The 56,783-nt window shown below is 67.7% G+C and carries 53 protein-coding genes and 1 pseudogene (2 of these 54 running past the window's edge); 32 read left to right on the top strand and 22 right to left on the bottom strand.

Annotated features, from left to right (window positions below; translation table 11 throughout):
- Positions 1–581, top strand: the final stretch of a protein-coding gene (gene purB / locus J2S53_RS14950) for an adenylosuccinate lyase (protein ID WP_456241481.1). Its footprint begins 853 nt before the window's first position; only the last 581 of its 1,434 coding nucleotides appear in the window; the start codon falls outside the window, past its left edge; its stop codon occupies positions 579–581.
- A gap of 128 nt (positions 582–709) precedes the next feature.
- Here purB and J2S53_RS14945 read toward each other — a convergent pair whose 3' ends face one another.
- Positions 710–1,393, bottom strand: coding sequence for a TenA family protein (locus J2S53_RS14945; protein WP_456241480.1), 684 nt, complete (start codon positions 1,391–1,393; stop codon positions 710–712).
- Positions 1,394–1,535: 142 nt separating this feature from the next.
- Between J2S53_RS14945 and J2S53_RS14940 the strand changes: the two genes are divergently transcribed.
- Positions 1,536–2,420 (top strand): phosphoribosylaminoimidazolesuccinocarboxamide synthase, encoded by an 885-nt coding sequence (locus J2S53_RS14940; RefSeq protein ID WP_456241479.1) that lies wholly within the window; start codon positions 1,536–1,538, stop codon positions 2,418–2,420.
- Between the two features lie 387 nt (positions 2,421–2,807).
- On the opposite strand, the pseudogene J2S53_RS14935 reads toward J2S53_RS14940, so the two are convergent.
- A pseudogene (locus J2S53_RS14935) lies at positions 2,808–4,036 on the bottom strand (RNA-guided endonuclease InsQ/TnpB family protein); the annotation flags it as partial.
- 214 nt (positions 4,037–4,250) lie between these two features.
- On the opposite strand from J2S53_RS14935, the gene J2S53_RS14930 reads away from it, so the two are divergent.
- Positions 4,251–4,994 (top strand): DUF2334 domain-containing protein, encoded by a 744-nt coding sequence (locus J2S53_RS14930; RefSeq protein ID WP_456241478.1) that lies wholly within the window; start codon positions 4,251–4,253, stop codon positions 4,992–4,994.
- 25 nt (positions 4,995–5,019) lie between these two features.
- Here J2S53_RS14930 and J2S53_RS14925 read toward each other — a convergent pair whose 3' ends face one another.
- Positions 5,020–5,655, bottom strand: coding sequence for an MBL fold metallo-hydrolase (locus tag J2S53_RS14925; protein ID WP_456241477.1), 636 nt, complete (start codon positions 5,653–5,655; stop codon positions 5,020–5,022).
- Positions 5,656–5,749: 94 nt separating this feature from the next.
- A complete protein-coding gene (locus J2S53_RS14920) occupies positions 5,750–6,424 on the bottom strand; it encodes a TetR/AcrR family transcriptional regulator (protein WP_165400729.1) in 675 nt (224 codons plus the stop codon).
- A gap of 95 nt (positions 6,425–6,519) precedes the next feature.
- Here J2S53_RS14920 and J2S53_RS14915 point away from each other — a divergent pair, with 95 nt between their 5' ends.
- The 4 genes from J2S53_RS14915 to J2S53_RS14900 all read left to right on the top strand — a co-directional run bounded on the left by J2S53_RS14915 (position 6,520) and on the right by J2S53_RS14900 (position 10,410).
- The gene (locus J2S53_RS14915) at positions 6,520–7,110 is read left to right on the top strand and encodes an SCP2 sterol-binding domain-containing protein (RefSeq protein WP_092928872.1); all 591 of its coding nucleotides are present in this window, start codon (positions 6,520–6,522) and stop codon (positions 7,108–7,110) included.
- A gap of 191 nt (positions 7,111–7,301) precedes the next feature.
- Positions 7,302–8,510, top strand: coding sequence for an acyl-CoA dehydrogenase family protein (locus J2S53_RS14910; RefSeq protein ID WP_456241476.1), 1,209 nt, complete (start codon positions 7,302–7,304; stop codon positions 8,508–8,510).
- 808 nt (positions 8,511–9,318) lie between these two features.
- Positions 9,319–9,843 carry a hypothetical protein gene (locus J2S53_RS14905; RefSeq protein WP_456241475.1) on the top strand — a complete coding sequence of 175 codons (525 nt, stop codon included), beginning with the start codon at positions 9,319–9,321 and terminating at the stop codon, positions 9,841–9,843.
- 105 nt (positions 9,844–9,948) lie between these two features.
- Positions 9,949–10,410 carry a pyridoxamine 5'-phosphate oxidase family protein gene (locus J2S53_RS14900; RefSeq protein WP_456241474.1) on the top strand — a complete coding sequence of 154 codons (462 nt, stop codon included), beginning with the start codon at positions 9,949–9,951 and terminating at the stop codon, positions 10,408–10,410.
- 277 nt (positions 10,411–10,687) lie between these two features.
- On the opposite strand, the gene J2S53_RS14895 is transcribed toward J2S53_RS14900, so the two are convergent.
- The 3 genes from J2S53_RS14895 to pdhA are packed head-to-tail and all read right to left on the bottom strand — an operon-like array spanning position 10,688 to position 14,509.
- On the bottom strand, positions 10,688–12,223 hold the full coding sequence (locus tag J2S53_RS14895; protein WP_456241473.1) for a dihydrolipoamide acetyltransferase family protein: 1,536 nt from the start codon (positions 12,221–12,223) through the stop codon (positions 10,688–10,690).
- 10 nt (positions 12,224–12,233) lie between these two features.
- Positions 12,234–13,253: an alpha-ketoacid dehydrogenase subunit beta gene (locus J2S53_RS14890; RefSeq protein ID WP_456241472.1), complete on the bottom strand. Its 1,020-nt coding sequence runs from the start codon at positions 13,251–13,253 to the stop codon at positions 12,234–12,236.
- Positions 13,253–14,509 carry a pyruvate dehydrogenase (acetyl-transferring) E1 component subunit alpha gene (gene pdhA, locus J2S53_RS14885; RefSeq protein WP_456241471.1) on the bottom strand — a complete coding sequence of 419 codons (1,257 nt, stop codon included), beginning with the start codon at positions 14,507–14,509 and terminating at the stop codon, positions 13,253–13,255. Before pdhA ends, J2S53_RS14890 begins: the two co-directional genes overlap by 1 nt.
- A 557-nt stretch (positions 14,510–15,066) precedes the next feature.
- On the opposite strand from pdhA, the gene J2S53_RS14880 reads away from it, so the two are divergent.
- From J2S53_RS14880 to J2S53_RS14855, 6 genes are all read left to right on the top strand, one after another.
- Positions 15,067–15,765: a GOLPH3/VPS74 family protein gene (locus J2S53_RS14880; protein WP_456241470.1), complete on the top strand. Its 699-nt coding sequence runs from the start codon at positions 15,067–15,069 to the stop codon at positions 15,763–15,765.
- A gap of 213 nt (positions 15,766–15,978) precedes the next feature.
- The gene (locus J2S53_RS14875) at positions 15,979–16,668 is read left to right on the top strand and encodes a GOLPH3/VPS74 family protein (protein ID WP_456241469.1); all 690 of its coding nucleotides are present in this window, start codon (positions 15,979–15,981) and stop codon (positions 16,666–16,668) included.
- 73 nt (positions 16,669–16,741) lie between these two features.
- A complete protein-coding gene (locus J2S53_RS14870; protein ID WP_456242802.1) occupies positions 16,742–18,166 on the top strand; it encodes a M20/M25/M40 family metallo-hydrolase in 1,425 nt (474 codons plus the stop codon).
- A gap of 376 nt (positions 18,167–18,542) precedes the next feature.
- Positions 18,543–19,349 (top strand): transporter substrate-binding domain-containing protein, encoded by an 807-nt coding sequence (locus tag J2S53_RS14865; protein ID WP_456241468.1) that lies wholly within the window; start codon positions 18,543–18,545, stop codon positions 19,347–19,349.
- A 140-nt stretch (positions 19,350–19,489) separates the two neighbouring features.
- Positions 19,490–20,275 carry an amino acid ABC transporter permease gene (locus tag J2S53_RS14860; protein WP_456242801.1) on the top strand — a complete coding sequence of 262 codons (786 nt, stop codon included), beginning with the start codon at positions 19,490–19,492 and terminating at the stop codon, positions 20,273–20,275.
- Positions 20,276–20,296: 21 nt separating this feature from the next.
- Complete coding sequence (locus J2S53_RS14855; protein WP_456241467.1) at positions 20,297–21,082, top strand: amino acid ABC transporter ATP-binding protein; 786 nt, start codon at positions 20,297–20,299, stop codon at positions 21,080–21,082.
- A 42-nt stretch (positions 21,083–21,124) separates the two neighbouring features.
- Here J2S53_RS14855 and J2S53_RS14850 read toward each other — a convergent pair whose 3' ends face one another.
- The 3 genes from J2S53_RS14850 to J2S53_RS14840 all read right to left on the bottom strand — a co-directional run bounded on the left by J2S53_RS14850 (position 21,125) and on the right by J2S53_RS14840 (position 24,758).
- Positions 21,125–21,409, bottom strand: coding sequence for a hypothetical protein (locus tag J2S53_RS14850; RefSeq protein ID WP_456241466.1), 285 nt, complete (start codon positions 21,407–21,409; stop codon positions 21,125–21,127).
- Positions 21,410–21,800: 391 nt separating this feature from the next.
- A complete protein-coding gene (locus J2S53_RS14845) occupies positions 21,801–23,630 on the bottom strand; it encodes a phosphoenolpyruvate carboxykinase (GTP) (RefSeq protein ID WP_456241465.1) in 1,830 nt (609 codons plus the stop codon).
- 432 nt (positions 23,631–24,062) lie between these two features.
- On the bottom strand, positions 24,063–24,758 hold the full coding sequence (locus J2S53_RS14840) for a DUF6802 family protein (protein WP_456241464.1): 696 nt from the start codon (positions 24,756–24,758) through the stop codon (positions 24,063–24,065).
- Positions 24,759–25,022: 264 nt separating this feature from the next.
- Here J2S53_RS14840 and J2S53_RS14835 point away from each other — a divergent pair, with 264 nt between their 5' ends.
- Complete coding sequence (locus J2S53_RS14835) at positions 25,023–26,048, top strand: siderophore-interacting protein (protein ID WP_456241463.1); 1,026 nt, start codon at positions 25,023–25,025, stop codon at positions 26,046–26,048.
- A gap of 239 nt (positions 26,049–26,287) precedes the next feature.
- On the opposite strand, the gene J2S53_RS14830 is transcribed toward J2S53_RS14835, so the two are convergent.
- Both J2S53_RS14830 and J2S53_RS14825 read right to left on the bottom strand, forming a co-directional pair.
- Entirely contained in the window at positions 26,288–26,482 is a 195-nt protein-coding gene (locus J2S53_RS14830) for a DUF397 domain-containing protein (RefSeq protein WP_456241462.1), read from the bottom strand.
- Between the two features lie 79 nt (positions 26,483–26,561).
- The gene (locus tag J2S53_RS14825) at positions 26,562–26,795 is read right to left on the bottom strand and encodes a hypothetical protein (RefSeq protein WP_456241461.1); all 234 of its coding nucleotides are present in this window, start codon (positions 26,793–26,795) and stop codon (positions 26,562–26,564) included.
- Positions 26,796–26,876: 81 nt separating this feature from the next.
- On the opposite strand from J2S53_RS14825, the gene J2S53_RS14820 reads away from it, so the two are divergent.
- A complete protein-coding gene (locus J2S53_RS14820; RefSeq protein ID WP_456241460.1) occupies positions 26,877–27,500 on the top strand; it encodes a DUF3558 domain-containing protein in 624 nt (207 codons plus the stop codon).
- A gap of 404 nt (positions 27,501–27,904) precedes the next feature.
- Here J2S53_RS14820 and J2S53_RS14815 read toward each other — a convergent pair whose 3' ends face one another.
- Positions 27,905–28,093: a DUF397 domain-containing protein gene (locus J2S53_RS14815; RefSeq protein ID WP_456241459.1), complete on the bottom strand. Its 189-nt coding sequence runs from the start codon at positions 28,091–28,093 to the stop codon at positions 27,905–27,907.
- The gene (locus tag J2S53_RS14810) at positions 28,090–28,944 is read right to left on the bottom strand and encodes a helix-turn-helix domain-containing protein (RefSeq protein WP_456241458.1); all 855 of its coding nucleotides are present in this window, start codon (positions 28,942–28,944) and stop codon (positions 28,090–28,092) included. The genes J2S53_RS14815 and J2S53_RS14810 overlap by 4 nt, the downstream gene beginning before the upstream one ends.
- A gap of 112 nt (positions 28,945–29,056) precedes the next feature.
- Between J2S53_RS14810 and J2S53_RS14805 the strand changes: the two genes are divergently transcribed.
- The 7 genes from J2S53_RS14805 (at position 29,057) to J2S53_RS14775 (ending at position 33,410) form a co-directional block, all read left to right on the top strand.
- Positions 29,057–29,281, top strand: coding sequence for a hypothetical protein (locus tag J2S53_RS14805; RefSeq protein WP_456241457.1), 225 nt, complete (start codon positions 29,057–29,059; stop codon positions 29,279–29,281).
- Complete coding sequence (locus J2S53_RS14800; protein ID WP_456241456.1) at positions 29,278–29,526, top strand: hypothetical protein; 249 nt, start codon at positions 29,278–29,280, stop codon at positions 29,524–29,526. The genes J2S53_RS14805 and J2S53_RS14800 overlap by 4 nt, the downstream gene beginning before the upstream one ends.
- Positions 29,523–29,936 (top strand): hypothetical protein, encoded by a 414-nt coding sequence (locus J2S53_RS14795; protein ID WP_456241455.1) that lies wholly within the window; start codon positions 29,523–29,525, stop codon positions 29,934–29,936. Before J2S53_RS14800 ends, J2S53_RS14795 begins: the two co-directional genes overlap by 4 nt.
- A 394-nt stretch (positions 29,937–30,330) precedes the next feature.
- The gene (locus J2S53_RS14790; protein WP_130468572.1) at positions 30,331–30,717 is read left to right on the top strand and encodes a hypothetical protein; all 387 of its coding nucleotides are present in this window, start codon (positions 30,331–30,333) and stop codon (positions 30,715–30,717) included.
- An 81-nt stretch (positions 30,718–30,798) separates the two neighbouring features.
- Positions 30,799–32,121 (top strand): putative T7SS-secreted protein, encoded by a 1,323-nt coding sequence (locus J2S53_RS14785; protein WP_456241454.1) that lies wholly within the window; start codon positions 30,799–30,801, stop codon positions 32,119–32,121.
- Between the two features lie 9 nt (positions 32,122–32,130).
- Entirely contained in the window at positions 32,131–32,757 is a 627-nt protein-coding gene (locus J2S53_RS14780; RefSeq protein WP_456241453.1) for a hypothetical protein, read from the top strand.
- Positions 32,754–33,410, top strand: a complete 657-nt coding sequence (locus J2S53_RS14775; protein ID WP_456241452.1) for a hypothetical protein — start codon at positions 32,754–32,756, stop codon at positions 33,408–33,410. The genes J2S53_RS14780 and J2S53_RS14775 overlap by 4 nt, the downstream gene beginning before the upstream one ends.
- Positions 33,411–33,574: 164 nt before the next feature.
- On the opposite strand, the gene J2S53_RS14770 is transcribed toward J2S53_RS14775, so the two are convergent.
- Entirely contained in the window at positions 33,575–33,970 is a 396-nt protein-coding gene (locus J2S53_RS14770) for a DUF2267 domain-containing protein (protein ID WP_456241451.1), read from the bottom strand.
- Between the two features lie 255 nt (positions 33,971–34,225).
- On the opposite strand from J2S53_RS14770, the gene J2S53_RS14765 reads away from it, so the two are divergent.
- Positions 34,226–35,263 (top strand): baeRF2 domain-containing protein, encoded by a 1,038-nt coding sequence (locus tag J2S53_RS14765; protein WP_456241450.1) that lies wholly within the window; start codon positions 34,226–34,228, stop codon positions 35,261–35,263.
- A 219-nt stretch (positions 35,264–35,482) separates the two neighbouring features.
- Here J2S53_RS14765 and J2S53_RS14760 read toward each other — a convergent pair whose 3' ends face one another.
- The 7 genes from J2S53_RS14760 to J2S53_RS14730 all read right to left on the bottom strand — a co-directional run bounded on the left by J2S53_RS14760 (position 35,483) and on the right by J2S53_RS14730 (position 45,480).
- Positions 35,483–37,282, bottom strand: coding sequence for an IucA/IucC family protein (locus J2S53_RS14760; protein ID WP_456241449.1), 1,800 nt, complete (start codon positions 37,280–37,282; stop codon positions 35,483–35,485).
- A complete protein-coding gene (locus J2S53_RS14755; protein WP_456241448.1) occupies positions 37,279–37,869 on the bottom strand; it encodes a GNAT family N-acetyltransferase in 591 nt (196 codons plus the stop codon). The genes J2S53_RS14760 and J2S53_RS14755 overlap by 4 nt, the downstream gene beginning before the upstream one ends.
- Positions 37,866–39,203, bottom strand: a complete 1,338-nt coding sequence (locus tag J2S53_RS14750; protein WP_456241447.1) for a lysine N(6)-hydroxylase/L-ornithine N(5)-oxygenase family protein — start codon at positions 39,201–39,203, stop codon at positions 37,866–37,868. Before J2S53_RS14750 ends, J2S53_RS14755 begins: the two co-directional genes overlap by 4 nt.
- A 25-nt stretch (positions 39,204–39,228) precedes the next feature.
- On the bottom strand, positions 39,229–40,794 hold the full coding sequence (locus tag J2S53_RS14745) for a pyridoxal phosphate-dependent decarboxylase family protein (protein WP_456241446.1): 1,566 nt from the start codon (positions 40,792–40,794) through the stop codon (positions 39,229–39,231).
- Positions 40,795–41,425: 631 nt separating this feature from the next.
- Positions 41,426–43,306, bottom strand: coding sequence for a dynamin family protein (locus tag J2S53_RS14740; protein ID WP_456241445.1), 1,881 nt, complete (start codon positions 43,304–43,306; stop codon positions 41,426–41,428).
- Positions 43,303–43,686 carry a nucleotide exchange factor GrpE gene (locus J2S53_RS14735; protein WP_456241444.1) on the bottom strand — a complete coding sequence of 128 codons (384 nt, stop codon included), beginning with the start codon at positions 43,684–43,686 and terminating at the stop codon, positions 43,303–43,305. Before J2S53_RS14735 ends, J2S53_RS14740 begins: the two co-directional genes overlap by 4 nt.
- Before the next feature lie 228 nt (positions 43,687–43,914).
- Positions 43,915–45,480, bottom strand: coding sequence for a dynamin family protein (locus J2S53_RS14730; protein WP_456241443.1), 1,566 nt, complete (start codon positions 45,478–45,480; stop codon positions 43,915–43,917).
- 110 nt (positions 45,481–45,590) lie between these two features.
- On the opposite strand from J2S53_RS14730, the gene J2S53_RS14725 reads away from it, so the two are divergent.
- From J2S53_RS14725 to J2S53_RS14685, 9 genes are all read left to right on the top strand, one after another.
- Entirely contained in the window at positions 45,591–46,790 is a 1,200-nt protein-coding gene (locus J2S53_RS14725; protein WP_456241442.1) for a sensor histidine kinase, read from the top strand.
- 214 nt (positions 46,791–47,004) lie between these two features.
- Complete coding sequence (locus J2S53_RS14720) at positions 47,005–47,661, top strand: response regulator (protein WP_456241441.1); 657 nt, start codon at positions 47,005–47,007, stop codon at positions 47,659–47,661.
- Positions 47,662–47,801: 140 nt separating this feature from the next.
- Positions 47,802–49,052, top strand: a complete 1,251-nt coding sequence (locus J2S53_RS14715; protein ID WP_456241440.1) for an NAD(P)/FAD-dependent oxidoreductase — start codon at positions 47,802–47,804, stop codon at positions 49,050–49,052.
- A gap of 128 nt (positions 49,053–49,180) precedes the next feature.
- Positions 49,181–49,990: an HAD family hydrolase gene (locus tag J2S53_RS14710; RefSeq protein ID WP_456241439.1), complete on the top strand. Its 810-nt coding sequence runs from the start codon at positions 49,181–49,183 to the stop codon at positions 49,988–49,990.
- A gap of 243 nt (positions 49,991–50,233) precedes the next feature.
- Positions 50,234–51,202 (top strand): ABC transporter ATP-binding protein, encoded by a 969-nt coding sequence (locus tag J2S53_RS14705; protein WP_456241438.1) that lies wholly within the window; start codon positions 50,234–50,236, stop codon positions 51,200–51,202.
- 300 nt (positions 51,203–51,502) lie between these two features.
- A complete protein-coding gene (locus J2S53_RS14700; RefSeq protein WP_456241437.1) occupies positions 51,503–52,252 on the top strand; it encodes an ABC transporter permease in 750 nt (249 codons plus the stop codon).
- A gap of 755 nt (positions 52,253–53,007) precedes the next feature.
- The gene (locus J2S53_RS14695) at positions 53,008–53,625 is read left to right on the top strand and encodes a hypothetical protein (protein ID WP_456241436.1); all 618 of its coding nucleotides are present in this window, start codon (positions 53,008–53,010) and stop codon (positions 53,623–53,625) included.
- A gap of 259 nt (positions 53,626–53,884) precedes the next feature.
- Positions 53,885–54,598: a tRNA (guanosine(46)-N7)-methyltransferase TrmB gene (trmB, locus tag J2S53_RS14690; protein WP_456241435.1), complete on the top strand. Its 714-nt coding sequence runs from the start codon at positions 53,885–53,887 to the stop codon at positions 54,596–54,598.
- A gap of 774 nt (positions 54,599–55,372) precedes the next feature.
- Positions 55,373–56,783: the 5' portion of a histidine kinase gene (locus J2S53_RS14685; RefSeq protein ID WP_456241434.1), read on the top strand. It continues 323 nt past the right edge of the window; the window shows 1,411 of its 1,734 coding nt (coding positions 1–1,411); its start codon is at positions 55,373–55,375; its stop codon lies beyond the right edge, outside the window.

Raw genomic sequence — 56,783 nt, 5'->3', positions numbered from 1 at the left:
CGCACAAGATGAACACCCGCTCCTGCGAGCGCGTCAACGGGCTCGCCGTGGTGCTGCGGGGCTACGTCTCGATGTCGGGCGAGCTGGCCGGGGACCAGTGGAACGAGGGGGATGTCTCCTGCTCGGTGGTGCGGCGCGTGGCGCTGCCGGACGCGTTCTTCGCGTTCGACGGACTGCTGGAGACGCTGCTGACCGTGCTCGACGAGTTCGGCGCCTTCCCGGCCGTGGTCGCACGTGAGCTGGACCGCTACCTGCCGTTCCTGGCCACCACCAAGGTGCTCATGGCCGCGGTTCGCGAAGGGGTGGGCAGGGAGACCGCCCACGAGGCCATCAAGGAGAACGCCGTCGCCGTCGCGCTGGACATGCGGGAGCGGGGGCTGGAACGCAACGACCTGCTCGACCGGCTGGCGACCGACGAGCGGCTACCGCTGGACCGTGAGCGGCTCGGCCAGCTGCTCTCCGACCCACTGGAGTTCACCGGCGCGGCAGCGGACCAGGTGCGTGAGGTGACCGAGGAGATCGGCGAGATCACCGGCCGCCACCCGGAGGCCGCGGCCTACGCCCCCGCCCCGATCCTCTGAGAGCTGTCCGTCCTCGCGAGGACCACCTGACCCCACCCACGAAATCGACACGCCGGTGGTGTGGCTCGGGTACGTCGATTTCTCGCGAAATCGCCGCGCACCACTGCTGAGGCAGCGCTCGGCGGTGCCTACCGCCAGTGCGCGTCGAAGAAGTCCCGTTCGTACCGGGTGGCGAGCTGGAACAGCCGCAGGCAGCGCGCCCGCTCGCGCTCGTCCAGCTCTTCGGCCACCCGGTCCAGTTCGGAGCGCAGCCAGCTCACCCAGTCGGCGAACTCGGCGCCGTTGTGCAGTGTGATCCACTCGGCCTGCACGAAGTCCTCCGGCAGCCGCTCCGGCCCTGGCGAGGCCCACTCCAAGTAGGACCACTCGGCGACGGTCAGCACCGTCAGGACGTCGGCGTAGCCGCCTCGCTCCGTCGTGTCCCCCAGCAGGTCCCGGAACGCCACCGTGGTCTCGTCCAGCTCGGGCGCCTCGCGCTCGTGCCGGGGGACCTCCAGCTCGTCGAACGAGCGCCGGAAGTAGTCGTTCTCGATGCCGGTGACCACGGCCACGCTGCCCGCGATGCGCAGTCGCGAGGTGTGGCGGTCAGCCCTGGCGAGTCCGGCTCCCAGCAGCGCGAGGAGCAGGTCGACGAACTGGTAGTCCTGCACCAGGTAGCCGCGCATCCGATCCCGGGGGACCTTCCCCTCGAACAGGGCCTCGGTGAAGGGATGGGCGACCACCGCGCCGAAGTCCGGCTCGCTGCGCTCGCGCATCCACTCGGTGAATCCCCCGGGGAACTCCCCGCCGTTTCCGGGTGCCGTCGATTCCAAGCTCGGCCTCCTGGTCGGCTCTCCCCCGTGACACCGGCATGCGGTCGTCGCGGGGAACGCGGTGACTCGGTCCCACCCGTACTCTGCCGCAACCGTGGCCCGTCGGCCCACCGATCGTTCGGGTGAGGCAGAATTCCGAACCGTGGTCGCGCTTTCCGAATACCGTCCGGTGGCAGCGGGCAAGGTCCGTGAGCTCTACGAGGTCGACGACGAGCATCTGCTGATGGTCGCCTCCGACCGTGTTTCCGCCTACGATCACGTGTTGGAGACGCCGATCCCGGACAAGGGTCGGGTACTGACCGCCATGAGCGTGTTCTGGTTCGAACTGCTCGGCGATCTGATCGACTCCCACCTCGTCGCCGCCGACGACCCGCGCATCCCGGACGAGGTGCGCGGCAGGGCGCTGCTGGTGCGCAAGCTGGAGATGCTGCCCGTCGAGTGCGTCGCGCGCGGCTACCTGAGCGGTTCCGGACTCGTCGAGTACCGCGAGACCGGCAGCGTCTGCGGGGTGCCGCTGCCCGACGGCCTCACCGAGTCCTCGCGACTGCCGGAACCGATCTTCACACCGGCCACCAAGGCGGAGCTGGGCGAGCACGACGAGAACGTGAGCCTGGACGCGGTGGTGGACAAGGTCGGCCGCGAGCGTGCCGAGCAGCTGCGGGACACCACGCTGCGGATCTACGAGCGCGCGGCCGAGCACGCACGGACGCGCGGGGTGATCCTGGCCGACACCAAGTTCGAGTTCGGCCTCGCCGCCGACGGCACGCTGGTGCTCGGCGACGAGGTGCTGACCCCGGACTCCTCGCGGTACTGGCCCGCCGACGAGTACGCGCCCGGCAGGTCACAGCCCTCCTTCGACAAGCAGTACGTGCGGGACTGGCTGACCTCGCCGGAATCCGGTTGGGACCGCGCCTCCGACGTGCCGCCGCCCCCGCTGCCCGACGAGGTGGTCGTGGCGACCAGGGCGCGCTACGTTGAGGCGTACGAGCGGATCACCGGACGTGATCTCACCAACTGGCCTTCGTAAGGTCCCGGCAGCTCGGGCTGCGTGGCGGTGCGGTTGGCGGAACCTCGCGCACGGCTCTCGCTCCGGGAGGCCCGACATCGGGTAGTTACCACACAACGTCGGGCCTTCCTCGTGAGAGCCGCACGGGAGAACCCGCGGCGGTGCCGATCGCGAGGGTGGTCGGAGTGCGGCCTGCGAGGGTGGTCGGAGCTCTGGCTGCGAGGATGGTGGGGGTTCGGCACCGCGTCGAAGCGGCGCGGCGATTTCGCGAGAAATCGACGCCGCGCCGGTGCGGCCGGACCGCTCCGAACGGCAGCGACAGCACCGGACACCGTCCGGGTGTGTTGACTCGTTGACTTCCTCCCCGCCTTGAAGGGCGGGGATTCCCATCGGGCTCGCGCCCGGTAGTTCCTGCTTCACAGCCGACTGCCGAAGGGAGGAGACCCTTGCGGACTCACACCGGCTCCACAGGCTTCGCCGGACTATGGCCCGGCTACCGCTCGACCAGCGGCAAGGATGTTCTTCGCGGCGTTGTGGTCCCGGTCGTGCCGGGTGCCGCAGTCGGGGCACGTCCATGCCCGCGTGGAGAGTGTCAAGCTCGGCAGCAGGTGTCCGCACGCGGAGCACGTCTTCGACGACGGGTACCACCGGTCCACGACGGCCAGGGTCTTGCCCGCGCGGGTGGTCTTGTATTCCAGCTGGCGCCGGAACTCGCCCAGCGCGGCGTCCATGACGGCCCGGTTGAGCCCGGCCTTGGCTTTGACGTTGCGGCCGGGCTTGTCGGTGGTGCCCTTCGCGCTGCTGGTCATGCCGGACACGGTGAGGTCTTCGATCGCGATGACATCGGCACGTCGCACGAGGTTCGTGGTGGTGCGGTGCAGGAAGTCGGCGCGGGCGTGGCGGATCTTGCGGTGCGCGCGGGCGACCTTGCGTTTGGCTTTGCGTCGGTTGTTCGAGCCACGCTGCTTGCGGGCCATCTGTCGTTGGTAGCGGGCGAGGGTGCGTTCCTTGCGGTCCAGATGCTTGGGGTTGGCGATGGTCTCGCCAGTGGACAGCGTCGCGAAGTCCTTCACGCCGAGGTCGATGCCGAGGGCCTCGCCCGTGGGCGCGGCGGATTCGGGGTCGTCGGTGTCGACGGCGAACGTCACGTACCAGCGCCCGTCCTGCTCGCGAGAGACCACCACCATCGTCGGGTTGAGGTTCGCGAGGGTGTCGTCATCCCAGGACCACACGAAGTTCAGCGGCGCCGACTGCTTGGCCAGCGTCAGGTGCCCGTCGCGGAGTTTGAACGCGGAGCGGGTGTAGTGCGCCGACTGTTTGCCGTTGCGGTTTTTGAACCTCGGGTACTTGGCGCGTCCGGCGAAGAAGTTCGCGAATGCGGTGTGCTGATGCCGCAGGGTCTGTTGCAGCGGCACGCTGGAGACCTCGGACAGGAACCCCAGGTCCTCAGTCTTCTTCCACCGCGACAGGGCGGCGTCGGTCTCGGTGTAGGACGTTTTCGTGCCGTGCGCGTGGTAGGCGCGGTGCCGCTGGGCGAGGGTCTTGTTCCACACGAGGCGTACGCACCCGAACGTGCGACCCAACTGGGCCGCCTGGTCCGAGTCCGGGTAGGCCCGGCACTTATACGCCGTCCGCATACCGATCATTTTACACAACTAGCGATCATGAGTAAGCATGTGGGTGCGTGGTCACCCAACAGCACTCGGGATCGCTTTCCTCTCCGCCCTGAAGACCGAAACTTCCAGCGATCGGAGCCTGGTGAATCCCGCTGGGCGGGTTTTTCCGGGAGGTCATGTCGGCTTCATCCGCCGGTCACCGGTACGACAGCCCGGTCTGGCGCCATGAAGCACCGTGAGTGCGCGACTCGTGGTCTCGTTGTACGGCATCGGCGGCGAGCCGGATCTCGCACGCTGTGCCCGCTTCGCCGCGCGGCTGGACCGGCTGCGTGTCGGGTTGTCGGTGTTGGTCCCCGCCTCGCTGCTGACCGACTCGGCCGCGACCGACTGGTTGCGGGAGCGCGTCGCATCGGGCGACGCCCTGGTGCTGCACGGTCTCGAACCACCCCGTTCGAACCGGATTCGCGGACTCCACGACGACCGTCGTCGCCCCCGACACGAGGCCGGGCTGCGGCTGACCGCGGTGAACGCGGTTCTCGACGCGGCCGGGCTCGGCTCCGAGACGTTCGCCCCGCTGGGTGGCCGGGCATCGACGGGCACCCTGGCGGCGCTGCGTGCGGCGGGCTTCGGTGCGTGCGTCGAGCCGGAGGTGCTGCGGGACCTGCGCACCGGGCGGGTACGCCGCAGCAGGGTAAGGACCCTGGCGGGCTTCCGTAGCGAGTCGGCTCGCTGCAGGGGGTTGCGTTCGACGACCGAACGGGAGGTCCGGGACTGGCCGGGACTGGCCAGGCTCGCGATCTCCGCCGAGGACCTGGGGCATCCCACCCGTCGCGCGGCGGTTCACGACGCCATCGACCTGGCGCTGCTGCACGGCGCCGTTCCGGCGACCTACCCCGAGTTGGTCGCACCGCCGCCCGCACCGCCGCATTCGGCCCCGACCGGGCGCGGCACTCCGAACCCGGACCCGCTGACCAGTTGATCAGCGGGACCGGGGTGCGGTGCGTTCAAACGCCGGTCGGTTCACCCCGGTTGAGCACCGTCACGGTGGTTCCCTCCGGCCCGAGCCGTTCGAACATGCCGTAGTGCATCTGCGGCATGGACAGCACCGCCTCGTGGATCGGCACCGCCACGCGGGGGTTCATCGCTCGGAGGAAGTCCACCGCCTCCGAGAGCTTCAGCCAGGGCGCGCCGGTGGGCAGTCCGAGCACGTCGACGTGCTGCGCCGGGACGTGGAAGGAGTCGCCGGGGTGGTAGAAGGCGCCGTGCTCCACCAGGTAGCCGATGTTGGCGATGCGCGGGATGTCCGGGTGGATCACCGCGTGCTGGCCGCCGACGACGTTGATCGCCACCCCGGCGAGCTCGAACGCGTCATCGGGGTGGGCCGTCTCGGCCTCGATTCCCTTCTCGGAGAGCTTGGCCGCGGACTCGGTGTCGGCCACCAGCCGCGCGTTCGGGTTGTTGCGCAGCACGTCCGGCAGCCGTTCCAGGTCCAGGTGGTCGGGATGCTGGTGGGTGAGCAGCACCGCGTCCAGGTCACGCAGCGCCTCGAAGTCGTGGGAGAACGTGCCCGGGTCGATCAGCAGCCTCGCCGCCGAGGTCTCGACGAGGACGCAGGCGTGCCCGTAGTGGGTCAAGCGCAAGATTGCCTCCGTGGGTTCGTGTCGGTTGTCGATCTCGCGATGCTCGAGTCGTCGCGTGCCTGCTGTGTCGGTGCGCCGCGCGTCCGCGACGCTGTCAGGAGGGTTTCCAGCGGCGTCCCTGGACCATGTCGCCGAAACCCATCCACACCAGGTTCATCAGGCGCATCGAGAGCGCGTCGGCGGTGTACTCCGGGTGGTCTATCCACCAGTCGAGCATCGATTCACCCGCTCCCACCAGGGCGGCGGCGAACGGCTGCATCTGTTCGAGTTGCACCGGTTGTTCGCTGCTGCCTCCCGCGCGGGCCAGCAGCTCCGCCACCAGGTTCAGCGCGCGGTCGCGCCATTCGGAGAGCTCGGAGGTGAAGGGCTGCCCCTGCACACTCGCCTGACGGTGCAGGACGGTCCAGCTGGCGCGGTTCTCGTTGACGTACTCGAAGAACGCGTGCAATCCGCGCCAGAGCTGTTCGTCCGGTTTCAGATCCGCGTCCACCGCCTGACTGATCGATTCGATCAGTCGGTTCGCCTCCCGCCTGATGCAGGCCACGAAGAGTTCGTCCTTGGCACCCAGGTAGGCGTAGATCATGGGTTTCGAGATCCCGGCCACGTCGGAGATCTCGTCCATCGCCGCCTCGTGGTAGCCGTACTTGGCGAATACCGTCACGGCGGCGTCGAGGATCTGGCGCTCGCGCACCTGCCGGGGCAGGCGTCTGGAACGGGGCTTTGCGGGGGTGCCGGACTGGTCCGTCCGGTCGTGTCTCGCGTCCTGCACTCTTGGCACGGTAGAACAGTATCGATCAGGGGGTTGTATTGCCGTTCTATCTACCCGGGAGTAGTCTTACTCGTGAGTAGGTAATGGAGGGCAACATGTCGGAATCCGACCCCATCGCCGCGCTGGCGGCCACCGATCCGAAGCAGGTCAGCAGGGAGGAGTTCGTCAGCCTGCTGGCGGCCGCCTCCGAGCTGGCCGCGGCCGACACCGAAGTCGATCTCAGCTCGCTGGAGCCGCAGCAGTTCGCGCGGCTGATCTCCCGCGCCTCCGACGAACAGCTGCGGGACGTCATGGACCGCCCGGAGCTGGCCGAGCGGATCCTCGACGAACTGTTCCGCCGCATGGGCGAGCACTACCGCTCCGACAAGGCCAAGAGCACCGAGGCCGTGGTGCGTTGGCGCATCAACCTCGACGGTTCCACCTCGCAGGGCTCGCCCGATTCGGATGCCGACGAGACCGGAGTGCTGCGCTACGAGTGCGTGCTGTCCGGCGGTACCTGCACCGTGAGCAAAACCCCGGAGCACGAGCCCAGGGCCACCGTGATGCTCGGTCCGGTGGAGCTGCTCAAGCTCGCCTCGAGCAACGCCTCGGCGCCCATGCTGTTCATGACGGGCAAGCTCAAGGTGGCCGGTGACGTCGGCTTCGCCGCCGGTCTGACCAAGCTCTTCCAGATCCCGAAGGCCTGACGGGCGAGTCCGAGCCCGACCCCCTCGGCGGCCCCGACATTTCCGGCGCCCCGAACGTCCCGAAGATCCGCTCGTGGCCGTCCCGCCGCCACACGCGTCCACCGGAGGAAACCCGGGCTCCGCCGTGTCGGAACCGGGTCCACCTTCCGACTCGTCCACGAACCACCAGCAACGACATCCGAGGAAAACTCATGAGCTTCTCGCTGGAACTCACCGAAGAGCACCAGGAACTGCGCGACTGGTTACACGGCTTCGCCCAGAAGGAGATCCGCCCCGCCGCGGCGGAGTGGGACGAGCGGGAGGAAACTCCCTGGCCGATCATCTCCGAGGCCGCCAAGGTCGGCCTCTACGGCTTCGAGACGCTGGCGACGTTCTGGGCGGACGAAACCGGCCTCTCGCTGCCGATAGCCAACGAGGAACTGTTCTGGGGCGACGGCGGCATCGGGATGGCGATCTTCGGTACGACGCTCGCGGTGGCGGGAATCTTCTCCGCCGGCACGCCGGACCAGCTCGCCGAGTGGGTCCCGCAGTGCTACGGCGATGTGGACGAGCCCCAGGTGGCCGCGTTCTGCTCCTCCGAACCCGAGGCGGGTTCGGACGTCGCCGCGATGCGCACCCGCGCCGTCTACGACGAGGCCACCGACGAGTGGGTGCTCAACGGGCAGAAGGCGTGGGCGACCAACGGCGGGATCGCCAACGTGCACGTGGTGCAGGCCGTGGTGGACCCCGAGCTCGGGCCGCGCGGTCAGGCGGCCTTCGTGGTCCCGCCCGGTACGCCCGGGCTGTCCGCGCCGAGCAAGATCCGCAAGCACGGGCTGCGCGCCTCGCACACCGCCGACGTGTTCCTGGACGACGTGCGGGTGCCGGGCCGCTGCCTGCTGGGTGGCAAGGAGAAGCTCGACGAGCGGCTGGCGCGGGCCAGGGAGGGCGGCAAGTCCAGCTCGCAGGCGATGCGCACCTTCGAGCTCTCGCGCCCCACCGTCGGATCCCAGGCCATCGGCATCGCCCGGGCCGCCTACGAGCACGCCCTGGAGTACGCGACCCAGCGGGAGACATTCGGGCGCCCGATCATCGACAACCAGGGGATCGCGTTCACCCTCGCCGACATGCGTACCGAGATCGACGCGGCCCGCATGCTGGTCTGGCGTGCCGCCTGGATGGGCCGCAACGAGATCCCCTTCACCGCCGGTGAGGGATCGATGTCCAAGCTCAAGGCCGGTCGGGTCGCGACCTGGGCCACCGAGCGGGCCATCCAGATCCTCGGTGGCAGCGGCTACACCCGCGAATACCCGGTGGAACGGATGCACCGCGACGCCAAGATCTACGACATCTTCGAGGGCACCGAGCAGATCCAGCAGCTGGTGGTGGCCAGGGCGGTCTCGGGGCGGCACATTCCCTGACGCCGCAGTTGACGTGTCGGCGTGCCGTCACCGCGCCGGAAGAGGTCCGCGTGCCCGTCCCGAGCCCTGCCGGGGACGGGTGTTGACGCGCGTCGGTACGAGCGAGGCACGAGATCCCTGGCGATTGGGTCGTCGCGGATGCGCCGTGACGCCAGTCGAGCCCCTGGCCGCGATGCCGGTTGATCGCGAGCTCGGGACTCCTTCTCCGTTGTCGTGGGCGTAGGGCGGACCGAAGGTTGTCGAAGAATTTGTCGGAGGTGAACGCCATCCTTTTCGCACAGTAAGTGATCACTGTTGCGACAAGGAGTGACCGCGAGTTCCTCACTACCGGCCAACGTCCGACCAACCTCACCTGGCAGGAACCCCGGTACTGATCAGCACCGGGAGTGTCCCGGCATCCGGGCGGTTACCCGTTACGTATCCTGCGTCACTCCACGGCGGGGGCGCCCGTGCCGTGGAGTTACGGGGTGACCCTGTGAGCAAGCTCGCAAGCCGTGCGTGGCCTTTGCCACGGTTCGGAATTGTCGCCCGTTTCCGCTTTGTTTCTCTGGAATGCTGATGGGTTGCGGTCGGGTGAAGTCGGCACGCACCTCACCTGAAGAGGTGAGATTGCTCGGCTTCGCCTGCGAGGACCGTTCACCCCTGTGTTTTATCGGCGCGGGCGGCCCTCGGGTCGGCCGCGTGCCACGAACCGCCGTCGGGGATTCGTGGTGCCGACGCTCGGGTACACCACGTCGGGATCTCGGTCGTACGCCGAGAGACCGGCAGTATCCCGGCTCGCTTCGAGAGTGATTGGGAGGGCGAAGCGGTGAGCAAGGCGACATCCGACCCTGGAACTCCGATCTTCGGGGAGCTCCACAGCGAGCTCGAGCTGCCGGAGATCGACGTGCACGACTTCGAGTCGCACGAGTTCGACTTTCCGGAGGGCCCATCGGCCACCCAGCCACCGGAAGCCGAGCCGGCCACCGAGCAGGCACAGGCCGCCGCGGCGAGCGGAGACCAGGGCTCCGAGCAGCAGAACGCGACCGGACAGGCCGAGCAGTCCGAGAGCGGCTCCGGTGGCTCCCGCCAATCCGAAGCGCAGCGGGCCGCCCAGCAGAAGTCCGCCTCGGCCACGTCGAACGGGGCCTCGCAGTCCCGTGGACAGCGGTCCGAGGGAGCCTCCGGCCAGTCGGCCACGGCGGCCGAGGCCGGTGACGGTGCCGACTCGGGGGCGCACGGTTCCGGGCAGCACACCTCCGCCGAGGGGCAGCACACCAGCGCGGCTGCCCAGGCCGTCGCCGGGGCCGGGGCCGCGGCACAGCGCGGTGGCCGCAGGCGCAAGGAGGAGTGAGGCGGCTCCGACGTCGGGAACCTCGCGCCACGAGCCGGGGCGCCGCCGAACCGCCGAATCCGGCGGCGACACCGTGTTGTCGGGGGTTCGTGCGATGTTGGCCGCGTGACCGATTGGCAACAGTTCGAAACCGAAGTACCAGAGTTCGCGGCGGCCGTCCGGAAGTGCTTCGAGGCGCACCTGCACCACGTCCTGGCGACACTCCGCGGCGACGGATCACCCCGGGTCAGCGGCACCGAGGTCCAGTTCCACTCCGGGAACCTGACCATGGGGTCGATGCCACGCGCGCTGAAGGCACTCGACCTGCGGCGTGACCCGCGCGCAGCGCTGCACGCCCACCCCGGCGAGATGACCGAGGGGGACGTGAAGGTCGCCGGGCGTGCGATCGAGGTCTCCGAGGACGAGGAGCTGCGCGCCTACGCCGCCGAGATCCAGCACGAGCCCGGCACTTTCCACATGTTCCGCTGGGAGTTGCACGAGATCACCCACACCAGCGTGGCCGGGGATCAGTTGCTGATCCGCACCTGGCGGCCCGGAGCGGGGATCACCGACCACCACCGCTCCTGACAGGAGCAGAAGGGGGCCGATTCCCCTGGGTGGTGTCTTGGCGGAACCTCCGGCACGGCTCTCGCTGCGGGTGCCCCGACATCGGGTAGCGACCTACACAACGTCGGGGCCGTCCTCGCGAGAACCGCACCGGAGAACCCGCGGCGGTGCCGGTCGCGGGAGTGGTGGGAGTGCGGCTTGCGGGAGTGGTGGGAGTACGACTACTCCTCGGCGCTGCGGTGGGGTGCCGACTCACGTGCCGGTAGCCGACCCGGCACGTGAGTCCCGCCCCGCACCCTCAGAACGTCAGGGCCATCCCGGGATCGGACAGCAGTGCCCCGACGTCGGCGAGGAACCGCGAGCCCTGCTGGCCGTCCACCACCCGGTGGTCGAAGCTCAGCGCCAGCTGGCAGACCTGGCGCGGCACCACCTGGCCGTCGACCACCCAGGGCATCTCGCGGATCGCGCCGAACGCCAGGATCGCCGACTCGCCCGGGTTGAGGATCGGCGTCCCGGTGTCCACCCCGAACACGCCCACGTTCGTGATCGTGATCGTGCCGTTGGTCATCGCCTCCGGGGAGGTCCTGCCCTCACGTGCGGTGCTGGTCAGCTCCTCCAGCGCCACGGCCAGTTCCCGCAGCGACATCCCGTCCGCGTCGCGCACCTTGGGCACGACCAGCCCGCGTTCGGTGGCCGCGGCCACACCCAGGTGCACGTAGTCCTTGTAGACGATCTCGCCCGCCTCGCCGTCCCAGGCGGCGTTGACGTCCGGTGTCCGCTTCGCGGCCAGGCACATCGCCTTGGACGCGACCGCCAGCGGAGTGACCTTGACGTCCCGGAAGTCGGGGTGCTTCTTGAGCCGCTCCCGGAACTCCATCATCGGAGTGACGTCGATCGTCAGGAACTCGGTCACGTGCGGGGCGGTGAACGCGCTGTCCACCATGGCCTGCGCCGTCGCCTTCCGGACCCCCTTGATCGGGACCCGCTGTTCCCGCTCGACGCTGTCCCGAGCGGGACGGGTACCAGCAGCGGAGCCCTCGGAGGTCGCGGCCGTGACGCCGCCCGCCGCAGCGCGTTCCACGTCCTGCCGGGTGATCACGCCACCCGAGCCGGAACCGTGCAGCGAACGCAGCTCCACGCCGAGGTCCTTGGCCAGTTTGCGCACCGGCGGCTTCGCGAGCGGCACTCCGCCGCCCGCCGCTTCGCCCGTGCCGCCGACCGCGGCCGGCTCGGCCTGCCGGGAAGCGGACGGCGTGCTCGTGGCGGGGGCGGAGCCGTTCACCGCGGTGCCGTTGGTGCTTGCGCTGTCGGTGCCCGCGCCGGTCGTCACCGGCGTGCCGTTGGCGGCGGGCCGTTGTCCGGCCGAGCCGTTGACCCCGCCGCTGCCGGACCCACCACTGCCGGAACCGCGCTGCCCGGCGGTGGCGTCCTTCTTGCGGGGGCGACGTTTCGCGCTGGTCGAGCGCGGGCCGTACCCCACCAGGGTGGCGATCCGGCCGTCGGCCCCTTCCTCGCCGATCTTGCCGCCCTGCTCGGACCGCTCGCCCTGCTCGGCTGGCTTGTCCGGTGCGGGCTCGTCGCTCTCCGCCCCGGCCGGTTCGATCGTCAGGATCGGGGTTCCGACCTCCACGGTCTGGCCGGGTTCGGCGAGCAGCTCGCTGATCGTCCCCGCGTAGGGGCACGGCAGCTCGACCGATGCCTTCGCGGTCTCGATCTCCACGATGATCTGGTTCAGTTCGACCGCGTCACCGGGCCCGATCCGCCAGTTCAGGATCTCCGCCTCGGTCAGTCCCTCGCCGACGTCCGGAAGCGGGAAGTTCTTGAGTTGTGCCATGCCTGCCCCCTCAGTAGGCCAGTGAACGGTCGACGGCATCGAGTACCCGGTCGAGGTCGGGCAGGTAGCCCTCCTCCAGCTTGCTCGGTGGGTACGGCGTGTCGAATCCGTTCACCCGCAGCACGGGGGCTTCCAGCGAGTAGAAGCACTCCTGCTGTATCCGGGTGGCCACCTCGGAGGTGACCGAGGACTCCGGCGGCGACTCGCTGACCACGACCAGCCGTCCGGTGCGCCGGACCGACTCGGCCACCGGGCCCAGGTCCAGCGGTGAGAGCGAACGCAGGTCCACGACCTCGACGTCGTTGCCGTCCTCCTCGGCCGCGGTCGCGGCGTCCATGCAGGTCTTGACCATCGGCCCGTAGGTGGCGACGGTGACGTCGGATCCGGTGCGCAGCACGGCGGAGCTGACCAGCGGCAGGTGCTCGGCCGTGGGGTCGAGCTCGGCCTTCTCCCAGTACCGCCGCTTCGGCTCGAAGAACAGCACCGGGTCGTCGGACTCGATGGCCTGCTGCAGCATCCAGTAGGCGTCCACCGGGTTGGAGCAGGAGACCACCTTCAGGCCCGCCACGTGGGCGAACAGCGACTCAGGGGACTCGGAGTGGTGCTCCACCGCCCCGATACCGCCGCCGAAGGGAACCCGGATGACCAGCGGAACCTTCACCTTGCCCTGGCTGCGGTAGTGCATCTTGGACAGCTGCGAGACGATCTGGTCGAAGCCGGGGAAGATGAACCCGTCGAACTGGATCTCGCAGACCGGGCGGAACCCGCGCATCGCCAGGCCGATGGCCGTGCCGATGATTCCGGACTCGGCCAGCGGCGTGTCGAGCACCCGGTGTTCGCCGAAGTCCTTCTGCAGTCCGTCGGTGACGCGGAAAACACCGCCGAGCTTGCCGACGTCCTCGCCCATGACCAGGACCTTCGGGTCGCGCTCCATGGCGTTGCGCAACGCGTTGTTCAGACCCTTGGCGATCGTGATCGTCTGGGTCGGTGTCGTGCTCGAACCGGTCGATTCCATCGTGGGCGCGGCCATCAGCGAACACTCCCCTCGGTGTCGTGGCCGGAGTCGGCGAAGCCTGCGAGGTAGTTCAGGTAGTCCTCCCGCTGTGCCGCCACCACGGGGCTCTCCTCCGCGTAGACGGCGGAGAACATCCGTTCCGGCGGCGGTTCCGGCATGTTCACGCAGAACTCGCGGAACCTCGCGGCCAGCTCGTCGGCCTCGGAATCCACCCTGTCGAAGAACTCCTGGTCGGCGATCTCCTCCCGGAGCAGGTGCGCCCGCAACCGTTCGATCGGGTCCTTGAGCTTCCATGCCTCCAGCTCGTCGTCCAGCCGGTAGCGCGTGGCGTCGTCCGAGGTGGTGTGCGCGTCCATGCGGTAGGTGAACGCCTCGATGAGCAGCGGCCCGTTGCCCTGCCTGGCCTCGTTCATGGCCCACTGGGAGACGGCGAGGGTGGCGAGCACGTCGTTGCCGTCGACCCGGATGCCGGGGAAGCCGTATCCCTTGGCGCGTTCGTAGAGCGGTACCCGGCTCTGCCGTTCGGTCGGCTCGGAGATCGCCCACTGGTTGTTCTGGCAGAAGAAGACCACCGGCGCGTCGTAGACCGAGGCCCAGACCATGCCCTCGTGCACGTCACCCTGACTGGTGGCGCCGTCGCCGAAGAAGACCATGGTGGCCTCGTTCGAGGCGGGGTCATCCCCCGAGTTGCCGACCTTGCCCTCGAACTTCTGCCCCATCGCGTAGCCGGTGGCGTTCACGCACTGGTTGCCGATGACGATGGTGTACAGGCTCATGCCGGTTTCGTTCGGGTCCCAGCTGCCGTGGTCCGTGCCGCGGAAGATGCCCAGCAGCTCGGTGGGGTCGATGCCCCTGCACCAGGCGACCCCGTGCTCGCGGTAGCTCGGGAAGGCCATGTCCTGCGGTCGCATGGCGCGGCCCGCGCCTATCTGCGCGGCTTCCTGGCCCAGCAGCGGAACCCAGATTCCGAGTTGGCCCTGGCGTTGCAGCGCGTTGCCCTCGCGGTCGGCACGCCGCACCAGCACCATGTCGCGGTACATGCCGCGTAGCTGCTCGTCGGTGATGTCGATGTCGAAGTCCGGGTGCGATACCCGCTGACCCTCCGGCGTCAGGAGCTGAACCAGGTCAGCTCCGCCTTCGCTGGTCGCACGCAAACCGGCGATCACCTGCTCCCTCGTTGGTGTTGCTGAGGTTGCGGCAGGCACCGCGGTGTCCGCGAGTCGATCGCGATCGTCGGGTCGGCTCGGTCGCGTCCAGTGTTCGGGGGACATGTGGATCTCCTAGTCTCACCCCGGTCGTTACCGCTTGTGGCGGCTGGGACCGGTTACCCCTGACGGCGCCGTCGACCAGGTGGGTCTCGGGTCATCCGATCGGGGTCGTTGGATCGCTCCTCGCCATCCTGGCATGACAACGGCCACTTCCGTGAGCCCTGCCACAGAGATCGATGCCGCCTGCAAACCTTGTCCGGCGCACCGTAGCTCGCGGTTGGATCAGGCGAATTCGCAGGTCATCAGAGGGGTGGATCTCCGATGGATGGCGTTGTGACAGTTGTATAACCGATTTTTTCGCGGCCGATTCCGGTACTGGTCAGCGTCGTCGTGAATCGTGCTGAATCGATGGTGAGTACGTTCGGTGCGGGGCCGGTCACTCTTGGGTTGCGGGGTGTTTCCCGGTTTCCGGATGCGTTCACGGTTCTCGAACGCCCCCACTCGGGAAGGGATATCGGGCCGGGCTGCCCCGGTCGGGGGCGGCTCCGGACTGGGGATCGAGGGCCCGGATTCGTGCGAAACGGTCCCCTGCGCGGTTCGCGTGATCTAGCATCGCCGCCGTGGAAGCACATCTGTCGTTGTCGTTGCCGGACCAGATCGTGTTGCTGCTGCACGGTCCGGACGGCAGGCAACACCACTCGGTCAATCACCAAGTCCTCACGCCGGCCGCCGAGCTCGCCGAGCTCGTGATGTACGGCCGCGCGGAACTGACCCGCACCGCTTTCGGTGGAGTCAAGATCGGTCTGCTCGACTCGACCCCGGTGGGTTTCGAACCGTTGGAACACCCGCTCTCGGCGCTGGCGGGCCGAATCGCGGGCAAGGGCAAACCGATCCCGTTTCAGACCTGGCTGGCCGAGCGACGTAGTGCTTTCCAGGAACAGCGGTGGGCGCTGCGGCAGCGGGGTTATCTGGAGTACGAACCGGAAAAGCTGCTCGGCTTCATCCCGCGCGACCGCTATCGGCCGCACGGGCCCCTCCAGCAAGAGTTGATCGGCGAGTTGGGACAACTCGCTCGTGGCGAGCGTTCCCCGGACGATCGGCTGGCCCTGTTGGTCGCGATCGTTTATCCCTCCGGGTTGTATCGCAGGCTGCTCGGCTTCGACTGGTCGCAGAGTCGCAGGCTCAAGCACATCGCCAAGGGCCAGGACCTCGAAGGGGCGGTTTCGGCCGCCGTGGCCGCGACCGGTGCCGTTATCGCGGGCGCGGTCGGCGGTGGGGGTGGCGACGGTGGCGGTGGTGGTGACGGCGGAGGTGGCTGAGCCGAACGGGGAAGATTTCGGCGGAACGGACTGAATCGATGGTGAGTACGCCCAGTGCGTGATCGGTCATTCTTGGATCGCGGCGTGCTCCCGCCACTGAGCGCCCTCTCGGGAAGGTGCGGTCCCGGGACATGAGGTCTCCAGACGGGGGCGGGGTCCGGATTCGTCCGAAATGGCCTTCGGAGATGGGGCGTGTGATCTAGCATCGCCGCCGTGGAAGCACATCTGTCGTTGTCGTTGCCGGACCAGAGCGTGTTGCTACTGCATCCCCCGAGGGGGCGGCCCTTCACCAGTGTCAACCGCGATGTCGTGACTGCGGCGGCCGAGATCGCAGAGCTCGTGATGCACGGCCGCGCGGAACTGACCCGAACCGTGTTCGGCAACGTCAAAGTCGGGCCGGTCGATCCGACCCCCATCGGTGTCGAAGCGTTGGACCGGCCACTGTCGGCTCTGGTGAACCGGTCAGGACGCGATGCCAAACCGTTCTCGTTTCGCTCCTGGCTGAGCGAGCGGAGCTGGGCGTTCGAGGAGCACCGCTCGTCGCTCCAGCAACGGAGTTATCTGCGGCACGAGCCGGACAAGGTGCTCGGTTTCCTGCCCTACGACCGCTATCGGCCGCACGAGGCCACGCGGCAGCCTTTGGTCGACGAGATCCTCCGGCTGGCGGACGGCGAACGATCGCCGGACGATCGGCTTGCCCTGCTGGTAGCCATCGCCTATCCGAGCAGCCTGCACCGGCAGTTCGTGACCAGCTGGTCCCAGTCGAGCAGGCTTAAGCACATCGCCAAGGGTCAGGAACTCGAAGGGGCGGTTTCGGCCGCCGTGGCCGCCACGGGTGCCGCCATCGGCGCCGCGGTCGGCGGTGAGGGTGACGACGGTGATGACGGCGGTGGAGGCGACTGACCTACACCAGGCCGGGCTTCCCCGGACTGGACTTCATCAGGCCGGGTGAGCTTTCCCGAGGAGTGGGAATACGATCGCGGGTGTGGACCGCACAGCAGTGAACACCTTCGTACAGCAGCAATGGGAGTCCTCGGTACTTCCCAGCCTCTCCGAGCTGGTCGGCATCCCGGCCGTCTCCCCGGCCTTCGACGCCGACTGGGAGGCCAACGGCCACCTGGACGCGGTGGTCGAGCACGTGCGCGGCTGGATCGCCGCCCGCGGGATCACGGGTGCCGGGATCGAGGTGGTCCGGCTTCCCGGACGGAGCCCGCTGCTGCTGGTGGACGTGCCCGCGACCGAAGGAGCCTCCGAGGAGACGGCGCTGCTCTACGGCCACCTGGACAAGCAGCCGCCGGTCGGGGGCTGGTCCGAGGGGCTGGGGCCCTGGACGCCGGTGGTGCGCGACGGCAGGTTGTACGGCCGCGGTGCCGTGGACGACGGCTACTCCGGCTACGCCGCGATCACCGCCATCGAGGCGCTGCGTTCGCACGGCGGTGCGCATCCGCGCTGCGTGCTGCTGCTGGAGACGGGCGAGGAGTCCGGCAGCCCCGACCTGCCCGCCTACCTGGAGCACCTCGGCGAGCGGCTGGGCCGCGTCGGCCTGGTGGTGTGCCTGGACTCCGGCGGCGGGGACTACGACCGACTCTGGCTGACCACCTCGTTGCGGGGGATGGTGCAGCTCAACGTCACGGTTCGGGTGCTGGACGCGGGGCAGCACTCCGGTGCGGCCAGCGGGCTGGTGCCCGACTCGTTCCGGGTCGCTCGGCAGCTGCTGGACCGGTTGGAGGACTCCGCCACCGGTGAGATCCGGCTACCGGAGCTGAACGTGCGCGTCCCGGAGAACCGGGTGGCCGAGGCCCGGGCGGGCGTCGAGGCCGCGCCGGGGCTGGTGCGCGAGTCCATCGAGCTGCCCGAGGGCATGCGGATGATCAGCGACGACGAGGCCGAGCTGGCGTTGAACAACTGGTGGCGGCCCACCCTCTCGGTGATCGGTGCCGACGGGTTGCCGCACCCCTCGGAAGCGGGCAACGTGCTGCGCCCCCACACCACGCTGGATCTCAGCTTCCGGCTGCCGCCCACCGCCGATCCCCAGCGGGCGCTGGACGCGGTGCGGACCGCGCTGCAGACCGACGTCCCCTACGGCGCGAGCGTCGAGTTCGGCCACGCCGAGGCGGGGCAGGGGTTCAACGCGCCCGACACCGCGGAGTGGTTGAACGACGCCCTGGACTCGGCGGGCACCGAGGTGTTCGGCAACGACTGGCGCACCATGGGGCTGGGCGGTTCGATCCCGTTCATGGGACTGCTGCACGACAACTACCCCGACGCCCAGTTCGTGGTGACGGGGGCGCTGGGGCCGGGCAGCAACGCCCACGTCCCGGACGAGTCGCTGCACCTGGACTACGCCGCCAAGGTCACCAGCGCCGTCGCCTACGTGCTGGACGCGCACGCCCGGCGCTGATCGCTCGCCGAGGAACCCGCCCGTGGCGCGCTCGGCCGTTCGTGCGTCGGCCACCGGCGGGTCGGTGATCGGCTGCTCGACCGGTTCGGCGGGAAAATCTTCCGGTCACGCTTGGTGATACTCGCCGACCCGCGATGCTTCACCCGATCAGCGTAACGGTATCGTGTGTTCCGCTTACGCGGCCGTTGTGCTCGATCCCGTCCGGTTCCCGGCTCGGTGGGGGCTGCGGTGGGTGTGCGTTGCGTGATCGATCGCGATGTAGCTGTCCCGCTTCCGAGTGGATTTGACGTGATCGAAACACGCGAAGCTGTTTGTAACGGCCCCGGATGATGGCAGGATCCCAGCATCCGGATTCCCGTCGAGGAGGAGTGACACTGTGGCGCTTCGAACAACGTTGCGGGCCGCGGCCCTGTTACCCGCGTTCGCCCTGGTGACGGCAGTAGCGGGCTGTGGCGGTGGTGGTGGCGGTGAGGCCAAGGGCGTCCCGCTGGTGAACGAGGGACAGCTGACCACCTGCACCAACCTGCCCTACGAACCGTTCGAATCGCGCGAGGACGGTGAGGTCGTCGGTTTCGACATCGACCTGATCGACCTGGTCGCCGAGGACCTCGGCGTCGAGCAGCAGGTCACCAACATACCGTTCACCACCCTCCAGTCGGGCCAGGCTCTCAACGTGGGTAACTGCGACGTGGCCGCCGCCGCGATCACGATCACCGACGTCCGCGACGAGAACTTCGACTTCTCCGACCCTTACTTCGACGCCACGCAGGCGCTGCTCGCCCCCGAGGGCTCCGGCCTCGACAGCTTCGCCGCCCTCGACGGCAAGACGCTGGGCTACCAGAAGGGCACCACCGGCGCGGAGTACGCCAAGGAGCGCGCCGAAAAGAACGGCGTCACGCTCAAGCAGTTCGCCGACCTCGGCCTGCTGCTGCAGAACATGCGCACCGGCAAGATCGACGCCGTGATCAACGACGACTTCGCGCTGATCGACTTCGCGGACCAGAACCAGAAGTTCGAGGTCACCAAGAAGCTCGAAACCAGCGAGAACTACGGCTTCGGCGTCAAGACCGGCAACGGCGAGCTGCAGAGCAAGATCAACGAGGTGCTGGCCGAGGCCAAGCAGGACGGCACCTACGACCGGCTGTACGAGAAGTGGTTCGGCCACGCGCCGTCCGAGAAGTGACTCGTACCGGCGGGTGAACCGACCACGCCGGTCCTCCCCGATGATCTCGCACGTGGCGGGACGGGCGCCGACCGCGTCCGTCCCGTTCCGACTGCCCTGGAGCCTCGATGGCAGTGCAATCCCGACCCGCCACCAGCGGGATGAGTAAACGCCAACGCGCCAAAATCGGGCGCGGTGTGCAGTACGCGGTACTGCTCGCGGTCGTCATCGTGGCCGCGCTGCTCGCCGACTGGGGGCGTCTCCAGGAGCAGCTGTTCAACCTCGAGGTCGCCGGGGCGCTGTTCCCCACCGTGTTGAGCACCGCGCTGCTCAACACCGTCGTTTACACCGCCTCGGGGTTCGCGTTGGGCCTGGGGCTGGCGCTGGTGCTCGCGTTGATGCGGCTGTCCTCGGTGGCGCCCTACCGCTGGATCTCCGCCGCCTACATCGAGTTCTTCCGCGGCCTGCCCGCGCTGCTGGTGTTCCTCTCGGTCGGGATCGGCATCCCGACCGCGTTCAACGACGTCAGCTTCAACCGCAACGTCACCGTCATGATCGCGTTGGGGATCGTCGGTTCGGCCTACATGGCCGAGACCATCCGCGCGGGGATCAAGGCGGTGCCCAACGGTCAGCTGGAGGCGGCCCGCTCGCTGGGAATGTCGCACGGCAGGGCGACGGTCACCGTCGTCATCCCGCAGGCGTTCCGCATCATCCTGCCGCCGCTGACCAACGAGCTGATCCTGCTGACCAAGGACTCCTCCCTGACGTTCGTGCTCGGCGCCACGCTCGCCCAGCAGGAACTCACCCAGTTCGGCCGCGCCGCGATGACTACCCATCCCGGCATGACCCCGATCCTGGTGGTCGGGCTGTGCTATCTGTTGATCACCATCCCGCTGTCGGTGCTGCAGCAGCGGTTGGAACGCAGGTTCGGACCCGACGGTCGGTAACGGCAGCCGAGGGAGCTTCACATGAGTGACGTAAAGATCGAGATCTCCGAACTGCGCAAGTCCTTCGGCGAGCTGGAGGTCCTCAGCGGGGTGGATCAGCGGATCGAGGCGGGCGAGGTGGTCTGCGTCATCGGCCCCTCCGGCTCCGGCAAGTCCACCTTGCTGCGCTGCGTGAACCTGCTCGAACAACCCACCTCGGGCAGGATCGTGGTCGATGGGGTCGAGCTCACCGACCCGGACGCCGACATCGACGCGGCGCGCACCCGCATCGGCATGGTCTTCCAGCAGTTCAACCTGTTCTCGCACCTTTCGGTGCTGCGCAACCTCACCGTCGCGCAGCGCAAGGTGCTCGGCCGCGACCGGGCCAAGGCCGAGGAGACCGCCCGCGAGAACCTGCGCAGGGTCGGGCTGGCCGACAAGGAGAACGCCACCCCCGCCCAGCTGTCCGGCGGCCAGCAGCAGCGGGCCGGCATCGCGCGCTCGCTGTCGATGGACCCGGACGTGATGCTGTTCGACGAGCCGACCTCCGCGCTGGACCCGGAGCTGGTCGGCGACGTGCTGGACGTGATGCGCGGACTGGCGAACGAGGGGATGACCATGCTGGTTGTCACCCACGAGATGCAGTTCGCCCGCGAGGTCGCCGACCGGGTGCTGTTCATGGACGGCGGCGCCATCGTCGAGCAGGGCAGGCCCGCCGACGTGATCGGCGATCCGCGACGCGAGCGCACCCGCAACTTCCTGGCGCGGGTGCTCAACCCGACGCACGCGGCCTCGGCCGTCGAACCGGAGGAGTCCCAGGACGGATAGCACGGCCCGGGGCGGACAGCACGGTGTGCTCGGTTTTCTCGGTCAGTCGCCGTCGGGGTTCTCGGCCCGCTTCCTGCGCAGCGACAGCATCGAGCGATACGCCCCCGGTCCGTGCGGGACGCCGCCGCGCCCGGCCGTGCCGTACGAGTCCTCGGAGCGTTCCCCGTCGGTGGCGGTCGGGTGGTTCGGTGGTGAGGGTCCGACGCGGCCGCGGTAACGGGCGAACCCGGCGCCCCGGCGACTGCCCACGCTGTCGGCTCCCCGCAGGAACAGCCACACGGCCAGCAGCGCGACCAGGACCAGTGCGATCATCGCCAGATCTACCATGACACACCTCCCGGGGTGTGCAGGCTTTCCGGTTTTCCTCGGACGTGTCCGAGTGTGCACCGGTTTGTCCGGTTCCGGCCAATCAATTCCTACGCGAGTGACCCTGAGTGTTCCTACGCAGTGCGAACGGATGGAGGGATCGCGCACCGGAGTTTGTGCCGCTCGTGGCCGCTTCGGTGCGTTCCGTTCGGCCGTGGGTTCGCGAAAATATCCGTGATTACCCACGATCGAGGGTTTTCGATGCATTTACCGGAGCGTGTCGAATCACGCTTTCGGGGGCGTTTTTCGAATGAAAGCGATTCGCGCAATGCGCTGAGTGACCCGAAGGGTGTCGACATTCCGGAGAACGGAATCTCGACACCCCTCGGATTCGCGAGACGTCGTCGTAGCGTCACTCACCGATGCGCTGCTTGAGCGCCTCCAGCTCGTCGCGCATCGAGGTGGGGAGGTCGTCGCCGATCGTGTCGAACCACTCCTCGATCAGCGGCAGCTCCTCGCGCCACTCCGGCAGGCTCACCTCGAGGGACTGGTCGATCTCCTCCCGGGTGGCGTCGAGCCCGCCGAGGTCGAGCTGGTCCGCGGTGGGCACCCGGCCGATGGCGGTCTCGTCGGCGGCGACGTTGCCCTCCAGCCGGTCCACGATCCACTTCAGCACCCGGCAGTTCTCGCCGAACCCGGGCCAGACGATCTTCTTGCCCGAGGGGTCCCTGCGGAACCAGTTGACGTAGTAGATGCTGGGCATCTTGGAGGCGTCGGCCTCCTTGCCCATGTTCACCCAGTGCTGGAAGTAGTCGCCGACGTTGTAGCCGATGAACGGCAGCATCGCCATCGGATCGCGGCGCACCTCGCCGACCTTGCCCGCCGCGGCGGCCGTCTTCTCCGAGGACAGCGTGGCGCCCATGAAGACACCGTGCTGCCAGTCGAAGGCCTCGTTGACCAGCGGGATCGTGGTCTTGCGCCTGCCGCCGAACAGGATCGCCGAGATCGGCACGCCCTGCGGGTCGTCCCACTCGGGCGCCAGGATCGGGCACTGCGACATCGGCGTGCAGTAGCGGGAGTTCGGGTGGGCGGCCTTCTCGTCCGAGTCGGGCGTCCAGTCCTGCCGCTTCCAGTCGGTCAGGTGCTGCGGCTGGTCCTCCATCTCCTCCCACCACACGTCGTCGTCGTCGGTCAGCGCGACGTTGGTGAAGATGGAGTTGCCCCGCTCGATGGTGCGCATCGCGTTCGGGTTGGTCTTCCAGTTGGTGCCCGGCGCGACCCCGAAGAAGCCCGCCTCCGGGTTGACCGCGTAGAGCCTGCCGTCCTCGCCGAACCGCATCCAGGCGATGTCGTCGCCGAGGGTCTCCACGCGCCAGCCCGGGATGGTCGGCTCCAGCATCGCCAGGTTGGTCTTGCCACACGCCGAGGGGAAGGCCGCTGCCACGTAGTAGACCTTGTTCTCGGGCGAGATCAGCTTCAGGATCAGCATGTGCTCGGCGAGCCAGCCCTCGTCACGGGCCATCGCGGAGGCGATGCGCAGCGAGTAGCACTTCTTGCCCAGCAGCGCGTTGCCCCCGTAGCCGGAGCCGAAGCTCCAGATCAGCCGCTCCTCGGGGAAGTGCGTGATGTACTTGATCTCGTTGCACGGCCAGGCGGAGTCCTCCTGGCCGGGTTCGAGCGGCGCACCCACCGAGTGCAGTGCGGGCACGAACTCCACGTCCTCGCTCTCGGAGAACCGCTCCAGCACGCGGTCACCCATGCGGGTCATGATGTGCATGGACACCACGACGTACTCGGAGTCGGTGATCTCCACGCCGAGCCTGGGCGGCTCGGCCTCCACCGGCCCCATGCAGAACGGGACGACGTACATCGTGCGACCACGCATGCAGCCCCGGTAGAGCTCGGTCATGGTGGCCTTCATCTGGTCGGGGTCCATCCAGTTGTTGGTGACCCCGGCGTCCTTCTTCTCCCGGGAGCAGATGAAAGTCCGCTCCTCGACCCGGGCGACGTCGGTGGGATCGGAGGCCGTCCAGAACGACTCGGGCTTCTTCGACTCGTCCAGACGCTTGAAGGTGCCGGCCTCGACCAGTCGGTTGGTCAGCCGTTCCCATTCCTGCTGCGATCCGTCGCACCATACGACCTGCTCGGGCGTGGTCAGCTCCGCTACCTCACGTACCCAGGACAGCAGGCGTTCGTGATTCACGGGTGCCTGGTCGAGACCGGGGATGGTCAGAGCGGTCATCGCGTCGTGTCTCCTGACTGGGCGCCACAGCCCGGATTCTCTCCTCCCGCCGACGCGTGGCCGGCGGAGCTTTCAAAAATGCTTCGCTCCGCCCGGAAATCCGGACGGAGCTGCATTTGGGGATGCACCGAGGCTAACCGGAGGTGCCGGGGTTGGCGGAGATCAGCCCTGTCACTTCCCTCACAGGAACGATAAGGGAATCGATTCAGATGACGGGGTGTCGCGGAAATCCGTCTGTTTCGAGGGGTGCTGGATCGATGTTTTCCGTCGTCGAACCTCGCGGACTCGCTCGTTCGGATGATTATTCACGAGCGAGCCCGCGGAAATCGGATGTGTTCCGGAACACATTTCGATCCGAATTGCCGCCATTCGTGTTATTGGCTTCGGGTTCCGCTTCGGGTAATCCGGGGCGCATTCCGCGCTGCGTGCGCCTCAGGCCCAGAACGAGTCGTCGCCCGGATCGGTGCTCGCGTCACCGCGGCCGGCTCCCTCCCGTTCCTCGCCGTTCCACAGCCAGTCCTCGGTGCCGCTGACCTCGAAGGAGCGCTGCTGCCCCGCCTGCTGTCCCTGGCCGTCGACCCGGCCCTGCTCGACCACGGTCCACTCCCCGTCGCCGGTGTGCTTGGCGACGGTCACCTCGCCGGAGTCGCTGATCTCGACCATCTGGTCGGCGGAGCCGTCCCCGTCGGCATCGGTGACCATCATCTGGCCGTGCTCGGTGTCGACGATCGCGGTGTCCGCCCTGCCGTCGTTGTTGGTGTCCTCGGTGGGCGGGCCGACCTCGCGGTCCCCCTGCGGGGTGTCCACGACCATCGATCGGCCCTCGCCCCCGCCGTCGCGCTCGCGGACCGGCGAGTCGTCGGGGTTCTCACGGGTCCACTCGCCCGTCGCCTCGTCGTAGCGTGCCTGCTCGACCACGTTGCCCCGCTCGTCGATGCCGCGCATCACGTCGGCCTCGCCGTCGGCGTCCGAGTCGGTGTAGGTGAGGAAGCCGTCGTCGGTCAGCACCGCGACGGTCTCGTCCACGCCGTCGTCGTTCAGGTCGTAGTTGGCCTCGGCGGTGTACTCGGTATCGGCGATCTCGATCCGGATGTCGCCGTCTCCCGAACCGGTGTCCTCCACGTACATCAGGGCGCTCCCGTGCGGTTGGTTCTCGTCGGTGGGCCTCGACGGTTGGGACGCGGCCGGGTCCGTCGCGGTTCCGGGGTGCCCGTCCCCGTTCCGGGGGCGAACGTGGTGCGGCTCGTTCCGCTGCCGGGGTGGTGCTTTCGAGATGTGTCGTGCGACACACTCGATCACCTGTCGTCAACTGGCTGAGTGTAGGCTAACCTTACCGTAGAAGCGTAGGCTAGCCTCACCGAAGCACCGTATCTCGTGATTGGGAGGAACGGTATGGCCACTGCTACCGGGACGGTAAGTGCCGCGGCGCCCGCGAGCACACGATCCGAAACGACCGCCAGACCCGAGTCCCGGGTCTACACCGTCGAGGTGGCCGGTAAGCAGCGGCTGAGCCCCAATTTCGTGCGGCTCACCTTCTCGGGTGAGGGACTGCGCTCCTTCGGGGCCGGTGGCGTCGACCAGCGCATCAAGCTGATGCTGCCCCGTCCGGGCCGGACGGTGGCCGACGTGCCGGACGGCCACGACTGGTACCCGACCTGGCAGGCCATGCCGGAGGAGATCCGGCCGACCATGCGGACCTACACGGTTCGGTCGTTCCGCCCCGAGCGCGCGGAGATGGACATCGACTTCGTGCTGCACGGTTCCGGTGAGGAGGCCAGCGGACCGGCCTCCGCCTGGGCGAGCGGCGCCCGAATCGGCGACCGGGTGGCGATCCTCGGTCCCGACCGTCCCGGTTCCGGCAGGATGTGGGGCTGCGAGTGGTGCCCGCCCGCGACCGCGCGGCGGCTGCTGCTGGCGGGGGACGAGACCGCGATCCCGGCGGTGGCGGCCATCCTGGAATCACTGCCCGCCGAGTCGCGGGGGATAGCCTGCCTGGAGGTGCCCAGCGAGGCCGACATCCAGGCCTGGGACCACGTTCCGAGCGGGGTCGAGATCCGGTGGCTGCCGCGCGACATCGCGGGCAGCGAGCACGGTGAGCTGTTGGAGCAGGCGCTCGAAACCGCGCTGGGGGAACTGTGCGCCGGGCCGAAGGTGGACGGTTGCCCCGCCGCGAGCAAGGCGATCGCCGCGCTGGAGGACGTGGACGTCGACAACTACCTGCTCTGGGAGATCCCGGGTAGTCAGCACCAGGATCCGGCCTACGACGAGAGCCTCGACATCGCCGGCGGGGAGCTCTACGGTTGGCTCGCCGGTGAGGCCGGTGTCATCAAGCGGCTGCGCCGGATGACCGTGCAGGGCTACGGCGTGCCGCGCGGTTCCGTGGCGTTCATGGGCTACTGGCGCCAGGGCCGCTGCTGAGGTCGTTGCTGAGCCGCCGCCGCTGACACGCCGCTGTCGCCTCCCCGCGCGGCGATTTCGCGAGAAATTGACGACCCCCGGTGGGCAGTCCAATGAGGTGTGCCGGAGTGGTGTTCACAGCACCTTCGCCGCGCTAGAATCCCAGCGCAGTGAGTGTAGGCCCCGCGCACGCGGGGACTTGGATAGCAAAAGCGCCTCCGGAGTGCTGTTCCGGAGGCGCTGTGTTCGTTCGCTGGGGTTCAGTCGAAGCGGTTGGTTTTCACCGCGTTGATGAACGTGTCCCACTGCTGGCCGGTGGTGGTGAAGTATCCGGCCGCGCGGTCCTTGGTGTCGCGTACTGCCGCGCCTTCGTGCGTGCGGCCGACTTCGACGCAGTTGGTGTCTTGTCCGCTGTAGCTGGCTTTGCGCCAGCCCTGGGGGTGCTGCGGTGGCATTTTTTCTCCAGTCCCTCGGCGATGTCGCTACGAATTCCACGCTCGTGGTTGTTGATCGTGGTGATCTGTCCGCGCTGTCTCACGTCGACTCGTCGTCGATGGCGGCGAACAGCTCTGCCGCGCTGGTGAAGGCTTCGGAGCACTCGCCATCGGCGATCTGTTGAGTGGCTTCGGCTTCGCCCGATTGCCACTCCGGCATCCAGAACCAGCGTTGATCCGTCGGGATGTCGCTCGATTCGTGCACGTTGCCACCCCTGAAATGTTCGTAGTGGATGCGTGCGCCGCCCTTCGCGCATGACCAGGCTCCCAGCAAGGAGACCCGACTCGTTTGATCGGCTGGCCGAGGAGAATGCTTCGGTGGCGCAGCGGGATACCGAGAGGCGGAGCTGAGATCGTGCGAAGTGCGTGGAGTGGGATGCGGCGTGGTGCTGTCGTCGCGGGCGGTGTGTTGCTGAGCGTGGTGTTGGCCGGCTGTTCGTCCGGTTCGGCGGAGCAGAACGGGGACTCGGCGGGAACCACCACGGGCAAGAGTGCGTCCTCGTCGGAGTCGTCCTCCGATTCGGCGATCGCGAATCCTAAAGATGCGACGGCTGTGGGGGTGTGCGAACTCCTGCCCAAGAAGGCCGCTGCACAACTCGGGGTTCAGCCAGACGGCAAGAAGAGAGACAACGTTCTCGGAGCTACCCAGACCGACAACTGCACCTGGAAGAGTCAGGAAGATTTTACCGCGATTGCATTGTCGCCTGTAGTAAATCGCTCGCTGGATACCTACTACGAGCACGAGTCGGAGTACGTCGACTTCGAACGGATAACGGTGCACGGGTACCCCGGGATTCGGTCCAACAAGGTCAAGCCGATGGAGTCCGGGTCGTGCGGGATGCACGTCGCCGTGCAGGAGGATCAACTCGTGCAGTCGTTCGCGACTGTCCCGTCGGACGATCCCGGAAGCGCCGACCCGTGTGCGTTGGCGAAGAAGGCTCTCCGGCTGTCGTTGCCCTCGTGGCCTGCCGCGGAGTGAGTCGGTTCTGTCCGATGAGGTGTGACGGAGTGATGTTCACAGCGCTTTCACTCCGCTAGAATCCCAGCGCAGTGAGTGTAGGCCCCGCGCACGCGGGGATGGACCGTCCATATCGGGAAGGTCGATCTCATCCCCTGGGTAGGCCCCGCGCACGCGGGGATGGACCGTCCATATCGGGAAGGTCGATCTCATCCCCTGGGTAGGCCCCGCGCACGCGGGGATGGACCGGAAGATCAAACGGGAGAGATCAGTACTACCGCGTAGGCCCCGCGCACGCGGGGATGGACCCAGAGTGGCTTCGCTGGCATCGCAGTTGTCTGGGTAACCCCGCGCACGCGGGGACTTGGATAGCAAAAGCGCCTCCGGAGTGCTGTTCCGGAGGCGCTATGTTCGTTCGCTGGGGTTCAGTCGAAGCGGTTGGTTTTCACCGCGTTGATGAACGTGTCCCACTGCTGGCCGGTGGTGGTGAAGTATCCGGCCGCGCGGTCCTTGGTGTCGCGTACTGCCGCGCCTTCGTGCGTGCGGCCGATTTCGACGCAGGAGTCGTTGGGGTTGGAACGGCTGGATTTCCGCCAGTTCGTCGGTGCCGTCATGCTGGGGTGTTTCCTTCCGTCTGTTCCGCGATCGTGTCCATGAGCTGGAGTGATTCATCGGGGCTCATGGCGGCGTCCGTGAGGTTATCCAGCGCTTTGCGGTATGCCTCAACGTCTTTCTGGTCATAGATGAAGGCGGGGCCACGGTAGTGTTCCAAGTGAATGATCGGTGATGCCTTCGGGAACTCGAACAGCACGAACGAACCGTTGTGGGCCAGTGTCCAGCGTTGTAGCCGTTCGGGAAGTATCCGGATGGTGGCGTTCGAGTTCGATGCCGTGGTGACCAGATGGCGTAGTTGTTCGGCGAGCACTCCCTGTCCGCCGATGTCATCGTGCAGCACGCGTTCGCAGATGATCGCGTTGAGTTTGCGGGTGCTGAGTACCTCGCTACTGCGTGCCATCCTGAGTTCGACTCGGAGGTGACGTTCTTCGCCGGACAAGCTCGCCATGATCTCTTCGGCGTAGGAGCGTGTCTGCAACGGCCCGGGGATCACCAGTGGTGCGATGTGCACGATCCGAGTGGCTGTGCGTTCGAACTCCGCCAGGTTCAGCAGGTGCTTGTGCAGGCCCGAACGACTGTCGCCGATCAAGTTCGGTTCGGAAGCACGCCGCTGTAGCTCCATGAGTTCGTCGTAGCGCTCGCCGGAAGCGCCAAGCTCCACCAGTAGTCGCGCCAGAAGATCGCGGGAGGGCGAACGAACTCCTGTCTCGTAGCGGGAGACAGCGGCATGTCCCAGCTGGACGCGCTTCGCCAGTTCTCGAACGGGGATACCGGCTTCTTTGCGCAGTTCACGAAGTTCCGCGCCGAGCAATCGAGCCTGCGGTGAGTGATGCTCCACGTCTCCGGGCATGCACCAAGCCTAGCTGCCGCAGCATCTCGTTCATTGCCGCCTGATCGAGGGATTGCCCCATATGTCTCCGGAGACGGATTATGTCTCCGGAACCAAGAAAGGTGGTTGTGCCATGTCGGAGAGATATGAGGTGCGTCATCCGGGTGTTCGGGTGTGGTGTGGCAACGAGTCGGGGTGGTCGTCGTCGCTGCTGGTGTGGATCTCGCGGTGGACGCCGGAGGTGATTCGGGTCGAGACGCCGACGGTGTTTCACCGGACGGTGTGGACGGTCGAGCAGGCCGTCGAGCTGCGGGATGTGCTGACCGCGGCGGTGCGGACTGGAAGTGATGCTCGATGACCAGCTACGCGGGCAGGTTGGGCATGTGGCTGGCCCACGAGCAGTGGAAGCTGGAGCAGGCTTCCTACGACATCCCGGCCCGGCAGGCCACCCCGAGGCAGTGCGCCGAACTGGCCGGGGTGCTGCAGCGACTGTCGGATGAGCTGCGTGACTACGCCGCCGGGCTGGCCTTCGGTGGCGGCCAGCCGCCGGAGTCGGGTTCGATCGACCCGGACGAGTTCCGCAGGCGGGGTGATGCGGAATGAGTACGCATCCGGCGATGCTGCTGACCACCGCCGTGGTGCTGGCCGCCACGGCGATCGTGCTGGGCGGCTGGGGCAACCGGGCGAGCTACCGGCCCCGCCACGCGGGCGGCAGCGGCCCGGCCGCCAGACGGCTGGCCGCACTGCGGCTGGAGCACTATTTCCGGGACGAACGCCCCACCACCGAGCTGATCGGCTGGCCGCTGTGCGACCCGGACGAGCATCCGCACCTGTTCCGGCTCGACCCACCGGCCCCGGTGCTCCCGAACCCGATTCCGGCGCAACCAGCAGCACCAAGTCCCACCCTGACGACCAGCCCCACGGCACTTGATCCCGTGACCGATCCGGGCGGGACAGAGCACCCCGAACTGGCACTCCTGCGCCGCGTCCTCGACGGCCTGCACCGCCTCTAACTGAACACCACCGCTAGACCAGCGCGTCCCCCACAATCCCTTTTCACCCAGACCGGCCCGGCCGTGTGCTTTCGGCCAACCCCGACAACCGCCGAGACACCCCGGGCCTGGTGGCGGGGCGTCGATTTCCCACGAAATGTACGCACCGCCACCACCAAACCCCGCCCGGCCGGGCCTCCCTCCCCGCTCCCACCCGGCCGGGCGGGCCCACCAGAACGCTCCGAACTCCCGCACCCCCGTTTCGGTTCCCCGTGTCCACAACCGGCGGTGCCGCATCGTTGCGTGGATTCCTCCGCTTGGTGCTGCGGGGCACCGGATGTCTCGTTTCGCCCCCGAGCGGCTTACGGGATTGCTACGTTGCCGAAGCGACGATCGTTCGTTCGGGGAGGACTTCGTGGGTGACGGTTATCGCGTCGACATCGAGAAACTGACGAGGCTGATCAGCGATCTGGACCACGCCGCAGACGACATCACAGCGGCGAACAGGGCGCTCGGCGATGCCAGAGGTCGCGACCTGGGCAGCCCCGGCATCGACGATGCCAGCGAGGGGTTCCGGGAACGCTGGTCGCACGGCATCGAGAAGATCGCCGAGGGGGCGAAGGCCACCAGCGACGCGTTGGGGTCGGCACGCGAGACCTACGCCAAGCTCGAACAGGAGGTCGTTTCACTGCTCGCCTCCGCTGTCTCGCAGCAGTCTTCCTCAGACGGCTCCGGAGGACAGGGATCGCAGGAGTCGCAGGGTGAGATGTCCGCCATCGAGCAACGTATGGCGGGACAGTGACGCCCGCGGAGAACACAGTGGACATATCGAGCCGGTGGATCGAATGATCGACAACCTGGACGAGTGCTTACAAGGACGACAATGAGCGGAAACTCCGAGTACCCGGCACTGGGCTTCGATCCCGCCCCCGGAACCGTCGCCACGGTCGAGTCGGTGGCCACCGACCTCGGGAACGTGGCCACCAGGATGGGAAGCGCCCACGAGGCGCTGTCGAAGATCAGCAGTCAGGAAGGGCTGTGGCAGGGCAAGGCCGCCGAGGCGTTCCAGGACACCGTGGGCGAATTACCCAAGTACCTGCAGCAGGCGCACCGTTCGCTCGGTGACGCCTCACGGACGCTCACGCGGTGGTCGCACGACCTGAGCTCGTTCCAGCAACGAGCACGGGACTACGAAGCCAAGGCCGCCGCCGCGCGAAAACGTCTCCGCGAGGCGGAGTCGAATCCGGATCTGAACCTGGCCAACCAGCGGTTCCCGGACCAGGAGTCCTTGCAGCAGGCACAGCGCCGACTGGACGCCGCGCAGGCGACGTTGCGTGAGGCCGACAACGAGCTGCAAGCGATCCTGGACCAGGCCAAGCGGCTGCTCGCCCAGCACGAAGAGCTCGCCAAGCAGGTGGAGAACGCGTTACGCCGCGCCACCGACGAGGCTCCGGAGAAACCCGGCCTGCTGGAACGTCTCGGCAACGCGCTCGAAGAACTCGGCGAGAGCATCAGCGAGGTGGCGGACCGGGCCTGGCAGTGGGTCGAGGACCACGCCGAGCTCCTGAAACAGATCGGCGACGTGCTCAGCACCGTGAGCACGGTGCTCGGTGTCGTCGCGATCGCGACCTCCTGGATCCCAGGAGTCAACGCGGTCACCTCGGCCGCCGCCATAACCGTCAGCGCCGCCGCGCTGGGAACCAACGCGCTGGCCAAGGCCGGTGGTGCCGATGTCTCCTGGGGAAAGATCGGTATGGACGCCATCGGAGTCATTCCCGGTGGGCGCCTCGTCGCCGGTGCGAAGAACGCGGCGTCACAGGCAGGAAGAGTCGCCTCGGCGTCCAAAATACCGAGCAAGCTCGGTAAAATGGGCGATATCGTAACTGGGACAGGAAAAGTCACCGTAGATTCAAGAGTGATTAAGAATGCCACAGGTGTCGAAGGGAAAGTCGATATAACCCCTGTGACCAACGCGGAGCTCATGGCGAAGCCCACTGAGGCGATCCAAAATGCGGCTACGTTCACGCACGCGAAGTCGGTTGATTTGCTGAACAAGTTCCCCGGGGTTGAAGTGAAAGATCCGTTCTCTGCCGTTGGGATTCTTGCGGGGAGTGGTGTGGAGTCGGTCAAGAAGGTGGCTATCAACGAAGGATTGCAGCATGCTTCGAGTCAGGCTGAGTCCTACGTGCAGCGGAAACTTGGATGAGGTTGTTCGATGACGGTTGCGAATAATGCTGACCACGAACCTACTGGTCACGAGCAAGTGCGAAAGTTTATCGATGAGTGGGGGGTAAACTCTTGGGGTGAGCACTGCCAGGCTATCTATTTTAAATGGGAAAGATTTGATCTGGAAAATTTTGCTGGCCGTCAGGAATTTGGTACAAAGCCCGCCTGGTTTAGTGTTTTCGCTCCTGTTGCTTTTTTTGTCCTGAGTCCGATCATTGTTGCTTTCGGAGTTATTCGTGAGTGGCTAGAAGTGTTCGGAGTAGTTAAGGAAAAACCCAAAAAGGAAAAGAAAACGGGCGTCATCTCCGTCTCCGGTTCGAAGAGCAATCCCGGCCCGACCTCGTTGATCGACACGGTGAAACGCACGCAGCGCCGGTTGTGGCTGGTGGTTTCCCACTCGCGGGTGGCGGTGGTGGTGCTCAACAAGCCGGACAAGCCGCCGCGTGTGGTGTGGCAGAGCGACGAGTCCTCCTCGGTCCGGTTCCACCACGCCTCGCAGCAGAGCATCGAGGTCGCCTGGCCGGACGGTTGCCGGGCGTACTTCTGCCCCACCATCGAGGAACGCAAGCTCATTACCCGCTTCGTCAACGCCACCTGGAACAACGAACCGCGATGACCGACATCACCGACGACGCCACCGATACCGCTCAGGAAGTACCCCGCTACTCGCTGGTGCTTCCCGAGGGCTTCATCGAACTTCCCGAGGGGGAGCCGACCGAGGAGAAGCTGCACGCGCTCGCCTCGGCCGTAGCGGTCCGGTTCGGGCTCCCCGAGGACACCGAGATCGATCAGGGGCTGGCCGGTGTCGCGGCGATGCTGATGACGCTCGGCGCCTCCGCCGAGGCGGGCGGGGCGCACTACAACGCCGCCGCCGTCTTCCGATCGGCCCAGGAAGCGCAACGACCGTTGATGGTCGTGGTCAGCTGCTTCGTGTTCGGCTCGGAACGAACCACACGGCACACCGCCGTTGCCGCACTGGAGCAGTACTACGGCAATCAGTCGGGCACGGAGGTCGAAGTGGTCGAGCTCCCGGCTGGTGAATCCGTCGTGACCCGTTCCGCCACCCCAAGCACCGTCGAAGTGGGCGAGGAAGCCGTCGAGCTGACCAATCACGCGATCACGGCGTGGATTCCCAGTCCTTCCGTGTCGGACATCCTGGGGGTTTCGGTCACGAGCAACAACACCGAGGACTGGACCGACATCGTGGACCTGGCCCAGGGGATATTCGAAACGGTCGAATGGCTGCCGTACGAGGACGACACCGCCTGAAAGTACGGCACGGTGAACGGAGCCCCTTATCGGGCGACCCCACGGTTTTCGCCTGAACTCCTTCGCGGTGTGCGGCATCACCTGATGCCGAGTCCCGCGTAAATTTCTCGCGAAATGTACGAACGACTACGAACGGCACCGCTGAGCCCGGGAGACTCGGGGCGCTACTGGAAGAGCCCGGCGATGGGGCCGGGTAGCTGCTCGACGGTGTCGGAGGTCTCGCCGGCGGGAGCCCACTGACGCAGCGTGGTCAGCACCGCCCTGACCTGGTCCTCGGTCGTCTCCAGATCGGTGGTGGCGATCTCGCCGCTGACGCGGTCCAGGAATTCGAGCTTGTTCAGCGAACGCGCCTGCCCGCTGCGCTGCGAGAGTTCGTTCCGCAGCTCCTCGGGCAGCCCCTCGGCGAGTTCGTCGACCTGTCCGGCGCTGACGGCCTCGGCCAGCGTGGTCAGGGTGGCGCGAGCGACGCGGGACGCCTCGTCCGCCGAGGACATGCCCGCGCTCTGCCGTACCTGCTCGGCGAAGTCGCGCATGGGCTCGCTCTGCCAGATCTCTGCCATCGAACTCCTTCATCGGATCGTTCCGCCTCCCGCCCCGAAACCGGAGAGGTCTCCTCGGGTCGGCTCTACAACGCAGTGCCCACGCCGACGTGGTCGATAAACGTGATCTGCCTCACTCTGTGGCACTGTGTGGGTTTGCCGTGCTGTGTGCGGGGCATGCACATGCCAGTGGCTGTGATCGACGTGTGAGCACTACTCGCGAGTGTTCGGTTCGATCAGCAGGACGGTCCTTGGAAGCGAGAGAGGGGAACGAAGATGGACTTGACGCGGCTGCGGTCGGTCTACGAGAGCGAGGGACCGTTCGCCACGGTGTACCTGGAGGGACGCTCCCCGAGCGAGGAATCGGGCGAGCAGCTGCGACTGCGGTGGCGTGACCTGCGGGAACGGTTGGCAGGTGCCGGAGCCGGTGACGCGGTGCTGGACGCGCTCGAAGCGAGCGTGCTGAATGTCGAGTACGGCGAGGAGCAGGCCAACGGGCGGGTGCTGGTGGCGACCGAGAACGACGGAGTGCTGCTCGCCGAACCGTGGGACGCCGCCCTGGGGGCCGGTGACGCGCAGTACTGGACGCGGCTGCCGGAACTGGGCGCCTACGTTCGTGAGGAGTGCCGCTCGGTGCGCATGCTGGTGGTCATCGCCGACGAGCAGGGCGCGGTGGTCCGGCAGGAGGTGCTGGCACAGCAGCACCATCCCCGGGAGTTGGGCAGCGAGACCGTCGAGGGCGGCGCCGAGACCGACACGCACAAACCCCGTGGCCAGGCCCTGTCGCACAAACAGCTGCAGCGCCGTGCCGAGCAGGCCGTCGAGCACAACGTCGAGGACATCGTCGCGCGGCTGCGCACCATCGAGGCCGAGTTCCGGCCGCGGCTGCTGGTGCTGGCAGGGGAGACGCAGGCCCGCACCATGGTCCGCGACAAGCTCACCGAGCGGCTGGCCGAGCTGCGCGTGGACGCCGACCGCGGCGGTAACCAGGACGAGGCGGCGGAGCAGGCACTTGCCGAACAGCTGCGCGAGCTGGCCGAGAAGGAGAGCGCCCGCAACGCGCAGGAGCGCGCCGAGCAGCTCAACGCGGGACTGGCGCACGGGCAGGCCGTGCACGGTGACCACCCCGTGGCCCGCGCCGCCGAGATGGGCGCGGTGGACACCCTGCTGCTGGAGTACGGCACCGGAACCGAACGCGAGGCGTTCCTGCTCAAGGCGTGTGCGGAGACCAGTGCCCGGGCCGATCTGGTGGAGTCCGGCACCGGCCTGGCCGAGGGTGTCGGAGCGCTGCTGCGCTTCCCGATCGACAACTGACCGGTGGACCTGTCCGCCGTCCGGTCGCGAAGGTGCTCGGTCGGCGGAACCTCCGGCACGGCTTTCGCTGCGGGGAGGCCCGACATCGGGTAGGTACTACACAACGTCGGGCCTTCCTCGCGAGAGCCGTATGTCGCTACTCAAGAGCGGCCCAACGCCGCAAGGCGCCGCCTCACGTGCCGGCTAACCGACCACCGACGCGAGCTCCGCCATGGCGCATCAGTCCCGAACGGGCGCGTACGGCGCGATGGGGTTGTCCAGCATTCCCGCGATCTTCAGCGCGCTCGCCGGGTCCTGCAGATCCACCATCTGCTGGTTGTTGCCGAGCTGCAGCCGGTTGAGGCAGGACAGCTCGTACTGTTCGGCGAACAGGTCGTACTCGCGGAACCGGTTCCGCAGCTCCGGCGCGGCTGCCTCGTAGCCGGCCACGCACTCGGCCACCGTCCGCCAGAAGTCCCGCTCGTCCAGCAGCCCGTGCTCGTGCGTGATCGAGCACAGGAAGCGGAAGAAGCAGTCGAAGATGTCGGTGAACAGCGAGAGCGCCCGCAGGTTCTCCGGCACCTCGGAGCGGATCCGCTCGATCTCGGCCGGGAGTTCGGTCTCCGGCTCGATCACGGCGACCTCCTCGCCGATGTCCTTGAGCAGCGCCCGCTTCGGCACCCCGTCCTCCAGCACCAGGATGATGTTCTCGCCGTGCGGCATGAACACCACGCCGTAGGCGTAGAAGCAGTGCAGCAGCGGACGCAGGTAGGCGTCCAGGTAGCGCCGCAGCCAGTCGGCCGGTGCCAGCCCCGAACGGTTGATCAACGTGCCGACCAGGGGCTCGCCGGACTCGTCCACGTGCAGCAGCGCGGCCATGGTGGCCAGGCGCTGCCCGTCCCGCAGCTTCGGAACCGGGCTCTCGCGCCAGAGCGCGGCCAGCATCTTGCGGTACGGCGAGTCCTTCGCGGCGGCCGTGTAGTACTCGTTGTGGTAGCCCACCGCCGCGCGTTCCCGCAGGATGTCGAAACCGGAGTCGCGCAGCAGCTCGTCACCGGCGACCAGCTCGCCCACCCAGTCGTTGATGGCCGGGGTGGCGCGCATGTACTCGGGCGAGAGCCCCCGCAGGAAACCCATGTTCAGCACCGAGATCGCCGTCTTGACGTAGTGCCGCTCCTGCGAGTCGGCGTTGAAGAACGTGCGGATGGACTGCTGCGGCAGGTAATCGTCGTCCCCGTCGCCGAGGTGGATCAGGTTGCGGGTGGCGAACTCCGCCGCGAACGTCACCGGCAGCTTGTTGTCCCACTGCCAGGGGTGCACCGGCACGAACAGGTAGTCCTTCGGATCCAGCCCGAACTCGCGGATCCGCTTCTCGAACCGCTCGCGGGTCGATTCGTCCAGTTCGGACCGCACGAGTTCCTCGTAGTCCAGCCCCGCCGAGGTGCTGAAGCCGACCCGGTCCCGGTGCGCGGCCAGCCACACCAGCCTGAGCGGCACTCCCGCCTCCGGCGCGTACTTCGCGGACTCGGCGAGGTCGAAGCCGATCCGGCCGCTGTTGGCCAGAAAGCACGGATGACCCTCGGTCATGCCGGACTCGATCGCCTGGAACCCGGCGTCCAGCAGCTCTCCCGAGCTCGCCCGGGGTTTGGCGAGTTTGAACGCGTCGCTTTCCAGTGTGCTGCTGATCTCCTCCAGGTACACCGGCAGCAGCCCGTCGTGCAGCCCCAGCGTGTCGCGCAGCTCCAGGAACAGCTCCATCGCGTCGAGCGGCAGTTCCGCGCCGTCGCGGTGCCGGGTGATGCTGTCGGTGTCGATCGACCAGTGCCGCAGGCTCCCGATCCTGGCCCGGAAGTGGTAGCGCACCCTGCCGTCGTCGCTGCCGACCACGTAGCGCCCCTCCCCCGTCGGTGTGGGGTTGAGCAGCCGTTCGTGCGAGAGCTCGGCCAGCGCCTTGCGCACCAGGCGTCGGTTCACCAGCCGCCAGTGCTCCGGAGTCAGATGGCCCGCGGGCTCGTGCGTGCCGGGGTTGCCGGAACTCACCGTGATACCTCCCCCTCGGTCGAACCCGCGGTCCTGCTCGCCAGGTAGTCGGCGCGGGTGCAGATGCTGAGCAGTGCTTTCTTCTCGGGCAGCGAGACGGTGTCGACCACTTCGAAGCCGACCTCCGCGTTCAGCGCGTGCACCGAGGTGTTGTTCACGTCGGGTTCCACGACCACCCGCCCGGTCGCGGGGTCGGTGAACAGCATGTCCATCACCGTGGTCAGCACGGCGCGGGTGAAGCCGTGCACCGGCATGCCGGTGGGCGCGGCGAGGAAGTGCATCCCCACGTCGCCCGGCCGCACGGGATACAGCTCCGCCAGTTCCGAACGGGCCGGGTCGTACCGCTCGATCAGGAAGGAGGGAATCCCGTTGTGCAGGCCGACGAACGCGTCGTTGCCCGGGGTAGCCTCGATGGTGCGGAACTGCTGCCGCACGTCGGCCGGCTCGGCGTCGAGCATCAGCCAGAAGGCCGACTTCGGGTGGGTGAGCCAGCCGTGCAACAGCTGGGTGTCCTCATCGGCCGATACCGGGCGCACGGCGAACTCGCCCAGCCGCTCGTCCGTGCGTTCGAACACGATCTCGGTCATGCCGCCGACTCCTCTCGTGCCGGTTCGGTCCGGGCCGGTCCGAGGTCGCCGGGAGCGCCGAAGTCCTGGAAGGCGATGGAACGCTCGACCGGGTAGTACTCCTCGCCGAGCATCCCCTGGATGATGCGCGAGTTCCGGTACGCGGCCATCCCGAGGTCGGGGGTGACGAAGCCGTGCGTGTGCAGCTCGGCGTTCTGCACGTAGATCTCCTCGCCGGTCGGGTCCACGCCGTAGCCGCGGCCGACGTCGAACCTGCCCGACTCGTCCCAGCTGATCCGGTGGGTGATCGGCCGCAGGAAATCGGGTGTGCGGTACCGGTATCCGGTGGCGAGCACGAGCCCGTCGGTGTGCAGGGTGAAGTCCTCCTGCTGCTCCCACTGCCGCAGTCCCAGCGTGTAGCCGCCGTCCGCCGGGTGGTGTTCGGCCGAGGTCACCTCGGTGTTGGTCAGCAGCCTGGTCGGGCACGGTCCGGCCACCCGCTTCAGGTAGAGCAGGTCGAAGATCTCGTCGACCAGTTCCGCGCTGATGCCCTTGTAGAGGCCGTGCTGCTGCGCGAGCAGTGATTCCCGGGTGCTGTCCGGCAGCGAGTAGAAGTAGTCGACGTACTCCGGCGAGGTCATCTCCAGGGTCAGCTTGGTGTACTCCAGCGGGAAGAACCTGGCCGAGCGGGTCACCCAGTTGAGGGTGTAGCCGTGCTCGTCGATCTCACCGAGCAGATCCCGGTATATCTCCGCGGCGCTCTGCCCGCTTCCGACGATCGTGATGCTCTGCTTGCGGACCAGCGAGTCGCGGTTGTGCAGGTACCGCGACGCGTGTATCGCGTCGCCGTCCAGGTCGCGGCACGGTTCGGGGACGTGGGGCGGGGTTCCGGTGCCCAGCACCAGCCTGCGCGCCCGGTGCGTCTCGGTGCGTCCGGTCGCGACCTCGGTGGCGTGCACCAGGTAGACGTCCTCGCTCGGGTCGTGGTCGATGCGGTCTACCCGGTGGCCGAACCGGACGCTGTCGAGCTTGCGCGCCGCCCAGCGGCAGTACTCGTTGTACTCCACGCGGGGCGGGAACCAGTCCGCCCGGATGTAGAACGAGTAGAGCCTGCCGACCTCCTTGAGGTAGTTCAGGAAGGACAGCGGAGAGGTCGGATCGGCCAGGCTCACCAGGTCTGCGAGGAACGGCGTCTGCAGGGTGGTGTCCCGCAGCATCATCCCGCCGTGCCATTCGAAGTCCGGTTTCTCGTCCAGGAAGAGCCCGTCGAGTTCCGCGATGGGCTCGGTCAGGCAGGCCAGACCGAGGTTGAACGGACCGACCCCGACGGCTACGAAGTCGTAAGTGGGGGACATGGAGTTTTCCCTTCGGAAGTCTCGGTCAGCTCGCACGGCGTTCGGGCTCCGCCTCGGGCGTACCGGTCAGGTACCGGTTGCCGTGTTCGACGATGAGCTCGCACACCTCGGCGATGTCCCGCAGCGTGGTGCGCGGGTTGAGCAGGGTGAACTTCAGGTAGGTGTTCCCGTCGACGACCGTCTCGGCCACCATCGCGGCGCCCGAGCGGTACAGCGCGTCGCGCGCGTGCAGGTTGACCCGGTCGCAGAGCTGTCCGTCCGCGTCCGCGGCGGGCACGTAGCGGAACACCAGGGCGCTCAGCTCGGGGCGGTTGACCACTTCGAAGCGCGGATCGGCCCGCAGCATCTCCCAGGTACGTTCGGCCAGGTCCAGCACGTCGTCGAAGAGCCGCCCGAGCGCGTCCGGGCCCATGATCCGCAGGGTCAGCCACAGTTTGAGCGCGTCGAACCGCCTGGTGGTCTGGATGCTCTTGTCCACCTGGTTCGGGACCCGCTCGGCCACGTGGCGCTCCGGGTTCAGGTAGTCCGCGTGGTAGGTGGCGTGCCGCAGCACTGATCCGTCCCGCACTAGTACCGCGCTGGAACTCACCGGTTGGAAGAACGACTTGTGGTAGTCCACGATCACCGAGTCGGCGCGCTCGATCCCGTCCAGTCGGGCGCTCTCCCGGGAGACCAGCAGGCCGCAGCCGTATGCCGCGTCCACGTGCAGCCACACCTCGAACCGCTCGCACAGCGCCGCGATCTCGGAGAGCGGGTCGATGCTGCCGAAGTCGGTGGTGCCCGCCGTGGCCACCACGGCCATCGTGGTCAGTCCCGCCTCGTGGCAGCTCCGCAGCCGCTCGTGCAGCTCGTCGGTCCGCATGCGCCGGTGCTCGTCGGTGGGAACGGTCAGCACCGAATCAGCGCCCATGCCCAGCAGTTTCGCCGCTTTGACGACACTGAAGTGGCTGTCGGCCGAGGTGAGGACGCGCAGTCGCGACAGCTGTTCGACGCGGTCGGTCTCCGGATCCCCGGTTCCGTTCTCCGCCGCGTGCCGTTGCAGCGCCTGTTCTCGGGCGACGAAGAGTCCTTGCAGGTTGGACTGGGTGCCGCCGCTGGTGAATATCCCGTCCGCGGTCGGACCGAAGCCGATGCGGGCCGTGGTCCAGTCGATCAGTCGCCGCTCGATGAGCGTGCCGCCGGTGCTCTGGTCCCAGGTGTCCAGTGAGGAGTTGATCGCCGAGCCGATCGCTTCGCCGAGCAGGGCGGGAATGACGATCGGGCAGTTGAGGTGGGCCAGGTAGCGCGGGTGCTGGAAGTAGACGGCATCCCGCAGGTAGACCCGTTCCAGCTCGTCGAGCGCGCTCTTGGTGTCCGGCAACGGTTCGTCCAGGTCGATTCCGCCGATGACCGGTCCGAGCTGATCGGGGGTGACTCCGGTGGTGGGCTGGTGGCCCGGGTCCAGGAGTTCGCCGATCACCCGCTGCACCCCTTCGGTCACCGAATCGCGGTACTGCTCGGTGTTGTGTTCGTCCAGCAGGTACGACTTGGGGTCGACGGACTGTGCCGATGTCGCAGCGGTCTGCTCGGCCGGTGGTACGAGGAAACTCACGAACCGTCCTCCTCGGTGCTGGGTGTGCGGTGCCGGATGGCCTGCCGGGGTCGTGCGCCGCATCGCGGCTTCGAGTTCCTCGTTGCGAGGTCAGCCACCGTGTCCGGCGCGTCGCGACCGTGTGGAATTAGGTTAGCCTAATTTTCTGTGAACTTAGGCTAACCTATATCGCGCTCGCTGTGGCGTGAGTCCGTTCACGTCGGACTATCGGGCGAGTGGCGGTGTCGTTCTCGCGGGGCGGGGCGGCAGTGAATGACCGGAAGGGAATACCCGACACGGCCGGTTGCACTCCCAGAGTGTGGGAAGAGGAGCCGTGAACCGGGTCCCCTGTGGCCGTTCGGCCGTCCTCGAACCGCCGTCCCGGCAGCCTCGATTTCCCGCGAAATCGCCGCGCAGTTGGGGAGGCGCGGCGGGCGTTCGTCGATTTCTCGCGAAATCGCCGTGCTACTTCGACGCAGGCCGAACCCCGACCACCCTCGCCGTCGGCACCGCCGCGGGTTCTCCGGTGCGGCTCTCGCGAGGACGGCCCCGACGTGGCGTAGTAACTACTCGATGTCGGGGCACCCGCAGCGAGAGCCGTGCCGGAGGTTCCGCTGAGAGAGCCCCTGCCACAGCGACCGCGAAATTCCGGTCACCCGGAGCGGTCGCGCAGCCCGCGTATCCGTTCCAGCAACCGCTCCACGTTGTTCCTGCCGGAAACCGCCTCCTCCAACCTGCGGTTGACCAGCTGCAACTGCCGGTTGCGTTCCGCCGAGTCCAGTTTCAGCGCCTGGTCGATCTCGCGGAGCTCGCCCTCGATCGACTCCATCCGCTTGCTCAGTGCCTCGTCGAGCGCGAGCGACAACTGCTGTTCCGCCTCGATGAGCTGCTCGGAGACCAGTTGGTCCAGTGCTGAGCGCGCTTCGGAGATCGCGTCGCTGAGCCACTGCTTCATGTGCTGTTTGTCGGCCGCGTGCTTGCGGGTGCGGGCCATCCACCAGCCGGCCCCGAGCCCCAGCACGATCGTCACCGGCAGCACCACGGGATTCAGCGCTCCGACCCCGATACCGGCCAACGGCATCGCCGCGGCGCGGCCGACTCCCAGCCCGCCGGAAACGCCCATGAAAACCAGCAGTTTGTCCTCGGCGGTGGGTGGCCTGCTCTCCGGCGGGCGCAGCGCCACCGGGGAGCGGCTACCGCGTGCGAACTGGGCACGGATCACGTTCAGCTCCGCCTCGCCGAACAGTTCGGCCAGCGAATCTCGGGCCACCTTGTCCAGGCGGCCCGAGAGCAGGGTGGACACCCGCGTCGAGACCAGCTGCAGCGCCGAGTCCACCTGTCCGGGCAGCAGGGCCAGCTTGTCCTGGTCGGCGGTCTCGATCTCGCGGCGGAACCAGCTCTGCACCTCGCGCACCCGGTCGGTGACCTCGTGACTGGTCTCCACGCGGGTGCGCTGAATTCGCCCGCGCAGTTTGACCTGCCAACCCCGGGTGGACGACCGGCGCGCCGTCGCGAGCTCCTCCCGCCTGGCGCGCAGCGACTCCACCTCCTTCTCCCCGGCGGTGAGCGCCCGTTTCTCGTTCTCCAGGCCGGAGACGATTTCGGTGAGCACCGTGGATATCCCACGCATGGTGTTGGCCTCGCCGAGCATGGCGGAGTGGCCGGCGACCAGTTGCCGCAGCGCGGAACGCAGCTCGTCCACACCGGAGCGTTCCCGCAACATCGCCGTGCTCTCCGGCTCGGAGGAGCGTGCGGCGAGTTCGGCCATCCGGGCCGAAACCGGATATATCGGTACTTCGGCGAATCGCGGGGCGTGCGTGGCCAGCAGCTGCCGGTTCTCCTCCAGCACCCTGCGCCAGCCCCGGTGCCGATCCGTCTTGGTCAGCGCGAACAGCACGGTTTCCACGCGGTTGCTCACGCTGTGCAGGAAGTCCAGCTCGCCGCGACTGAACGGAGCCGAGGCGTCCGCCACGAACAGCAGCGCGGTCGCGGAAGCGGCGGCTTCGGCCGCCAGCTCGCCGTGCACCGCCTGCAGGCCGCCCACTCCCGGTGTGTCCACCAGCGTGAGTTCTCGCAGTGGTTCCAGCGGAGCGTCGACCCTGATGTATCTCGGTGGCAGCTCACCTGCCGGGAGTTCGCCCGCTCCCGAGGACCAGGCGCCCAGCTCGTCGATGTCGAACCGTACCGGTTCCTGTTCGCCGGGGTAGCACGCGTAACCGGCCCACTCGGTGCCGTGCTGGAACCACAGGTAGGTGGACGTGGCCACATCGGCATCCACAGGGGACAGATCCTGGCTGTCCAGCAGGGCGTTGACCAGTGAGCTCTTTCCCCGATTCGTCTCGCCGACCGCCACCACACCCGGAACGGCCGTGCGCGAGTTCCTGATGCGCTCGATCCACTCGGCAGCCTCGGTGTCGACCTCCCGCACCAGCGCGGTCAGGTTCTCCCGGGTCTGCTTCACCTGGGTGGGCAGTTGCGAGGCCGCCGCCGCGTCGGCGCCCGGCAGGTTCGAGATCGGAGAGTTCGTGGTCATGACGCGCCGGACTCGCCGGAGGTCGTCGGTTCCGCACCGGAACTCTCGTGGTTCGATCGGTAGACCACCACGACGGGCGCCCGCAGCATATGTCCCCGATCGGAGAACCCGAGAACCTCGGTCTCCGCGATGACACCGTCCAGCGAGTGGTCGCCGGTGGCGACCGTGCCCCCCGCCTCGTGCCTGGTCGGGTCGAACCGTTCTCCGTCGGGACGTAACGCGGTTACCCCGACAGTGCTCATGCCCTCCGTCAGCCGTTCGGTGACGCCCGCGCTGCGCGTCCGGTCGAAGGCGTACATGCACAGTTCGATCAGCTTTTCCCGTTCCGCCAGTGCCTGGTCCAGCGGGTCGACGAGCGATTCGTTGCTCAAAGTGGCCATCAGTGTTTCCGAACTCCGTTGCGGCTTGCCCAACCCCAGGTCTCGGCCGAGGGACGCGGTATCAAGCCCCTGCTGCCGCCGTATTGGACGCGGCGGCGAGGCGTTCGGTTCCACCCGCGTGAGGAATTCCCACGCTCCGTTGGTCTGCAAGGGCGCGCCGACCTCGCGGCACGGGCGGGAAGGCTCGGCGGGCAACCGAGCACTGCTCGACGCGTCCGAAGAGTCCGGTCACCCGCGTGTCCCGCTGCGCAGCTGCTGCCACAGCAGGAAGTAGGCACGGTGCACCACGTGAGCCACCCGGCTCTGCGCCGGGGTGGAGCCCAGCGACGCGAACGAGCGCCACCAGTTGGCGCGCTCCATCGCGTACTCGATCATCCGGTCCGGGTTTCCCCCGAGCATCCCCAGTCGCTCGGACGGGTTGTTCGAGGCTCCCAGCCGCAGCACCTCGTCGAGCAGATCGCTCGGCAGCGTGACCTCACCCGAGGAGATCAACGTCAGCACCTCCAGCAGCCGCAGCTGGTGCGCGTCGGGCCGGGCCAGCAGGGCTTCGATCCCGTCCTGGATCCGCCCGCGTTCCGCCGGGTCATTACTCCGCTGCGCCACCGCCGTCATCGACGACAGTCCCGCCGCCGCCTTGATGCCGTCCGCCCGGGCGCGGAAGACCGTGTTCAAACCGCGTGAGACCTCGGACAGGCCGGAGGACTCGTGCAGCACCCGGCGCAGTCCGCCCGCCGTGATGTTCGGGTCTGCGGCTATGGCCTCCAGGGCACATCCGATTCCGTAAAGATCGAGCAGCTCCAGCAGGCGGGCCCGAGTGCCCGTCGGCACGTCGCACTCCCACCCGGTGAACAGATCCGCGGAGATCAACAGGGTTTCCCTGGTCGCCTCGTCCAGCCCGGCCAACCGATGCAGCGCCTCGGCGTCGGAAGCGGTGAACCTCCCCGTCTCGGCGGTCTCCGCGAGCAACCCGACCACCGGGAGCACGTCGGTCACCCGCGGTCCGAGCTGCCGGGCCTGCCTCTCCGCCAGTAGGCTCGCCGCGTGCCAAACGCTGCCGTCGCTGTCGCGCACCGACTCCGGCTCCACCGTGTCCGCCTTGTTCAGCACGGCCAACGCGTTCGCCGGTCCCGCCGGGCGGTTGCCGGTCGCGGCGCCGAACGAGCTCAGCGCCCGCTGGTCGTCGGCCCGCACCGACTGCGTGACGACGTAGAGCACGGCCTCCGCCCCCGCAACCGCGCTCCGCGACACCGGGTCCAGTGATTCGGCACGTTCTTCCGGCTCCGCCGTCCCCGGCTCCGCTGTTCCGGAATCGCCCAGCACAGCCTCGGTGCGTGCGACCGAGGAGTCGTCGGTCGAGCCCAGCCCCGGAGTGTCGATCACCGTCAGGTCGCGCAGCACCTCGTTGGTCAGGTATGCCTCCAGGTGCGAGACACGTTCCCGCTCCACCCCCAGATCGGCCGGGATCGCCCCGTCTGGGCTGAACGGCAGAAACCGCTTGCCACCGTCGCGCAGGATCACCTCGACCCGGTCCACAGTGCCGTACCGGAAACGGGTCACCACCCGCGTGCACTCGCCGACGTCGGTGGGCGCCACGTTGCGCCCGATCAGGGCGTTGACCAGCGTGGACTTGCCTGACTTGATCCTGCCCACCACCGCCAGCTGCAACGGTTCCCCGAGACGGAGCAGCACCTCGTGCAATCCGTTCGCGGTGTCCGCGCCGACCCTGCCGCGCAGGTCGGCGCACAGTCGCGCCACCGCGTCCGACAACGGCCCGCGGGTTCGCTGCGTAGTCAACGGGCTCCTTCCGGGCGAGGCGCTGTCGACCCTCTGCCTCTCAAGTATGACCTCGATTTCGACTCCGGAATGAGGCGATCGCCGACTCACCTGGCATAGCATCGGCGGACGTGCGGCGACTCAGTCTGTGGATGCGTGCGCATCCGAGCGTGGGCGATGTCTCGATCATGGTATTGCTGCTGTTGGCCGAGGTCGCCGGTGTGGTGATAACCCGGGGTGCTGAGCATCTGATCGGGTTCTGGAGCGTCCTGGCGGGCGCGCTGCTGGTGTTCCCACTCGCGTTCCGGCGGAACCTGCCCGGCGTGACGGCCTGTGCCGTGCTGCTCGGTCTGCTCTTCCAGCTGTTCGGCCCGCACCCACCCCTCTTGCGGCCGGGTTTCCTGGCAGTGCTGATCATGGTCTACACCCTCGTCGCCTATGTCGGCAGGAGGGCGGGGGGCGGTTACGTGGGCGCGGTGCTCGTGGTCTGGCTGCTGTCGACCTATCCGACGCCCGGTGTCACGCTCCCGTGGGCGCTGTTCGCCGTGCAACTGGTGCTCGTGCTCGGATTCTGCTGGGTGCTCGGCGAGTACTTCGGGGCCCGCCGGGCCTACCAGGAGGCGATGGAGAGCCGGCTGCGCGGGCTGGAGTTCGAGCGCGACCAGCAGGCCAGGATCGCGGTGGCCGAGGAACGCAACCGCATCGCCAGGGAGCTGCACGACGTGCTGGCCCACTCGGTGAACGTGATGGTCACCCATGCCGACGGCGCGGCGTACATCGTCCGCGACGCCCCGGACAACGCTGTGCGGGCGCTGCACACGATCGGGGACACCGGCAGGGAGGCACTCGTCGAGTTGCGCAGCCTGCTGCACGTGCTGCGGAACCGGACCGAGGCCGACGACAGCGCCCGACGCGACCCGCAGCCCGGCGTCGGCGGGGTGTACGAACTGGTGGAGCGGGTGCGTGGTCTGGGGCTGCCGGTGACGTTCCGGGTCGAGGGTGATCTCGATCGGATCCCCACCGGACAGGGGCTGGGGATCTATCGCATCGTGCAGGAGTCGCTGACCAACGTGCTCAAGCACGCGGGATGGCACGCCACGGCCGCCGTGCTGCTGCGCAACGACGGCGAACGGGTGCGGATCGAAGTCACCGACAACGGGGCAAGGGGAGTGCTCGCGCCGGAGGCGGTGCCGGGCGGCAACGGTGTCATCGGGATGCGCGAACGCGCGGCCATCTACGGCGGGAGCCTGGAGGCGGGACCGGCGGAGGAGGGCGGTTGGCGGGTGCGCGCAGAGCTCTTGCTGGCCGGGGAGTCCGCGACCGCGAGCTGACTCGGGTTCGGCTTCCGCGCTGGCGGCGTCGATTTCTCGGGCCGTCTCAGGGGGCGGCACCGCGGGATGTACGGCGATTTCCCGCGAAATCGCGGAGCATCCGTAGCGGCGAGTGACGAACGACCACTCCTGTGATCGGGCACGATGGCGGGAGGCGCCGCCGCTCCGGCACTGTGGAAACTGAGCCGGAGAATTCTGCTATAGGCTGATCCGCATGGTTCGGGTGGTGCTCGTCGACGACCAGGAACTCATGCGGGTGGGGCTGCGCATGGTGCTGGACGCCCAGGAGGACGTGGAGGTGGTGGCCGAGGCCGACGACGGTGCCGCGGCGGTCGAACGAGCGCGCGAACTCGCTCCCGACGTGGTGCTCATGGACGTCCGCATGCCCGGCATGGACGGCGTGCGTGCCACCGAGCTCATCGTGGGCGAGGAGCTCGCCAAGGTGCTCGTGATGACCACCTTCGACCTGGACGACTACGCGCTGTCCGCGCTGCGTGCCGGGGCGAGCGGGTTCCTGCTCAAGGACACGCCTCCGGCGGATCTGGTCTCCGCGGTGCGCTCGGTGGATGAGGGCGACGCGGTCGTATCGCCGAGCGTGACGCGCAGGCTGCTCGATCGTTTCATCGGGACGGGCGAGGCGAAGCTGCGTGACGACTCCGTGCTGGAGTCGCTGACCGGGCGCGAGCGCGAAGTGCTGGTCAACATGGCGCGTGGACTGTCCAACGGCGAGATCGCCGAACGCCTCTACCTCTCCGAAGCCACCGTCAAGACTCACATCGGCCGTATCCTGGCCAAACTCGAGCTGCGCGACCGGGTGCAGGCCGTGGTGCTCGCCTACGAGACGGGACTCATCCGCCCCGGCACGGAGTGATCCCCGGCGCTTCCGCACCGACGACGCCGGGGGTGGCACCGTTCGGTGTCCACCATCCGTGGACGACGCGCCGTTCGGTGAGCGAGCTCGACTTCCAGTGCCTACCCTCCCCCTAACCGCCCTGGTGGGAGGGAGTTCTCATGTCCGAGACATTCGTCGTGGTCGGTGGTGGCCTGGCAGGCGCGAAGACCGTGGAGGCGCTGCGGGAACGGGAGTTCCCAGGTCGTATCGAGTTGATCTGCGAAGAGGAGGCACCGCCCTACGAGCGTCCGCCGCTCTCCAAGGACTACCTGGCAGGCAGGACCGAGGTGGCCGACTTCACCGTTCACCCCAGGGAGTGGTACGTCCGGAACGACGTCGAGCTGCGGCTGGGCACCCGGGCGACCGGGCTGCACCCGGGCAGCCACGAGGTCGAACTGGCCGATTCCACCCGATTGGGCTACGACAAGCTCGTGCTCGCCACCGGATCCCGGCCCCGCAGGTTGCCGCTGCCCGGAGCGGATTCCCGTGGCGTGCACTGCCTGCGCAGACTGGGCGACGCCGATCGGCTCGCCGCCGCGCTACGGCGTGTGGGGCGGCTGGTGATCGTGGGTGCGGGCTGGATCGGTCTGGAGGTGGCCGCCGTGGCCCGGGGTTACGGGGTGGAGGTTCACGTGGTCGAAGCGGCACGCCAGCCCCTGCTGGCAGCGCTCGGGCCGCGGATGGGTGAGTTCTTCGCCGACCTGCACCGCGAGCACGGCGTCACGCTGCACCTTTCCTCGCACGTCTCCGAGATCATGACCCCCTCCGGGGTCACCGGAGTGCGGCTCACCGACGGATCCGAACTTCCCGCGGATGCCGTACTGCTCGCTGTAGGGGCCCGACCGGAACTCACCCTGGCCGAGAGCGCGGGGCTGGACATCGACAACGGGGTGCTGGTCGATACCGGGCTGAACAGCAGCGATCCGGACATTCTCGCGGTGGGTGACATCGCCGAGGTGCGGCATCCGTCCCTCGGCGGGCTCCGGGTGGAGCACTGGGCCAACGCGTTGAAACAACCCGCCGTGGCGGCGGCGAGCATGTTGGGGCACTCGGCCTCCTACACCGAGCTGCCCTACTTCTTCACCGACCAGTACGACCTGGGGATGGAGTATCACGGTTTCGTACCCGGTGACGTCGAGGAGCGGGTGGTGGTGCGTGGCTCACTGGCCGACCGGCGGTTCGTCGCCTGCTGGCTCGACAGCGCGGAACGGGTGCTCGCCGCCATGAACGTCAACGTCTTCGGGGTGGCCGAATCGATCCGTGGCCTGATCCACTCCGGTGCCTCGGTGGTGCCCGAACGACTGACCGACACCGCCTACTCGTTGCACGATGTCGAAGCGCTGCGAAAACGCCCTGTCGGTAGTGCGTGACGCCCTGTCGGTAGTGCGCGACGGCGTCGGCGGCGCGTGACACGGGTTTCGCCCCCAGTAGTGCTCGCGTAGTGTTATTCGACTCGCGACCGACCCCCGCCACCGGGCCGAACGGATAGGCTGCTGTTGTGACCACGAGATCCAGCTGGAAACCGAGTCTTGTCGCCCTCGACGTGGACGGCACGATGGTGGATCCCGAGACGCAGTCGCTGTCCGACCCGGTGCGCCGGGCGGTGCGGCGGGTCGCTTCCTCGGGAAGCCACCTGGTCATCGCCACCGGTCGCAGCATGCTCGGTACGTTGCCGGTGCTCGATGAGCTCGGCGTCACCGACGGGGTGGCGCTGTGCTCCAACGGGGCCGTCCGGGTCGATGTGGCCGCGAGGGAAGCCGTCTCGGTGGAGACCTTCGATCCGCAGCCCGTGCACACCCGGCTCTCCCCGCTGCTGCCCGGTTCGCTGTTCGCCGCCGAACGGGTCGGGGTCGGCAGTATGGTGACCGCCCCGTTCACACCGGAGGAGCTGCACGGGCCGCAGTGGCACGCCGGGCTGGCCGAGCTGCTCGGACATCCGGTACCCCGTTTCATCGTGAACTGGGCCAACCGCGATCCGGCCGAGGTGTGGGGGCGGCTCGAAGGTGTCGAGCTGCCCGGGTGCACCTACACGATCGACCACTACGACCCGTGGGTGACGGTGGTCCCCGCAGGGGTCAGCAAGGCGGCGGCACTGGAGAAACTCCGGTTGGAGCTCGGGGTTTCCCCGGAGGGGACCTTCGCGGCCGGGGACGGTGACAACGACCTCCAGATGCTCGAATGGGCCCACCACTCGGTGGCGATGGGGCAGGCACCCGCGACCGTGCGGCTCACCGCAGCCGAGGTGACGAGTCCGGTGACCCAGAACGGACTGGTTCCCGCTCTCGGACGCTGGTTCAGCTCCGAGTGAGCGCGTTCCGTGCTCACTCCCGTGGCGGGTTCGTGCCAGTGTTCTGCCTGATCGAGTGAGCGACCCCCTGAGAACGAGCTCCGGGCTGAGGGTCTCAGGGGGGTCCGGGGACACTACGACCTGAAGTGGATTCGGTTCTATACCCCGGGTGGACGCGGCAACGACCGTTCGTCGGGCAGGCTGGTGGGTGACATGAGGCCGGATTACATTTCCGGCCGCTCGCCGGAATCCACAGGAGTGACGATGATCGAGGCTGTGGGCCTCACCAAACGCTACGGCTCCAAGCTGGCGGTCGACGATCTCTCGTTCACCGTCAAGCCCGGCAAGGTAACTGGGTTTCTCGGGCCGAACGGGGCGGGCAAGTCCACCACGATGCGCATGATGCTCGGCCTGGACCGACCCACGGCGGGCAAGGTCCTCATCGACGGCAAGCACTACACCGAGCTCAAGAACCCACTGCGCACACTGGGGGCGTTGGTCGACGCCAAGTGGGTTCACCCGAACCGGTCCGCGTACGCGCACCTCAAGTGGATGGCCAGGTCCAACGGCATCCCCACCAAGCGGGTGGACGAGGTGCTGGACATCGTCGGGCTCTCGGAGGTGGCTCGACGCCGGGCGGGCGGCTTCTCGCTCGGAATGTCCCAGCGGCTCGGCATCGCCACCGCGCTGCTCGGCGACCCCAAGATCCTGATGTTCGACGAGCCGGTCAACGGGCTCGACCCGGAGGGGATCCACTGGATCAGGCGGTTCATGCAGCGGCTCGCGGCCGAGGGGCGCACCGTGCTGGTCTCCAGCCACCTGCTTTCCGAGATGGCCCAGACGGCAGAGGAACTGGTCGTCGTGGGACGCGGCAAGCTCATCGCGCAGTGCAGCACCCAGGAGTTCGTGGAAAGCTCCAGCAGCACCTCGGTGAAGGTCCGCAGCCCGCAGGCCGATCAGCTCGGCGAGGTCCTCACCTCGAACGGGTTCTCCGTCACCCGCGAGAACCAGCAGGAGCGGGACACCCTGCTGGTGCCCGACGGCGCGACCGAGCAGGTCGGTGAGCTCGCCGCCAAGTACGACTGCGTACTGCACGAACTCACCGCGCAGCGTGCTTCGCTCGAGGAGGCGTTCATGCAGATCACCGGGCAGGAAGTGGAGTTCAGCACCGGGAAGTCCGGTGAGGAGGCTTCCGGCTCCCCGGGCGAGGCGTCGGTCGCGGCGGAGAAGTGACCCCGCACGACCAGTAGGTATCGAACAGTAGATATCGAACGGGGGAGACACGGCAGTCCTTCGCGGTAGCCCCGCAGCGGGTGCCGAGGACGCTGCCCGTGGTTGTCCCGGTACTGGGGGAACACGCGGTCCCGCCGCGTGGGACATCGACCCGGCCCCGACTTCTCGGGCCGCCCGAATCTCCCGGACACCCGGCGGAGTCGTGTTCGCACACCCCCGTTCGAAACGACAGACAGCCACGAGCATTCGGCGACGCCGCGCGGAGCGGCTTCGTCGGTCACGAGCATCGGGATATTCGAAATGACATTGCTGGCAATCGAACGCATGAAGCTGTTCACCACCCGTTCCCCGTGGTGGTGCATGTTCGCAGCCCTGCTGCTGACCGTAGGGCTCGGTGTGCTGTACGCGGCCACGGCGCCCGCGGAGTTCACTGTCGTCGGCGCCACTCAGTCGGGCGGCCAACTGGGCATGATGGTGATCATGGTGCTGGCCGTGCTGGCCGTGACCACCGAGTACCGCTTCGGCACCATCAAGGCGACCTTCCAGGCCGTGCCGAACCGGACGGCGGTCATGCTGGCCAAGAGCGGTGTGGTGGCGGCACTGGCATTCGTGATCGGTGAGATCGCGGCCTTCCTGGCCTGGGGCGTCAGCTACCTGATCACGGGTGGCGAGACGCTCGCACTGGACGCGGGGCACGAGTGGCGCAACGTGGCCGGGCTCGGACTGGTCTACGCCGGTGCCGCGCTGTACGCCCTCGCGGTTGGCATGCTGGTACGCCAGAGCGCCGGAGGGATCTCGCTGGTGCTCGTCTGGGCACTGCTGGTCGAGTCGTTGGTCGGGCTGCTGCCCAGGGTGGGCGACGACATCTTCGACTGGATGCCCTTCGCCGCCGCCAACCAGTTTTTGCAGGGCGGTGCTCCGCAGACGCCGATGACCTCCCAGATGCCTGAAGCGCCGATCGGACCGTGGGCCTCGTTGGTCTACTTCCTCGCCCTCGGGGTGGCGCTGCTGGTCATCGCGCTGATCACGGTCCGCAAGCGCGACGCCTGAGGTCGTCGGCCGGTAACCGAATCCGGTTCGGTAGCGGCTGTGCGGTGCCGCACGTCGTTATCGAGCCCGGGGGAGATACTGCTCACCCCTACCGATAAGATCAAGAGAAATCGAACTTACCGCTGGTTGTGAGATCGAGCGGGCCGCCGGGTGCCTCGTTGTGCGCTCCCGTGGCGGTCACGCACAACCGGAAACCGACTGAACGGGCGCTCGGGGGTGCCTGCGGTCGGGACGGGGGAGGGCCAGGGCTGTCATTCGGGGGATGGCCCTGGCCCTGTATTTTTCGGGACCCATTGTTGTTTTCCGGTCGGGTTGTCGAGTTGTTCGCTCGGCGGAACCTCCCGCCGGTTCTCGCTCCGGGCGGTCCGAGATCGGGTAGGTACCGCACGACGTCGGAGAGTCCTCGCGAGAGCGCCAGACGGGAGAATCCGCGCGATCGGGGCGGTGTCCCATCGCGATGGAGCCGGTCGATGACGCCCCACAGTGGCCGTTTCGGTGATTGTGATCACATGATCCGTCCGTACCGTTTCGTTCGGTCGAACGGTTGATTGTGCTGCGGGGTATGCGTTCTCGCTGGACTGTGTGAGGGGTCGCACATTCTCCGGAATGTTGCATACACCCACCGTGTCTGTGGTAACCCGTAAGGTGAGAGGTGTAGCTCCGGATCCCAATGTTTCCGGAGCGCATCCCTGGGGGTAAGGCCGCGAGTCGCCTACCCGAATCCGCTCGCGGCTCACGCGGAGGAGGGTGAAGCAGTGGTTCTGTCGAGTGAGTTTTCGTCGCTCAATCAAAAATCCGCCGAGGTCGCGGAGGACGCCGGGAACACCGGAGTCACAGGGGACGCCGAAGCAGCCGGGGACAACGAGGACGTACGACTGATTCCCATTCCCAGGCTGGAGTGGTCGCTGGCAACCGAGTCGAACCAGCCCGAGGGCGAGGCGGGTTCCCCCGAGTCGGTTCGTACCGGATGGGTGCACACCGCTCCGCAGGACCAGGTGCTGGATCTGTTCCGCAGACTCGGCGGCCCCGAAGGGCGCCTTCCGGCGCCCTGGTGGCTGCACGCGTTGCACCGGGGCGAGATCGACACCCGAGCCGAGGCGTTCCGGTTCGAGGACGACCTCCACGCGCTGCTGATCGCTCGTCCCGGCTGGGTGTTCGTGCCCTGGTCCACGGCGGGTGAGATCGGTTACTGGGAGTACGGTCCTTCCGATCGTCCGCCGATGTCGGTACCGACCACGGTCACGCTGACCGATCAGCATCCGGGATGGATCAACATCGTGCCCGCCCAGCCGGAGGGGGCCGCCACGCCTCGGGTACCGGCGCCGGGGGTCAGCGAGCTGGCCGCGATTCTGCCTCGAATCGAGTCGTGGTGATGTGCTCGTGGTGATGTGCCGGTAGTACTTCGCGGAGTGGGTCGGTTCGGTTGTCGGAGATGGCTCTCCGGCGCCGAACGACCACCCGTGAGTGCCGAACGGCCCCACGTGATCGCACGACCGAGAGAGTTCACCTCGTGGATATCCTGACGGTGTCGAGGCCCTGCTCGGTGGTGTCGAGGCCCTGACGAACCGGGGCCGAGCCCCGCTGTGGTGGCCTCTCCCGGCTCCGCGACCCGATTTGCGATACTGGCTCGACGTGAGTGCTTCCGACCAGCAGATTCCACACCGCCGCACGGTCGTCAGTTACGTGCAGCGCGGCGAGCGGATGACGACCGGGCAGCAGCGCGCGTGGGATCGGTACTGGGACGAGTTCGGCCACGACATCTCCGAACTGCCCGAGGGGCCGCTAGACACCACCGGTTGGTTCGGTCGAACCGCGCCGCTGGTGCTTGAGGTCGGTTCCGGCATGGGGGAGACGACGGCCCAGCTGGCCGCGGCCCGGCCGGAGCACGACCACCTGGCCGTCGAGGTCTACAAGCCCGGGCTGGCCCAGTTGCTGGCACGTGCCGAGAACCTCGGCATCGACAATCTCCGGTTGCTGCGTGGTGACGCGACGGTACTGCTGCGGGAACACTTCACGGCGGACACGTTGAGCGAGGTGCGGGTCTTCTTCCCGGACCCGTGGCCCAAGAAACGCCATCACAAGCGGCGGCTGGTCCAACCCGATTTCGTGGCGCTGGTCGCCTCGCGGCTACGTCCCGGTGGGGTGCTGCACCTGGCTACCGACTGGGAGAGCTACGCCGAGCAGATGATGGAGGTCTGCACCGCGGAACCGAACCTGCGGAACCGCTGGGCGGACTTTCCGGGGGGCTGGGCACCTCGGCCGGAGTGGCGACCGGTGACCAAGTTCGAGAACCGCGCTCATTCCGAGGGGCGTGAAGTACACGATCTGATCTTCGAGCGTGTCTGATCGAAATTTTCCTGTCGGGTTGGTGGGTCGCTCGTTGGGCGGAACCAGGGCGGCAACGGACTACCCCGGTCGGCAGCACGGCAGGATAGATCGGCAACCCCGAGGGGCGGTCGGCAACCCCGCAGGAAAACAGTGGAGAGGGGATAACCTCGGCAACTCGCTCGAGGTTGACCGGCGCGATCCGTTTCGACAGGCGTGGCAACGGTAGGCGGTTCACCCGAACCCGGGCTTGTGAGCCCGAACGCGTACCTCGCACACCTGTGCCTCCTCTCGTCTTCGGCCGCGCCGGATGTGAAATCGACCTGTCGTTCGGCGGTCACAACGGATCACCGGTCAGCGTCCGTGATGGAACACCTCCCAGAGGTCGGGCAGCGTCGCGCTGAGCGCCATCAGCACCAGTACAGCCAGTGCCAGTACCGTCCCGATGACGGATAACGTGGTGATCACTGTGTCGCTCCTTTCGAGTCGCCGGTCGTGTTCCGCCCCGAACCCGTGCCGGTAGTGGGGCTCGTGCCCGTGACGGCACGCGAGCCGCCACGCGAGCCGTGGGGGACGACCGCCGCTTACTGCGTTGCGTCACCGAGCGTGGCTGTCGTTCGTCACGTGTTGTATCGGCCATGTGGTTATTTCCCGCCGACCGATCGGCCAAGGGGCACGGGCTTTCGTGCCGGTTAAAGTTCGGGTGTGCTGCCTTGGCCCGATCGTTCGTCCACCACTCGGCCCAGTCCCGAGCAGCCGGGACGGTGGTCGGTCCGAAACCTGTCGCGGCGCACGGTGGGTGCACTTCGGGAGCAGTGGATCTTCGCGGCCCTGTTGCTGCTGACCTGGCTCGGCGAGCTGTTCCTCATCGTCGAGGCCGGTGATTCGTCCCTGGGACGAATTCCGCTGATCACGATGATGGTGCTGCTCGCGCTGGCGGCCCGCTGGTACCCGCTCAGGTGTGGCCTGCTCGGCGCGGGCACGCTGTTGTTCGGACTCGCGCTCGCCCGCTACCTGGACATCGATCCCGGACCCGGTTTGCTCCCGCGCGTCTCGTTCACCGAGAACGTCGCGGGTCTGTTGCTGGTGGTCTACGCGTTCCGGAGTCTCCCGCGCGTCAGAGCCACGCTGGTCACCGCCGTGCTGGTGACGACATGCCTGGTCGCCGTGTTCTTCCGCAACGATCCCCCCACGGTCCAGAGTCTTGAACTCGGACTGCTGCAGCTGGTGCTCGCCGTGGGCACCGGCATATACCTGGGAGGAGGTGGACAGCGGCGGGAGGTGCGGCGTCCGCTCGCGGAACTGCTGCGCGGACAGTGGCCGGTCACCGCGGCGCTGTCGGTCCTGCTGTTCCTGCAGGTGGCCGGCACCGACTTCGGCTACACGCTTTTCGGTGATGTGTTGCTGACGGTCAGCTCCGTACTCATGTCGGTGTTAGCTGTGTTCGCCCCGCTCCGTCCGATCCAGGCCGCGCTGCTCGGGGCGGTGAACGTCGTGTTCACCACGGTGCTGGCAGCGCTGCTCGGCGTGGTGGGGATGCAGAATTCCGTGGTCGGGTCCTCGCAGTTCGCTCTGGGAGGGCTCCCGATGCCCGTCACCGCCGCCGGGATGCTGCTCATCGTCTTCGTCGTCCGGCTGGCCCCGATGCGGGAGGCGACCGCCGCCGCCGGTGCCCTCACCGTCTCCGCCGTGTTCGGTGCTGCTCTCATCCCACGTGTGGGCTTGTACCGCCCCATGTCGGTACTCGAGCTCCCGTCCCTGCTGTTCCTGGGAGCCGTCCTGCTGGTGCTGGCGATCGGCACCGGGATGTACTTCCGCGCCCGCGACGAGGACCGGGCCCGCGCGGTTCGTGCGGCGGTGAAGGGGGCACAGCAGGACGAGCGGATGGCGTTGGCCCGTGAACTGCACGACGTGGTCGCACATCACGTCACCGGGATAGTGGTGCAGGCACAGGCCGCCCTCAAGGTCGCCGAGAAGAACCCGAGAGCCGCGGGTGAGGCGTTGGAGCGGATCTCGTCCAGCGGCACCGAGGCCCTCACGGCCATGCGGCGGCTCGTCGGCAGCATGCGCGACACCGAGAACGACTCGTTCTCCGCGCTGGAGACGGAGCCCACCGTCGATCTGGAAGCCGACCTGCGGAAACTGGTCGAGCACAGCACGCCCGACGCTTCGGGGAAGCGAATCGAGCTGGACGTGCGGTTGACGA

It is taken from the genome of Actinopolyspora lacussalsi, from assembly GCA_030803735.1.
In the GTDB taxonomy this organism is placed as follows: Bacteria; Actinomycetota; Actinomycetes; order Mycobacteriales; family Pseudonocardiaceae; genus Actinopolyspora; species Actinopolyspora lacussalsi.
Note: the sequence above shows the minus strand (reverse complement) of the source record. Positions and strands in the feature narration are given on the sequence as shown.

Excerpts from the sequence above, each read along its gene's own strand:
- J2S53_RS14915 (WP_092928872.1), top strand. The coding sequence starts at position 6,520 with ATGTCGGAATCCGACCCCATCGCCGCGCTGGCGGCCACCGATCCGAAG.
- J2S53_RS14910 (WP_456241476.1), top strand. The coding sequence starts at position 7,302 with ATGAGCTTCTCGCTGGAACTCACCGAAGAGCACCAGGAACTGCGCGAC.
- J2S53_RS14895 (WP_456241473.1), bottom strand. The coding sequence starts at position 12,223 with ATGGCACAACTCAAGAACTTCCCGCTTCCGGACGTCGGCGAGGGACTG.
- J2S53_RS14890 (WP_456241472.1), bottom strand. The coding sequence starts at position 13,253 with ATGGCCGCGCCCACGATGGAATCGACCGGTTCGAGCACGACACCGACC.
- pdhA (WP_456241471.1), bottom strand. The coding sequence starts at position 14,509 with ATGTCCCCCGAACACTGGACGCGACCGAGCCGACCCGACGATCGCGAT.
- J2S53_RS14860 (WP_456242801.1), top strand. The coding sequence starts at position 19,490 with ATGAGTAAACGCCAACGCGCCAAAATCGGGCGCGGTGTGCAGTACGCG.
- J2S53_RS14855 (WP_456241467.1), top strand. The coding sequence starts at position 20,297 with ATGAGTGACGTAAAGATCGAGATCTCCGAACTGCGCAAGTCCTTCGGC.
- J2S53_RS14850 (WP_456241466.1), bottom strand. The coding sequence starts at position 21,409 with ATGGTAGATCTGGCGATGATCGCACTGGTCCTGGTCGCGCTGCTGGCC.
- J2S53_RS14845 (WP_456241465.1), bottom strand. The coding sequence starts at position 23,630 with ATGACCGCTCTGACCATCCCCGGTCTCGACCAGGCACCCGTGAATCAC.
- J2S53_RS14840 (WP_456241464.1), bottom strand. The coding sequence starts at position 24,758 with ATGTACGTGGAGGACACCGGTTCGGGAGACGGCGACATCCGGATCGAG.
- J2S53_RS14835 (WP_456241463.1), top strand. The coding sequence starts at position 25,023 with ATGGCCACTGCTACCGGGACGGTAAGTGCCGCGGCGCCCGCGAGCACA.
- J2S53_RS14830 (WP_456241462.1), bottom strand. The coding sequence starts at position 26,482 with ATGCCACCGCAGCACCCCCAGGGCTGGCGCAAAGCCAGCTACAGCGGA.
- J2S53_RS14815 (WP_456241459.1), bottom strand. The coding sequence starts at position 28,093 with ATGACGGCACCGACGAACTGGCGGAAATCCAGCCGTTCCAACCCCAAC.
- J2S53_RS14810 (WP_456241458.1), bottom strand. The coding sequence starts at position 28,944 with ATGCCCGGAGACGTGGAGCATCACTCACCGCAGGCTCGATTGCTCGGC.
- J2S53_RS14805 (WP_456241457.1), top strand. The coding sequence starts at position 29,057 with ATGTCGGAGAGATATGAGGTGCGTCATCCGGGTGTTCGGGTGTGGTGT.
- J2S53_RS14800 (WP_456241456.1), top strand. The coding sequence starts at position 29,278 with ATGACCAGCTACGCGGGCAGGTTGGGCATGTGGCTGGCCCACGAGCAG.
- J2S53_RS14795 (WP_456241455.1), top strand. The coding sequence starts at position 29,523 with ATGAGTACGCATCCGGCGATGCTGCTGACCACCGCCGTGGTGCTGGCC.
- J2S53_RS14785 (WP_456241454.1), top strand. The coding sequence starts at position 30,799 with ATGAGCGGAAACTCCGAGTACCCGGCACTGGGCTTCGATCCCGCCCCC.
- J2S53_RS14780 (WP_456241453.1), top strand. The coding sequence starts at position 32,131 with ATGACGGTTGCGAATAATGCTGACCACGAACCTACTGGTCACGAGCAA.
- J2S53_RS14775 (WP_456241452.1), top strand. The coding sequence starts at position 32,754 with ATGACCGACATCACCGACGACGCCACCGATACCGCTCAGGAAGTACCC.
- J2S53_RS14770 (WP_456241451.1), bottom strand. The coding sequence starts at position 33,970 with ATGGCAGAGATCTGGCAGAGCGAGCCCATGCGCGACTTCGCCGAGCAG.
- J2S53_RS14765 (WP_456241450.1), top strand. The coding sequence starts at position 34,226 with ATGGACTTGACGCGGCTGCGGTCGGTCTACGAGAGCGAGGGACCGTTC.
- J2S53_RS14755 (WP_456241448.1), bottom strand. The coding sequence starts at position 37,869 with ATGACCGAGATCGTGTTCGAACGCACGGACGAGCGGCTGGGCGAGTTC.
- J2S53_RS14750 (WP_456241447.1), bottom strand. The coding sequence starts at position 39,203 with ATGTCCCCCACTTACGACTTCGTAGCCGTCGGGGTCGGTCCGTTCAAC.
- J2S53_RS14740 (WP_456241445.1), bottom strand. The coding sequence starts at position 43,306 with ATGACCACGAACTCTCCGATCTCGAACCTGCCGGGCGCCGACGCGGCG.
- J2S53_RS14735 (WP_456241444.1), bottom strand. The coding sequence starts at position 43,686 with ATGGCCACTTTGAGCAACGAATCGCTCGTCGACCCGCTGGACCAGGCA.
- J2S53_RS14720 (WP_456241441.1), top strand. The coding sequence starts at position 47,005 with ATGGTTCGGGTGGTGCTCGTCGACGACCAGGAACTCATGCGGGTGGGG.
- J2S53_RS14715 (WP_456241440.1), top strand. The coding sequence starts at position 47,802 with ATGTCCGAGACATTCGTCGTGGTCGGTGGTGGCCTGGCAGGCGCGAAG.
- J2S53_RS14705 (WP_456241438.1), top strand. The coding sequence starts at position 50,234 with ATGATCGAGGCTGTGGGCCTCACCAAACGCTACGGCTCCAAGCTGGCG.
- J2S53_RS14700 (WP_456241437.1), top strand. The coding sequence starts at position 51,503 with ATGACATTGCTGGCAATCGAACGCATGAAGCTGTTCACCACCCGTTCC.